Here is a 57,671-nt window from a genome sequence, read left to right as displayed (position 1 = left end):
CAGAATCCCACATCACCGTAGACCTGTTTCGTGGGGGCCGCTATCCCCTCACCGGAGTTATTTTCGAATGCCCGGATGCGTACTTAAGGACGGGATTTTTGCCCGTTCGTCACGGCACCCACCCAAGATTGGCGGTTCTCTCAGAGTGCTTGAAATCGTCGGCGGCACCGGTCAATGATTGTTCGATTCGGGCAGCGCCGCCGCGGCTGACCGGCTCACGCGGACGCTGAGCCCACCACAATTCCAAGGAGAGCCATGTCGAACACAGATCCAGCATTCGCCCCCGACTACCCCGTCGTGGACACCGGAGCAGACCTCGCCGCCGCGGGTCCCGACTCCCAGGACCGAACAGGGGATTACAGCACCGCCGACCCTGCACCGTCGCAGGCTGACGGCGCATCGGCCGGCCAACGAGCAGCCGACCTCGCCGGAACCTCCGCCGCCGCCGGCCAGCACGTCGCCGGTGTCGCCGCCGACGAGGCTCACCGGGTCGGCTCCGAGACCAAGCAGCAGGCCAAAGACCTGTACCGCCAGACCCAGTCCGAGCTGTCGGACCAGGCCGCGGCCCAGCAGAAGCGGGTCGCCTCCGGCCTCCGCTCGCTCGGCGACGAATTCGGCTCGATGGCCGAGTCCTCCCAGTCACAGGGCGTGGCCAGTGATCTCGCCCACCAGGCCGCGACCAGGGCGGCCGGCATCGCGGACTGGCTCGACCAGCGCGACCCCGGCGCCCTGCTCGACGAGCTGAAGGGCTACGCACGCCGTCGCCCCGGGACCTTCATCGCCATCGCCGCCGTGGCCGGCATCGTCGCTGGCCGGTTGACCCGCGGGGTGATCGCCGACACGAAGGACACCGCGGACACCACTCCTGACCTGACCGGGACCCCGCGATGACCGATCTGCCCACTCCGTCCGAACGCAAAGCCGCCGACACGTCCCTCGGCGATCTGCTCGGCGAGGTGACCCGCGACGTCTCGACGCTGATGCGCCAGGAGGTGGAGCTGGCCAAGGCAGAGGTTCGCCAGTCGGCTACCCGCGCCGGCAAGGGTGCGGGCCTCGTCGGCGGGGCCGGCTATGCCGGGCACCTCACCGTGCTCTTCCTGTCCCTGGCCGCCTGGTGGGGACTCGGGCACGTGGTCGACATCGCCTGGGCGGCCGTCATCGTCGCCGTCATCTGGGCCATCGTCGCTGCCGTTCTCGCCGTCCTCGGCCGTCAGGAACTGCGGAAGATCCAAGGCGCGCCGAACACCGTCGATTCGCTGAAAAGAATTCCCGACGCACTGAAACGAAATGAGGAAAACCTATGAGCACCGAAAGCACTACAGGCACCGACCCCGATGTCCTCCGCGCCCGGATCGAAGACACCCGCAGGGAGCTCGGCAGTGACGTCGATGCCCTGGCCGACAAGGTCACACCCGGCAAGATCATGCACCGCCAGACCGACAAGGTGAAGAGCGCGGTCGGTTCGGTCAAGGACAGGATGATGGGATCGGCCGAGGACGCGGGCCGATCGGTGAACGAAGCCACGGGGGAGGCCTCCGACCTGGCCCACCACGCTGTCGCCCGCGCCAAGGGAAACCCGCTGGCCGTGGGTCTGATCGCCTTCGGCGTCGGCTGGCTCGCCTCGTCGCTGATCCCGGCGAGCACGGCGGAGAAGCGCGTCGCGTCACAGGTGAAAGACGCTGCCCAGCCGCTGGCCCACGAGGCTGCGGAGGCCGCCAAGCAGGTCGGCGAGAACCTGAAGCAGCCCCTCGCCGACGCCGCCGACGCCGTCAAGGGCACCGCGACCGACGCCGCGGAGACCGTCAAGACCGAGGCCTCGTCCTCGGCCGGTGAGGTGCGCGACGAAGCCACGCACACCGGCGGCAGCGCCCAGGGCTGACCGACCCCGAATTCGACGAGGAGGAAACCGTGACCGGCAACGACACCCGCCAGAAGGCAAACCGAGCTCCCTCACCCGACGATCCGCGCAAACCGGACACGCCGACTGAGGTCGCCAAGCCCTCCTGGAAGTACGCGTTGCGCAAGACCATGCGCGAGTTCACCGCGGACCAATGCACCGATCTCGCCGCGGCGCTGACCTACTACGCCGTCTTGTCACTCTTTCCAGCGCTGATCGCCCTGATCTCGCTCCTGGGCGTCTTCGGCCAGGGAGAGCGGTCGACGGACACCATCCTCACCCTCGTCAACGACGTGGCCCCCGGCGGCACGGCAGACGTGCTGCGCGATCCGCTCGAGCAGTTCAGCTCGTCACCGGCCGCCGGGTTCGCCCTCGTCTTCGGCATCGTGCTGGCCATCTGGTCCGCATCCGGCTATGTCGGCGCGTTCAGCCGGGCGATGAACCGGATCTATGAGATCGAGGAGGGGCGGCCGTTCTGGAAGCTGCGCCCCGTGCAGCTGGGCGTGACCGTCGTGAGCATTCTGCTCATCCTGGTCATGGTGATCATCCTCATCGTCTCCGGTCCGGTCACAGCGGCAGTGGGCAGTGCGCTCGGCCTCGGGGAGACCGTGCAGATCGTCTGGTCCATCGTCAAATGGCCGATTCTCGCCCTGGCCGCGGTGTTGATCATCGCGATCCTCTACTACGCCACCCCGAACGCCAAGCAGCCCAAGTTCCGCTGGATCAGTATGGGGGCAGCCCTGGCCCTGATCACCCTGGTGGTCGCTTCGTTCCTCTTCGGGCTGTACGTGACCAATTTCTCCAATTACGACCGAACCTACGGTTCCCTCGCCGGGGTGGTGATCTTCCTGCTCTGGCTCTGGATCGCCAATCTCGCGCTGCTCTTCGGCGCCAAGTTCGATGCCGAGCTGGAGCGCGGCCGGCAACTCCAAGCCGGCATCAAGGCCGAGGAAGAGATCCAGCTGCCTCCCCGCGACACCCGCAAGAGCGACAAGGTGGCCGCTAAGGAGCGCGAGGACGTGCTCGAAGGACGGCGGCTGCGCGAGCAGGGCGCCGGCCGGGCCAAGAAATAGGGCCCGGTTACCGTTCCACCACCGGCCGGACCGGCCGGTGACCGTATCACCCAGCGTGTTCCCGAAAGGACCTCCATGTATTTCCACGTGCAGTCCCTCATTCATGACATCGCGCAGGACGAGCCGGACCCCGCAGCGGCCAACGCATTGCAGGAAGGCCTCGGCGGGCAGTTCGGCGAGATGCGCACGATGATGCAGTACCTCTTCCAGGCGATGAACTTCCGCGGACCTGCGGCCAAGCCCTATCGTGACCTCATCCAGGGGATCGGCACCGAGGAGATCAGCCACGTCGAGCTGATCGGTACCACGATCTCCCGGCTCTTGGACGGATCGCCGCGCTACCAGGGCAAGGTCACCGACCCCGTGGACAAGCCCGGTGCCGGGGGAGCGATACCGCTGGAGCTCGCCCTCAGCAAGGGCAATATCCACCATTACCTCGTCGGCGCCCAAGGCGCCCTGCCGGTGGACGCGGTCGGCAACCCCTGGAGCGGCAGTTACGTCTACAACTCCGGCAACCTCGTGCTCGACCTGCTCTACAACCTCATGCTTGAGTCCACCGGCCGGCTGCAGAAGTGCCGCATCTACGAGATGACCGAGAACAAGACCGCGAGGTCCACCATCTCGTACCTGATCGTGCGCGACCAGGCTCACGAGAACGGGTACGCCAAGGCCCTCGAAACCCTCGGCGTGAATTGGAAGACGCTGCTCCCGATCCCGAAGACCAACGCCGAGAAGTTCCCCGAGGTGAAGAAGCTCCTCGACCTCGGCCTGCACAGCAAGCAGTACACCTTCGACCTCGCCACGCAGTCAGAGGCCGGAAAGATCTACCAGGGCCTGTCGCCGTCCAACGACGGTTCGACGCTGCTGGCCGACGAGCAGGCACCGGTCGGTGTGCCGTCGGTCATCGCGCCCGAACGCCTGGAGGAATTCTCGCCCGGGCTCGACCCCGAGCTGATGGAACTGATCCAAGCCACCGCCGACCTGGAAATGGCCGAGGTGGATGCCTCCTACGGTCCGGTGACCGGCAAGTGAGGGCTCTCACCTGGCAGGGCAAGCGAAACGTCACCATCTCCGAGGTGCCGGACCCGGTGATCGAGAAGCCCACCGACATCGTGATCCGGGTCACGTCGACCGCCATCTGCGGTTCGGATCTGCACCTGTACGAGGTCTTCGGCCCCTTCTTGAAGCCCGGCGACATCCTCGGCCATGAATCCATGGGTGTGGTCGAGGAGGTGGGCGCCGCTGTACGCACGCTCAAGCCCGGCGACCGGGTGGTCATCCCGTTCGTGATCGCCTGCGGCGAGTGCTTCATGTGTCTGCGCGGCCTGACCACCCAGTGCGAGACCACCCAGAACCATGCCCACGACAGCGGCGCCTCCCTGTACGGGTACACCGAACTGTACGGCTCGGTGCCCGGCGAGCAGGCCGAACGGCTCCGGGTGCCGTTGGCGGACGCCAACGCTCTCAAGGTCGGCCACGACCTCGCCGATGAACGCTACCTCTTCCTCAGTGACATCCTGCCGACGGCCTGGCAGGGTGTGCAGTACGCCGACCTGCCGGAGGACGGGGTCCTGGGCGTGCTCGGGCTCGGCCCGGTCGGCCAGTTCGTCGGCCGGATCGCCCGCCATCTCGGGCACCGGGTGATCGCGGTCGATCCGGTCCCGGAGCGACGACTGCTGGCCGAACGGTACGGCATCGAAACCCTGGACCTCACCGACGACGTGCTCGAGCGCCTACGCGACAGCACTGCGGGCCGGGGACCGGACTCGATGGTGGACGCTGTCGGACTCGAGGCCCATGGTGCGCCCGGTGCCAGTCTGGCCCAAGCCGCAGTGGGTTTGCTGCCAGACGCCGTCGCGCAGAAACTGATGAACACCGGGGGAGTGGACCGCTTGAGTGCCATGCATCTCGCCTTCGACGCGGTGCGGCGCGGCGGAACCGTGTCGCTCAGCGGTGTGTACGCCGGCGAGGCCGACCCCACGCCGATGAAGAGCCTCTTCGACAAGCAGGTCAGCATCCGGATGGGACAGTGCAATGTGCACCGCTGGCTGGACGACCTCGTGCCGTTGGTCGAGGACCCGGCCGACCCGCTGGGGGTGGAAGACCTGGTCACCCACCGGGTCACGCTGGACCGCGCCCCGGACATGTATGAGATCTTCCAGAAGAAGGAGAAGGGCTGTATCAAGGTCGTCCTGACCCCGTGACCGCAGGTTTCGGTGCCGGGTGACTCCACAGGCGCGGATCGACAACGACCCGCGCCTGTGGCACGATCGTGCACGTGAGCAGCACACCCATTCCCTCCGACCGCCTCGCCGACCTCGCCAGGCTGCGGCGGGTGCGCGACCGGATCGACCGTGAATCGGCCAGGCCCCTGGACGTCGAGGCTCTCGCCCGCGGTGTTAGCATGTCGGCCGGGCATCTCAGCCGGCAGTTCAAGCTCGCGTATGGGGAATCGCCGTACTCGTACCTGATGACACGCCGCATCGAACGGGCGATGGCGCTGCTGCGCCGGGGCGACCTCAGCGTCACCGAGGTGTGCTTCGAGGTCGGATGTTCGTCGCTGGGCACCTTCAGCACCCGCTTCACCGAACTGGTCGGCGTTCCTCCGAGCACCTACCGGCGCCAGCCGTTCGACGCTCAGGGGATACCGTCGTGTACCGCCGGACAGGTCACCAGACCGATCAGGAATCGAGAAGCGCGCGCGTTGGCCGGCTCATTAGATTGACTGTCATGGACATCACGATTCACTCAAGTTTCCTTCCGCACGCCGACCCGGACGCATCCCTGGTCTTCTACCGGGACGCCCTCGGTTTCGAGGTGCGCAATGACGTCGGCTACGGAGGCATGCGGTGGATCACGGTCGGCCCGGTCGGTCAGCCGGGAACCGCCATCGTGCTGGAGCCTCCCGTGGCCGATCCCGGAGTCACCGACGAGGAACGCCGGACCATCGCCGAGATGATGGCCAAGGGCACCTACGCCGGCATCAACCTCGCCACCGCCGACCTGGACGCGACCTTCGCGCGGCTGGACGCCAGCGGAGCTGAAATCGTGCAGGAGCCGACCGAGCAGCCCTACGGGGTGCGCGACTGCGCCGTGCGCGACCCTGCCGGAAACCTGATCCGGATCCAGGAGCTGCGCTGACCGGAGGGTGTCACCCGAGGCCCCTCACCGACGCTGGCCGCTCAGCGGCTAGCGTCACCCCGGGCACCCCGGATACCCTGACGTATGCTCGAAGCCGGTCAGGCCTGGGCAGGCAATGTCGACGCTTCCGTAGTCGGCTCCGCCAGAGAGATGGAGACACCATGTGCGCCAGCACAGCGACCGAAACGCCCGCACCCGCGACACATCGTGCCGACAGCCACGACATGATCCGGGTGGAGGGTGCACGGGAGAACAATCTCAAGAACATCAGCGTCGAAATCCCCAAGCGCCGGCTGACCGTGTTCACCGGTGTCTCCGGCTCGGGCAAGAGCTCGCTGGTCTTCGGCACCATCGCCGCGGATTCACAGCGCATGATCAACGAGACCTACAGCGCCTTCCTGCAGGGTTTCATGCCGACGCTGGCACGACCCGACGTCGACGCGATGAGCGGGCTCACCACGGCGATCATCGTCGACCAGGAGCGGATGGGCGCGAACGCCCGTTCGACCGTGGGAACGGCCACCGACGCCAACGCGATGTTGCGCATCCTGTTCAGCCGGGTGGGCCTGCCGTACATCGGGTCGCCGCAGGCGTTCTCCTTCAATGTCGCCTCCATCTCCGGAGCGGGCGCTGTCACGCTGGAGCGCGGCGGCGTCACCACCAAGGAACGCCGCAGCTTCACCATCACCGGCGGAATGTGCCCGCGGTGCGAGGGAATGGGCACGATCAACGACATCGACCTCAGCCAGCTGTACGACGACTCCAAGGCCTTGGACGAGGGAGCGCTGACGATCCCGGGGTACACGGCCGACGGCTGGGGTGTGAAGATCTTCACCGGCTCCGGGTTCCTCGACCCGAAGAAGCCGATCCGGGACTACACCAAGAAGGAACTGCACGACTTCCTCTACAAGGAGCCGGTCAAGGTGAAGGTCGGCGACATCAACATGACCTATGAGGGACTCATCCCCAAGGTGCAGAAGTCGTTCCTCGCCAAGGACCGGGAGGCCATGCAGCCGCATATCCGCGCGTTCGTCGACCGGGCCGTCACCTTCGCGACCTGCCCCGAGTGCGGTGGCACCCGGCTGAGCGAAGCCGCCAGGTCATCGCGGATCGACGGCGTCAATATTGCCGAGGCCTGCGCGATGCAGATCAGCGACCTGGCCGGCTGGGTGAACGGGCTCAACGAGCCGTCGGCGGCACCCTTGCTGGCCACGCTGCGGCACACCCTGGATTCCTTCGTCGAGATCGGTTTGGGCTACCTCTCGCTCGACCGGCCGTCCGGCACGCTCTCCGGCGGCGAGGCCCAGCGCACCAAGATCATCCGTCACTTGGGGTCGTCGCTGACCGACGTCACCTACGTCTTCGACGAACCGAGCATCGGCCTGCATCCCCATGACATCCAGCGGATGAACGAGTTGCTGCTGCGGCTGCGAGACAAGGGCAACACCGTTCTTGTGGTCGAGCACAAGCCCGAGATGATCGCCATCGCCGACCACGTCGTCGACCTCGGGCCGGGCGCCGGCACCGCGGGCGGCACCGTCTGTTACGAAGGCTCCCTGGAGGGGCTGCGGGCCAGCGACACCCTCACCGGTCGGCACCTGGACGACCGGGCACAGCTCAAGAAGACGGTGCGCACGCCAACCGGCAGCCTCGAGATCCGCGGCGCCACAGCCCACAACCTGCGGGATGTCGACGTCGACATTCCGCTCGGCGTTCTCGTGGTCGTCACCGGCGTCGCCGGCTCGGGCAAGAGCTCGCTGGTGCACGGGTCGATTCCCGCCGGCGCGGGCGTGGTCTCGATCGACCAGGGCGCGATCAAGGGTTCCCGACGAAGCAACCCGGCGACCTACACCGGCATGCTCGAACCGATCCGCAAGGCGTTCGCGAAGGCCAACGGCGTCAAGCCCGCCCTGTTCAGTTCGAACTCCGAGGGCGCCTGCCCCAACTGCAACGGTGCCGGAGTGATCTACACCGACCTCGGTATCGTCGCCGGCGTTGCGACGACCTGTGAAGTCTGCGAGGGAAAGCGCTTCCAAGCATCCGTACTGGAATACCACCTGGGCGGACGGGACATCAGCGAGGTCCTGGCGATGTCGGTGACCGAGGCCCGGGAGTTCTTCGGCGCGGGGGAGGCCCGCACCCCGGTTGCGCACACGATCCTCAACGGCCTGGCCGATGTCGGGCTCGGTTACCTCAGCCTCGGCCAGCCGCTGACCACGCTGTCGGGCGGTGAGCGGCAGCGGATCAAGCTGGCGATGCACCTGGGGGAGAAGGGCGGTGTCTACGTGCTCGACGAGCCGACCACCGGCCTGCACCTCGCCGATGTCGAGCAACTGCTCGGCTTGCTCGACCGGCTCGTCGACGCGGGCAAGTCGGTGATCGTGGTCGAGCACCACCAGGCCGTGATGGCCCACGCCGACTGGATCATCGACATCGGACCCGGCGCCGGCCACGACGGCGGCCGGATCGTGTTCGAGGGCACCCCGGCGGACCTGGTGGCGGATGGCTCCACACTGACCGGTCAACATCTCGCGAGCTACATCGGCGCCTGATCTCTGATCCGGTCGAATTCACCGATTACTTGACATAAGGTGAATCCGGCCCGCTGACCGCCGACCAGGTCGTTGTCGGCGTCACGCTCCTGCACCGGCATTCATCCCGAGCTTCGGGATGCGTCAGGCCATCCGCGCCCGTGCGGGCGACGAGTGATTCGGACGTCGCAGTGAACTCGGTCGGCGCGGCCAGGCGTGCCACGAATCACGTCGCACCCACACAAACCCGCACTTACGGCCACTAGCGATATGTGACCGATAATGCACATTATGTCAACAAACAGGGAGCAACGCCGCTGGTGGGCCTCAGCCGACGCCTCCTTCCCTCGCCGCCTGCCAGAAACCGGTGAGCCGCTCGCCAAGGTTCCTGCCCTGTTCGTAGCCAGCTCGGGCCGCGGGCGGACGCAGCGACGGATCCATCGCGTTCACGCCGAACAGATGCTCGGCGGCGCCATCCGGAAAGATCGTCTCCACGCGACTTCCGCCCGCTCGAAGCTCTGCGACCTGCACGGCAAGGTGCATGCCCCACTCGAGCGGATACCGGGATCGACCGCCGAAGGGCGACAGCACCACCACCCGGTCGAATCCGGCGGCGAGGTCCGCATTTTCGTTGCGCCGGTAGCCGCCATCAAGATACCTGTCGTCGCCGACGCGGTACGGAACGCCGGAGGACGTGCTGGCGGCGACGGCGTCGACCAGCGCGACCCCACTGTGGCGGTCGAAGACGACCGCTGCCCCGGTCCGGGCATCAAGCGCCGTGATGAGCATCGTGCGTTCCGGCCAGCGCGGGTTCGGCAGTCGGGCGGCCACCATGACCCGCCACCGAGCCGACCACTCCCCGTCGGATGCCGCATCGAGATCGAGCGCCGCCGCACTCAATCTGCGACGCAGGTCGGGTGCATCCGCCGCGTCGGCGATGATCCGGCCCGTCCTCGCCATCTGGTCGACCACAGTCCCGGTGGCGGGCCGGCCCCCGGTCGGTCCGCTTGACGCCGGTCGGTGCTGCGAGGCATCGGACAGGATTGTGGCGAGCAATTCCGCCGGAGAAGTGCCGGTGATCTGTGCCGCAGCGGTGGATCCGGCCGACGTGCCGATGATCACATCGGAGCGGGTCACATCCACCCCGACATCGGCCAGACCGGCGATGACGCCGATCAACCAGGCATTGCCGGTTGAGCCACCGCCGCCAAGGACCAACGCCGTGCGGGTGCGAGGCGCCGAGGCGTCATCGGTGGGCGCCGTTGATGAGAACTGAGAAGAATCGGGCTGACGTGGAGAAGTCATGGAGGTCGCTTCCTGAGTAGGTGCGGCGCTCCCCCGCGGCTACGTCAGTCGCGCGATCGTGATCTCGATGGGAGCGCCCAGTGTGGGCAGAAGCCCAGTATGGACAGAGTGCGCATCAGGCTCACCTCCTCGGATCGGGTCACGTTCTGGAGCGATTCTACCCGGGTGGGCCCGGGGCCATCCTCACTCCGCAGGTTCCTCGCCACGTGGCCGCCGAATCACCATGCCGAATTCATTGACCGGCTCGAAGGCGTCCCGATCCCACGCGCCGGGGTGCGGCACCGGACAGTTCAGCACGGTGTCATGAGCGGAGTGTTCGATCGTGTGCTCGGTCATCGGCCGCCCGCAGACCGGGCAGAGCGTCAGCCCCGTGGTCTCCGCGGCGTCATAGTTGCCGACGGGAGGTGAGTCGAACGCGGGCCTGAGCCGGTCCTCCACCCAATCGAAGAGGTGGCCGACGCGATGCCCCTTGGCCGAGGATTTCTCATGCTGGACCATGCGGACAGCGTACGCCCGTCGGGCGGGGATGATCCAGTCTTTCCGGTCCGGCCGGAGTCATTCCTCGCCGAAACCGGTCTCGATCAGATCGGCCAGGGCGTCCACGGCCGCGCGGGAGCGTTCGTCCGGACCTGAGATCTCCACGCTCATCCCCCGGGTGAGCCCGAGCGACATGATCCCCAGCAGGCTGTGGGCGTCGCGGCCGTTGACGCTAACCGGGGCATCAAAAGTGCTGGCCAGCTTGACGAAATCCGCGGCTGGCCTGGCGTGCAGACCGTCACGGTTGCGCAGGATGACCGTACGGCTCACCTCACTGCGTTCCGGCTCCGCGGCGCCAGACGCGTCGTCGGCCGAGGGTGGCGTGCTCCGCGCGGATTCGGCCGCAGCGACCACAGCAGCGAGGTCTCCCCCGATCTCTGCGGCAACCGCGGCCGCCACCCCACCCTCCACCAGTGGGGCGTCGGCGATCTGCACCCGGGGGCGCACCGCGTCGTCGAGGAAGTCGAGTGCCGTCTCCGCGGTCAGGATCGCCGAGCCGAGATCGCACAGCACAACCGCGCCGGCGCCACGATCGGCTTCGGCGATGCCCGCGACGATGAGATCGAAACTCGTCCCGATCCCGCCGTCATCCCTGCCGCCGGCCGCGACCAGGGTCACCGTCGGCGCCATCTGCCGAGCGAGTTCCACCAGGCCAGCCGCGATCAGCGCGCTGTGGGAGACGAACACGAGGCCGACCTGGTCGGTCGGGTTGCCCTGGGCGCCGGCCATGATCAGGACGAGGCGGCAGCGTCGGCGCCACTGCGCAGGATGAGCGCCGTCGACTGCGCCCCTGGGTCCCGATGCCCGATGGCACGCTCGCCCAGGTAGCTGGCGCGACCCTTGCGGGCGACGAGCGGTTCGGTGCTCACGGCGCCGGCTTCCGCGGCATCCGCCGCTGCAGCCAGCACCAGCGCGGGGTCGGCCCCGGCAGCGTGGGCCTGCTCGGCCGCGTCGACGGCCGGGGTCCAGGCGTCGATCATGGTCTTGTCGCCGGACTCGGCCTTGCCGCGCAGCACGATGCCGTCGCGCGCGGCGGTCAGCAGGGCCACCACGGCGGCGCCGTCAAGCTCGGCGACCCCGGTCACCGCTGTGGCGGCCTTGAGGTAGGCAGTGCCGTAGAGCGGGCCGGCAGCGCCGCCGACGGTGGAGATCAGGGTGGAGGCGAGAGTCTTGAAGGCGTCGCCGGGCGTGGCACCGTCGGCGAGCCCGTCGAGCTTGGGCAGAACGGCCTGGAAACCGCGGTCCATGTTCTCGCCGTGATCTCCGTCGCCGATCTCCCGGTCGAGCGTGTTCAGCTCGGCCCGGTGTTCAGCGAGCACCTGCGCGCTGCTCCTGATCCAGGCCTGCGCCCATGCGACATCTAGACTCATTACGGTCTTCCCTACTTTCCCCACCGCAGTGCGGCCGTGTGCACCGGAGCATCCCACAGGGCGGTCAACTCTTCATCGAGTTTGAGTACCGTGATTGACATACCCTGCATCTCCAGTGATGTTGTGAAATTTCCGACGAGCGTACGCGTGACCTCGATACCGCGACCGGCGAGAACTTCAGCGGCCCGTCGGAATACAATGTACAGCTCAACCTGCGGCGTCCCGCCCATTCCGTTGATGAACAGCAAAACCTTGTCACCGGATGTGTATGGCAGGTCATCGAGGATCGGCCCCAGGAGCCGGTCGACGATAGCGTCGGCGGGTTCGAGCTTGATCCGTTCCCGCCCCGGTTCGCCGTGGATGCCGATACCGATCTCGATTTCGTCGTCGGCGAGGGTGAAGCTGGGTTCGCCGGCGTGCGGAACCACACACGGGGTCAGCGCAACGCCCATCGACCGTACCTGGCCGATGACCTTCTCGGCGACGGTCGCGACCGCCGTCAGGTCGTCGCCACGCTCGGCGGCGGCACCGGCGATCTTCTCCACCAACACTGTGCCCGCCACTCCCCTGCGCCCGGCGGTGTAGAGCGAGTCCTTCACGGCGACGTCGTCGTTGACGATCACGGTGCGCACTTCGATCTCATCGGCCGCAGCCAGGTCCGCGGCCGTTTCGAAGTTCAACACATCCCCGGTGTAGTTCTTCACGATATGCAGCACGCCCGCTCCGCCGTCGACGGCTTTGGTCGCCGCGAGTATCGGGTCGGGGGTCGGGGAGGTGAACACGGCTCCCGGCACCGCCGCATCCAGCATGCCGAATCCGACGAAGCCGCCGTGCAGCGGCTCGTGTCCGCTTCCGCCCCCGCTCACGATGCCGACCTTGCCGGCCTGGGGCGCGTCGGAACGAACGATATAGACCGGATCAAGGGACACACGCACGATATCGGGGTGGGCCGCACCGAAACCGGCGACGGCCTCGTCGACGACGTTCTTCGGATCGTTGACAAGCTTCTTCATGACCATTCCTTCGTTCATCGGAATCGGGCGGCGCGTCGGGGGCGTGCGCGCCGGTCGCACTCTGGTTCTCTCACAACCTACGCGCTGCCGACACTTCGGGTAAGAGGCAGGTGATCCGCGCAATCTGCTCGGTTTCGCTCTGGGGCTGGCCGCGCTATGGTGACTGCAAATTCGCTGAGAGCGACGGGATTGCTCCGGTCCAACCGGCATCTCACTCCTTACGAGAAAGGTCATCGTGGACAATATCGGACTTGTGTTTTTGTCGGAGGTCCTGGGCACAGGGATGCTGGTCCTCCTCGGTTGTGGCGTCGTGGCCAACGTGGCCCTGACGAAGAACAAGGGCTTCGGCGGTGGCTTCCTGATGGTGACCATCGGCTGGGGCTTCGCTGTCTTCGCCGGTGTGATCGTCGCCTACAACTCTGGTGCGCACCTCAACCCGGCTGTCACCCTCGGCCTCGTCGCCTCCGGTGCCACCGAATTCGGCTTGGGTGTGCCGGTGAACTTCCTCTCGGTACTGGTGTACCTGGCCGGCGAGTTCCTCGGCGCGTTCCTCGGCGCCGTGGTGGTCTGGCTGGCGTACAAGCAGCACTACGACGAGGAACCGGAACCGGCCAACAAGCTGGGCACCTTCTCCACCGGCCCGGCCATCCGTTCGTACGGCTGGAACCTGGTCACCGAGATCATCGGCACCTTCGTGCTGGTGTTCGTGGTGATCGCCTTCGGTGGCGGCCGCCAGGGCATCAACGGCGGTCTGGGTGCGCTCGGCGCCCTGCCCGTCGCCCTGCTCGTTCTGGTCATCGGCGTCTCGCTCGGTGGTCCGACCGGATACGCCATCAACCCGGCTCGTGACCTGAGCCCTCGGATCGCGCACTTCATCCTGCCGATCAAGGGCAAGGGCTCCTCCGACTGGGCCTACTCGTGGGTGCCCGTCGTCGGCCCCGTCATCGGCGGGCTGCTCGCCGGTTGGGCGTCGCTCATCTGGCTCCCCATCGTCGCGTGACCCGGCAGGCCGGTTCCGACCCGGGACCGGCCTGCTTTGCTGTGTCTACGACAACGGGAGGCCCGGCGGTCCGGCGACCGTGACCGGGAACCCCCGGTGAGCCGGACCGGATTCGCTCCGTCGGTTTTATAGTTCTCTTCAAGCCATCAATTCACGTACAAGGAGGTACACCATGGCTCAGTATGTACTCGCCATCGATCAGGGCACCACGAGTTCGCGTGCCATTATTTTCGACCACGCCGGCTCCATCGTCTCAACCGGACAACTCGAGCACGAACAGATCTTCCCGCGGGCCGGATGGGTCGAACACGATCCCGTCGAGATCTGGGACAACACCCGTGAGGTGATCGGCCAGGCGTTGTCCAAGGCCAACCTCACCCGGCACGACATCGCGGCCGTGGGCATCACCAACCAGCGCGAGACCGCGGTGGTCTGGGACCGCACCACCGGCAAGCCGGTCTACAACGCCATCGTCTGGCAGGACACCCGCACCCAGCCGATCGTCGACCGGCTCGCCGCCGACGGGGGCGTGGAACGGTTCAAGCAGAAGGTCGGCCTCCCCCTGGCCACGTACTTCTCCGGCACCAAGATCGTCTGGATCCTCGAGAACGTCGAGGGTGCCAGGGAGAAAGCCGAGCGCGGCGACCTGATGTTCGGCACCACCGACTCCTGGGTGCTCTGGAACCTCACCGGCGGCCTGGAGGGCGGGGTGCACGCCACCGACGTCACCAACGCCAGCCGCACCCTGTTCATGGATCTGGAAACCCTGCAGTGGGACGACGAGATCCTGGGCATCTTCAACGTGCCCAAGTCGATGCTGCCGGAGATCAAGTCCTCGTCGGAGGTGTACGGCACCGTGAACGAGCACAGCCTGCTGCGCGAGGTGCCGATCGCGGGCATCCTCGGCGACCAGCAGGCGGCCACCTTCGGCCAGGCCGCCTTCGACCAGGGCGAGGCGAAGAACACCTACGGCACCGGTAACTTCCTGATCTTCAACACCGGCACCGAGATCATCCACTCGAAGAACGGCCTGCTCACCACGCTGGGCTACAAGCTCGGCGACGCCGAACCGCACTACGCGCTGGAAGGCTCGATCGCGGTCACCGGCGCCCTCGTGCAGTGGCTGCGCGACAACCTCGGCATGATCACCTCGTCGGAGGAGATCGAAACCCTGGCCCGCTCGGTGGACGACAACGGTGGCGCCTACTTCGTGCCGGCGTTCAGCGGACTGTTCGCACCGTACTGGCGCTCGGATGCCCGCGGCGCGCTGGTGGGACTCACCCGCTTCGTCAACAAGGGCCACATCGCCCGGGCGGCGCTGGAGGCCACGGCGTTCCAGACCCGCGAGGTCCTGGACGCGGTCAACGCCGACTCCGGTGTTCCGCTGACCGAGCTCAAGGTCGACGGCGGCATGATCAAGAACAACCTGCTGATGCAGTTCCAGGCGGACATCATCGGCGTGCCCGTCGTGCGCCCGGTTGTTGCCGAGACCACGGCTCTCGGTGCGGCGTACGCCGCCGGCCTCGCGGTGGGGTTCTGGAGCACCCTGGACGAACTGCGCTCCAACTGGCAGGAAGACAGCCGCTGGACGCCGGAGCTGAGCGAGGAAGAGAGCGCGCGTCAGCTGCGGAACTGGAAGAAAGCCGTCACGAAGACCTTCGGCTGGGTCGACGAGGACGTGCTCTGACACCAGGGCGCCCACGCGCCGCCCTGCTCGAGCGCCCCGGAACGGTGCAGGTCAGCTTCGGCTGGCCTGCACCCACTGGGCAAGCTTGGCGGTGCCGGCACCGGAGTCGATGGCCTCGGCGGCGACAGCGATCTTGGCCCTGAACCGGTCGAGGATACTCACCTGGGACTGGGCCGGGTCGTGCGCGAGGTCGAACGCCACCAGGCCCGCCGCAGCGTTCAGCAGCACGATGTCACGCACCGGTCCGGTTTCGCCGCCGAGTACGGCGTGCACGACCGCAGCGTTGTGCGCCGGGGATCCGCCGACCAGCTGGCTCATTTTCGCCCGGGGAATACCGAGATCGCGCGGGTCGATGTCGTGCTCGGTCACCAGACCGCGGGACACCTCCCAGACGTGGCTGTGCCCGGTGGTGGTCAGCTCGTCGAGGCCGTCATCACCGCGGAATACCAGCGCGGACGCGCCCCTGGTCTGGAACACGCCGACGAAGAGCGGAACCCGATCGAGGTTGGCGACGCCGACGGCGCTCGCTTCCGGCCGCGCCGGGTTGACGAGCGGTCCGAGGAAGTTGAAGACGGTGGGGATGCCGAGTTCGGAGCGCACCGTGGCCGCGTGCCGGAAACCAGGGTGGAAGGCTGCGGCGTAAGCGAAGGTGATGCCGGTGGAGGCCAGGGTCGCCGCGACGACATCCGCCGACAGGGTCAGGTCGATACCGAGCTCGGCGAGGACGTCGGAGGAGCCAGATGCCGAACTCGCCGCCCGGTTGCCGTGCTTGATCACGGGCACGCCCGCCGCCGCGCAGACGATGGACGCCATGGTGGACACGTTGACGGTGCCGAACCTGTCGCCGCCCGTGCCGACGATGTCCAGGCCCATCGAGTCGACCGTCAACGGCACCGCGTGATCGAGGATCGCGTCCCGGAAACCGACGATCTCATCCACGGTTTCGCCCTTCGCCCGCAGCGCCACCAGGAATCCAGCCAGTTGAGCCGGAGTCGCCTCCCCCAGCATGATTCGTTCCATGCTCCAGGCCGCGTCGGCGACACTCAGGTCCTCCCCGCGGAGGAGAGCATCGAGAACGTTCGGCCAGGACTGGGATTCGAGCATGCCTCGATCTTAACAGCAGCGCTCCGACCCGGCATTTTGCCCCCCATCAGCAACAAGTAAGGCTTACCTAATTTCAAAATAGGGCCGAATGGCACTTCACCTTGAGAAAAACCTGTGCGGTAATCGGCCATAATGGAATAGTGACGACGACCTCAATTACTCCTCGGGCGACCCTCCCCGTAGTGAACAGGCCCAACAGCGTGGCAGTGGGCACCATTGTCTGGCTGGGCAGCGAAGTCATGTTCTTCGCCGGCCTGTTCGCCATTTACTTCACCCTGCGCTCGACCTCCCCCGGTCTGTGGGAGTTCGAAACCGAGAAGCACAACTTCACCTTCGCCCTGGTGAACACGCTGATCCTGGTGTCGTCCTCCGTGACCTGCCAGTTCGGTGTCTTCGCCGCCGAGCGCCTGCAGGCCAGGTCGACGGGGTGGAAGCCCAGCCAGTGGGGCATGGTCGAGTGGTTCTTCCTCACCTACGCCCTCGGTGCGATCTTCGTCTCCGGTCAGGTCCTGGAATACGCGACCCTGGTCTCCGAGGGTGTCACCCTCGCCTCCAACGCCTACGGTTCCGCGTTCTACCTCACCACCGGTTTCCACGGCATCCACGTGACCGGCGGACTCATCGCGTTCCTTCTGGTCATCGGCCGAGGATTCGCGGTCAAGAACTTCGGTCACAAGGAAGCCACCAGCGCCATCGTGGTCTCGTACTACTGGCACTTCGTCGACGTCGTCTGGATCGGGCTCTTCCTGGTCATCTACGTTCTTAAATAACAAGCAGGAGCGGACACACTCAGTATGCCCAGGACTCAGAAACCTACCAGCGGCCGTCAGCGCCGCTCCGGCCGGCGCAGCCCGCTCGCGAGCGTTGCCCTCATTGCGATCGGCCTGCTGTTCACCGGCGGCGCTTACGCCATGTTCAGCACGAGCACCGCGACCGCGGCCACGGACAGCGCATCGGCACAGACGGTCAGCGAGGGCGAGAAACTCTTCGCCGCGAACTGCGCGACGTGCCACGGCCTCAGCGCCGAGGGAACCGGCACCGGACCGAGCCTGATCGGCGTCGGAGCAGCTTCCGTCGACTTCCAGGTCGGCACGGGACGCATGCCCATGCAGGCCAGCGGCCCGCAGGCCATCGTCAAGCCCGTGCAGTTCACCGAGGAGCAGACTGCGGCCCTGGTCGCATACGTCGCCTCGCTGGCACCCGGCCCCGCCATTCCCGACGAAGAACTCCTGGACGCCCAGGGCGACGCCGCTGCCGGCGCAGAGCTCTTCCGGATCAACTGCGCTATGTGCCACAACGTCGCTGGAGCCGGTGGCGCCCTGACTGAGGGCAAGTACGCCCCGGCCCTGGAAGGTGTCTCCCCGCAGCACATCTACGAGGCCATGGTCACCGGCCCGCAGAACATGCCCGTCTTCAATGACATGAACATCTCGCCCGAAGACAAGCGCGACATCATCACCTACCTCAAGTACGTCGAGAACAACCCCTCACCGGGTGGACTGGCCCTGGGTTCCCTCGGACCGGTATCTGAAGGCCTCTTCCTCTGGATCTTCGGACTGGGCGCCATCGTCGCCCTGACCGTGTGGATCACGGCGAAATCGAACTGATCGGCATTCGGATATGACACAGCGAACACAGACAGCGCCCTCGAAGGAGAACCATGGCCAGCGATGAGACCAGCGGGAAGGATCTGACCCCTGCCGACTCCTCGAGCGTCGAGCACGTCACCGCGGCAGCGGGCACCGCCGTCGTCGCACGCGACGCCGTGGCCAACCCCGGCTTCCCGCCGCACCGTCCCCGGGTCACCGACCTCGATCCCCGCGCGGAGAAGCGCGCCGAGCGCACGGTCTACACCCTGTTCTACCTGTCCATCGTCGGTAGCGTCTTCGCCATCGCCGCATACATGATCTTCCCCATCGTTCCGGAAGACCCGGGATCGGTACGCCTGAACAACCTGTTCATCGGTATCGGCCTGGCGCTGGCACTGTTGGCGCTCGGAATCGGCGCCGTGCACTGGGGCAAGGCCCTGATGCACGACGAAGAAGGCATCGACGAGCGTCACCCGGTCCGCGGCAGCGACGAGACCCGCGCCCGCGCGGTCGAGATTTTCCAAGAGGCCAACACTGAATCCGGCTTCGGCCGTCGCACCCTGATTCGCAACAGCCTGATCGGCGCCCTGGTGGTATTCCCGCTGCCGGCCGTTGTGCTGTTCCGTGGCCTCGCACCGCAGGACCAGGACCCTGTCGCCCTCCTCAAGCAGACCATGTGGGAAAAGGGCACCAGACTCGCCCTCGACCCCTCCGGTTCGCCCATCAAGGCGTCGGATGTCACCCTCGGCTCCTCCTTCGCGGTGATTCCCGAAGGTTTGCAGGACCTGGAGCACGGCCGCCTCGAAGAGAAGGCCAAGTCCGCCGTGATCCTGGTGCGGATGAAGCCGGAAGATCTCATCCAGTCCCCGGAGCGCGAATCCTGGTCGTACGACGGCATCGTCGCGTACTCCAAGATCTGCACTCACGTCGGTTGCCCCGTCGGTTTGTACGAACAGCAGACACACCACTTGCTCTGCCCGTGCCACCAGTCGCAGTTCGACGTGGCCGACCACGCGAAGGTCATCTTCGGCCCGGCCAAGCGTCCTCTCCCCCAGCTCCCCATTGCTGTCGATGAAGAGGGATACTTGATTGCACAGAGCGATTTCCTTGAACCCGTCGGACCGAGCTTTTGGGAGCGACAGTGAGTACAACAACTGACATGAAACCCGCCGAAACGAAGAAGTCCGGCGGCTTCACCGGCGCCGCGGCGAACTACCTCGACGAGCGCACGAGCATTTCCACCGCGGTCAAGGAGCTGGGTCGCAAGATCTTTCCCGACCACTGGTCGTTTCTGCTCGGCGAGGTGGCGCTGTACAGCTTCGTCATCATCCTGCTGTCAGGCTCCTTCCTGACCTTCTTCTTCCAGGCCTCGATGGCGGAAGTGCACTACGACGGCTCGTACGTACCCCTCAAGGGCGTGGAGATGTCGGTCGCGATGGCCTCCTCGCTGGACATCTCCTTCGATGTGCGCGGCGGCCTGCTGATGCGTCAGGTGCACCACTGGGCGGCACTGCTGTTCGTGGCCTCCATCGGCCTGCACATGCTGCGCATCTACTTCACCGGCGCGTTCCGCAAGCCGCGCGAGCTCAACTGGGTGATTGGTTTCGTGCTGTTCATCCTGGCCATGGCCGAGGGCTTCACCGGCTACTCGCTCCCCGACGACCTGCTCTCCGGTAACGGCCTGCGGATCATCGACGGCATGGTCAAGGGCATCCCGGTCGTCGGCACCTGGATCTCGTTCCTCCTCTTCGGCGGCGAGTTCCCCGGCACCGACATCGTCGGCAGGCTCTATTCACTGCACATCCTGTTGCTCCCGGCAATCATCGTCGCGTTGATCGCGCTGCACCTGCTCTTCGTGGTCGTGCACAAGCACACCCAGTACCCCGGAGCCGGCCGCACGAACAACAACGTCGTCGGTTACCCGGTGCTGCCGGTCTACGCTGCGAAGGCCGGTGGATTCTTCTTCATCGTCTTCGGTGTCGTCATGCTGCTGGCGTCGTTCTTCACGATCAACCCGATCTGGAACTACGGCCCGTACGACCCCTCACCGGTCTCGGCCGGCACCCAGCCCGACTGGTACATCGGCTTCGCCGACGGTGCCCTGCGGTTGATTCCGCCGGGACTCGAGTGGGTCTGGCTCGGCCACACCTGGTCGTTCAACATCCTGATCCCCCTCGTCGGACTCGGACTCTTCATCGGCGTTGTGTTGCTGTACCCGTTCCTCGAAGCGTGGGTGACCGGCGACAAGCGCGAGCACCACATCTTGGACCGACCGCGCAACGCTCCGACCCGCACCGCGATCGGCGCTGCCGGTGTCACGTTCTACGCGGGCCTCTGGGCTGCGGCGTCGTCTGACATCATCGCCACGCACTTCAAGCTCACCATGGAGGGTGTCATCCACACCCTGCAGGCCGTGGTGATCCTGGGCCCGTTCATCGCCTTCTACATCACCAAGCGCGTCTGCCTGGCATTGCAGAAGAAGGACCGTGAGATCGTGCTCCACGGCTACGAGTCCGGACGCATCGTGCGCCTGCCCGGTGGCGAGTACATCGAGGTGCACCAGCCCGTTGATGAGTACGAGCGCTGGAAGCTGGTCAGCTACGCCGACTACAAGCCGCTCGAGCTCACCCCGAACGCGCAGGGCAAGGTGTCACCCATCCAACGGGTGCGCGCCGGCCTGTCCCGTTGGTTCTTCGAAGACCGGATCGCCCCGGTCGGCACCAAGGAACTTGAAGAGAGCCACGGCGATCACCACTAACACCCTTGGTGGGCCAGTTCGGGCACCGCAGCCACTCCAGACCCTGTCGGAGTGGCTCCGGTGCCCGAACTGTTTGACCGCCCTCTCCCCCGCCGACACGACAGTTCTCGCCTGTGCCAACGGTCACCGCTTCGACGTCAACCGGCGCGGCTTCGCCTCTCTGATCGTGGGTTCTCGGAAGCTCATCGGCGACTCCGCGGCCATGCTCGACGCCAGGGAGGCGTTTCTGGCGCGGGGCTGGTACGACGGGCTGCGTGCTGCGCTCGGCCGCCTCGTCGCCGCCGAGGCGGCAACCAGCGTCATCGACATCGGATGCGGCACCGGCTATTACCTCCGCGGTGTGCTCCGAACGCTCGCGGAGACGCAGGCGGCACCGACATCCCAACCCGACGAACCCGGCCTCAGGGCCTTGGCCGTCGACCTGTCCTCCGCAGCCGTTGCCCGAACCGTACGGGCCGGAGCGTCACTCTCAGCCGCGTCGACCGTGGGCCTGGTTGCGGATGTGTGGTCGCCCCTGCCAATTCGCGACGGTGCCGCCGGCATCGTCATCAATGTCTTCGCTCCGCGCAACCCGGCCGAGTTCCACCGCATCCTCAACCCCGACGGCTTCCTCGCCGTCGTGGTGCCGCACCCGACCCACCTGCAGGAACTGCGCGCGGCCGGTCTCGCGCTGGATGTCCACGGCAACAAGACGGCCGACCTGGTGTCGAGCCTCGATGGATTATTCGTGCTCGAGAGCTCCGAGGACCTGAGCTCTGTGCTGCCGCTGACCCCCGTAGATGTGGCTGCCTTGATCGGCATGGGTCCCTCGTCCCATCACCATGCCGCCGACGCAGCAGAGGATCACGACGAGCAGCGCACTGACGTCACGGTTGCCTTCAGACTGCTGGGCTTCCGTCGCATCACGGCCTAGTGCCGCTTGCGGGTCTCTGCGGAGCTCAGGGCCGGCCTGAAACGACGGAAGGCGCCATCCGACCTCGGGGTCGATGGCGCCTTCCGATGCTGCTGACGGGCCGTTAGCGGGCGAACAGGCCCCGGTAGTACTCGTACACCCAGCCGACGAGGCTGATCACGCCGATGCCCACGGCGATGAAGGAGATCCAGAAGCCCACGGCCAGGCCGAGGAACAGCAGGGCGGCGCTGGCGGCGAGCATGATCGGCCACCAGCTCCACGGGCTGAAGAAGCCGAGTTCGGGGTCACCGTCGTCGATGTTGGCATCCAGCAGGTCCTCGGGAAGTTCCCCGCCCTGAGCCTTGTAGACCCGGGACAGGTAGAAGCCGATGAACGCGACCAGCAGCGCGCAGAGCGCGATGGCGAAGGTGCCCACCCACTCGATGTGGCCCTGTAGCGGGTCAACCAGACCCCAGATCACGTACGCGACGGTGACCAGTGCGAGGAAGACCGTGAGGATCCAGTAGAGCTTGATATTGGCGTTCATCTACTTGACCTCTTCCGATGCCGCGTCGTACGTCGGGGCGTCCGGGGCATCCTTCGCCGGACCGACCCCCACCGGAATGCCCGCCTCGGGGTGGTTCAGGTCGAACGCGGGGCGCTCAGACCGGATCCTGGGGATCGAGGTGAAGTTGTGCCGCGGCGGCGGGCACGAGGTGGCCCACTCGAGCGAAGCGCCGTACCCCCAGGGGTCGTTCACGGTGACCTGGGGAGCCGTGCGCGCCGTGATGTACACGTTCAGGAAGAACGGGATCATCGACACGGCCAGGATCATCGACCCGACGGTGGACAGCTGGTTCATCCAGGTGAAACCGTCTTCGGGCAGGTAGGACGCGTACCGGCGGGGCATGCCGACGACGCCGAGCCAGTGCTGCACCAGGAAGGTGGTGTGGAACCCGATGAACAGCAGCCAGAAGTGCCACTTGCCGAGGCGCTCGTTGAGCATCTTGCCCGTCCACTTGGGCCACCAGAAGTAGAACCCGCTGAACATGGCGAACACGACCGTGCCGAACACCACGTAGTGGAAGTGGGCGACGACGAAGTAGGTGTCGGACACGTGGAAGTCCAGCGGCGGCGAGGCGAGGATGACGCCGGTCAGTCCACCGAAGGTGAAGGTGATCAGGAAGCCGATGGCCCAGAGCATGGGCGTCTCGAAGGTGATCGAGCCCCGCCACATCGTGCCGATCCAGTTGAAAATCTTCACGCCCGTTGGCACGGCAATGAGCATCGTCATGAGGGAGAAGAACGGCAGCAGGACCGAGCCGGTGACGTACATGTGGTGCGCCCATACGGTGACCGACAGGGCGGCAATCGAGATGGTGGCGTAGATGAGCGTCTTGTAGCCGAAGATCGGTTTGCGGCTGAAGACCGGGAAGACCTCTGACACGATGCCGAAGAACGGCAGCGCGATGATGTACACCTCGGGGTGGCCGAAGAACCAGAACAGGTGCTGCCAGAGGATGGCACCACCGTTGGCCGGGTCGTAGATGTGCGAGAGGAAGATCCGGTCGCTGGCAGCGGCGAGCATGGCGGCGGCGAGGACCGGGAAGGCCATCAGCACGAGGAGCGATGTGACCAGGATGTTCCAGGTGAAGATCGGCATCCGGAACATGGTCATGCCGGGAGCGCGCATGGTGATGATCGTGGTGATGAAGTTCACGCCACCGAGGATGGTGCCGAAGCCGGAGAGGCCCAGGCCGACCATCCAGAGATTACCGCCGATGCCGGGTGAGAACGTCGTGCTGGCCAGCGGTTGATAGGCGAACCAGCCGAACGAGGCGGCTCCCTGCGGGGTGAGGAATCCACCGACGGCGATCAGGCTGCCGAAGAAGAAGAGCCAGAAGGAGAAGGCGTTCAGCCGGGGGAAGGCCACGTCCGGCGCGCCGATCTGCAACGGCATGAGAGCGTTGGCGAAGCCGAAGAACAGCGGCGTCGCGAACATCAGCAGCATGATCGTGCCGTGCATGGTGAAGAGCTGGTTGTACTGCTCCTTCGTCTGCACGATTTCGAGGCCGGGCTCGAACAGCTGGGCGCGCATCACGAGCGCCATCACACCGCCGAGGCAGAAGTACACGAACGATGTGATCAGGTACATGTACCCGATGACCTTGTGGTCGGTGGAAGTGATCCAGCGGACGACGATGTTGCCCTTGCGGTCGACGCCGGTGGGACGCGAGACCGGGGACGCGGCCTGTGCGCCGGCCGGAGCGGTTGCTGTGCTCATGGTCTAGTTGCCTTCCTCAGCCGTCGGGGCTTCGGTGCCCGGGAGATTGGAGTTGCGGTCGTATTCGTTGGAGACCTGACCGTCGTTGCCGGCGGCCCGCAGCGACTCGACGTACGCCTCGTAGTCGGCCTCTGACACCACCTCGACGTTGAAGAGCATCAACGAGTGGTACTCGCCGCACAGCTCGGCGCACTTGCCGGCGTAGGTGCCGATGCGCTCGGGGATGACCGACATGTAGTTGGTCTTTCCGGGGATCATGTCCTTCTTGTAGAGGAAGTCGATGACCCAGAAGGAGTGGATGACGTCGCGGGATTCGAGCGCGATCTCGATCTTCTTGCCCACCGGCAGAACGAGGGTGGGGATCTCGGATTCGACCAGGGCGCCTGCTTCGCCGTCGGCGTCGGGCTGGCCCTGGATGCCCTGGGTGAACACGTCGTCGGTGACGTAGTTGAAGTCCCAGGCCCACTGCTTGCCGAGAACTTCGATCTTGACCTCAGGCTCGTCGAAGCGGGCTTCGATGGCGTTCTGGTCGCGCGCGGTGAAGGCGAAGAAGCCCAGCACGAGGATCAGCGGCACGATCGTGTAGAAGATCTCGATCGGCATGTTGTAGCGCAACTGCACCGGGAGGCCGGTCTGGCCCTTGCGGCGGCGGTACACCACGACTGCCCAGATCGTCAGTCCCCAGGTGATGAGGCCGACGATGAGCAGGACGATCCAGGAGGTGGTCCAGAGGCCGGCAACACGCTCGGTGTTGTTCGTGACCGGGGCCTCACCCTCCACAAAACCGGGCAGGTACCCGTGGAGTTGAGCCTGGGTGCATCCAGCCAGGACTATGGCGAGCGTTGCTGCGACCGGAATGACGGCCCATCGGAGACGGCGGTTTTTGAGCACCGGTGACCTTTCGGAAAGACGTGAGGGCACTACACAGGAAGTGCGTTTATCATCTTCAGCCTACTCCGCGCCGATCCCCCAGGAGTGCAGTTGGGCCCGTGCCGGGAAAGAAAACGCCCGATTTCGTCTCCGGCCAACAGGGTCGAAGGGCCTGACTCGGGCTGTTTTCCCGGCCCATCCGGCCCGAAAACTCCTCCAGCCGAATATGCGTGCGGGAGGCCATCCGCTGGATGGTCTCCCGGGTCACACACCTGATTTGGCTTAGTGGAAAGAATCTCCACACGCGCAGCTGCCGCCGGCGTTCGGGTTGTCGATGGTGAAGCCCTGCTTCTGGATGGTGTCCTCGAAGTCGATCGAGGCGCCTTCGAGGTACGGCACGCTCATCTTGTCGACGACGACCTCGACACCCTCGTAGTCCACGACGGCATCGCCGTCGAGGGTGCGCTCGTCGAAGTAGAGCTGGTAGATCAGGCCGGAGCATCCGCCGGGCTGCACGGCTACGCGCAGACGGAGGTCTTCGCGACCCTCCTGCGTGAGCAGGCTGCGCACCTTCTGGGCGGCAACATCGGTCAGGCCGACGCCGTGGGCGGATGAGCGGGTTTCGAGCGTGTCGGTCATGGTACTCCTCGGTATTATCCGGTTTCGCATTCGGTGATGGTCCCACGCCCGTGGGGTTCGACCGGCGAATCTGGTTGTATTCTACCCATCCGTCCCGGGAATCTGCTGGACCAGTGGGGTGGATTCTGTTCGGGCTTCATACGGTGAAGCGTCCACCGTGGCCCAGTATTCCCCGGCACGGCATTCCCGGCCCCGGCTTTGAACCGGCTCAGTGCCCGGTGCGGGAGTTCAATCGCCCGAGGAGGAACGCCTCGCTCAGGACGGCGCGGGTGAACACGCCCAGGTGCAGGGACTCGTTGGGGCTGTGCGCCCTCGAGTCCGGGTCCTCCACGCCGGTCACCAGGATCTGGGCAGCGGGGAACTCGCGCACGAGGTCGGCGATAAACGGGATCGACCCGCCGATGCCGACGTCGACGGGGTCGACGCCCCACGCCGACGCCATGGCCAGGCGGGTTTCGGCCACGGCCCAACCGTCGGTGTCCACTAGGAACGGGTCTCCGGTGTCGAGATCGTCGATGCTGATCTGAGCGCCGAACGGCGCGTTGGCGCGGAGGTGCTCTTCGATGACCGTGGCGGCCTCAGAGGCCGACTGACCGGGTGCGATCCGCACGCTGACCTGCACACTCACCGACGGGGTGAGGGTGTTGGATGCGTTCGCCACCGTCGGTGCGTCGATTCCGGTGACCGTCACGGCAGGCTGCGACCAGAGCCGGCTCAGGATGGTGCCGTGTCCGATGGGTTGCACGCCGTCCAGCAGCCCGGTTTCGGCCCGCAGGGCTGCTTCGTCGTAGGGCGGGGTGGGCGCGTCGTGGCTGGTGAGGCCGGCGATCGCGACGGAACCGTCGGCGTTGTAGAGGGTGCCGAGGAGTTTGATGGTGGCCATCATGGCGTCGGGCACCGCGCCGCCGAACATGCCGGAGTGCGATGCGTGCGCCAACGTGCTCACCGTGAGGCGGAACGTGACATTGCCGCGCAGGGCGATCGTGATCGCCGGCGTGTTGATGTCCCAGTTGTTGGAGTCCGCCACGACGATGGCGTCGGCGGCCAGGGCAGCCCGGTTCTCGGTCAGGAAGGTGGCGAAGGAGCGGCTGCCGAACTCTTCCTCCCCCTCGATGAAGAGGGCCAGGCCGAGGTCGATGTCCCCCGCCGTGACGGCGAGGAACGCGCGCAGGGCGGCGATGTGCGCCATCACCCCGGCCTTGTCGTCGGCGGCGCCACGGCCGTACAGCCGGTCTCCGCGCACGGTCGGCTCGAACGGCGGCGACTCCCACTGCTCGTCTTGTCCGGGGGGCTGCACATCGTGGTGGGCGTAGAGGAGAACGGTCGGACGGCCGTTCTTCGCCGCCCTGGTCGCCAGGATGGCGGGCTGGCCCAGCTCGTCGGTGCCGGGGATGCCCGCCTGAGTGACGCTCACCGACTCGAAGATCCCGATCTCCCGCACGAGTTCGGCCACGGCTTCGGCGCTCGCGCGCACGTGCTCCCGGTCGAATGCGGCCCAGGACACCGAGGGGATCCGCACCAGGGCAGAGAGGTCGGCGATGGTGCGCGGCAACTCCCGGGTGACCGCGGAGCGCAGGGCCGGATCGAGCGGCGCCTCCACGTCTTGCTGGGGGGTTCCTGCGGCTGTATCCACGGTATGCGTCATGCGAGTAATCTTAAGGCAACTCAAATGCAAGGAACTGATGTGGCTAAGCAACCTGTAAATCCCGGCGCCGAGTCGTCGATCGAGACCGTCGACGAGACGAAGGCCAGGCTTGCCGGCACCTCGACCGGCAAGGGCCAGCCGACGCCGAGCCGGCGCGTGCAGGAAGCCGCGAACAAGCGTCCCCTCGTTCCGGACGACCGCAAGCTCGCCGCGAAGCAGCAGCGCGCCAAGTCCGCTGAGGCCCGCGAGAAGGCCCGCCTCGGCATGGCTGCCGGCGAGGACAAGTACCTTCCGGTGCGCGAACGCGGACCGCAGAAGAAGTTCGCCCGTGACTACATCGACGCCCGCTTCAATGTGGGTGAGTTCATGATCCCGGTGATGTTCGCCGTCATCCTGCTCACCTTCTTCCCGGACCCGTCGGTGCAGACGTACGGCATCCTCGCCCTCTGGGCGTTCTTCCTGGTGGCGATCGTGGACTGTGTCGTCCTCGGCTTCATCCTGACCAAGAAGGTCGAGGCGAAGTTCCCCGGCAAGGCCGAGAAGGTGCGCTGGTACGCGGCCATGCGCGCCCTGCAGTTGCGGGTGATGCGCCTGCCGAAGCCCCAGGTGAAGCGCGGCCAGTACCCCGCCTGATCTGCTGCAGCCGTCAGATACGACGAACCCCCGTGAGCCTGCTCACGGGGGTTCGTCGTTTCTGTCGACCGGTGTTCACCGCCGGTAAGCGCCCAGGCGGACCACCGGCACCCGGAGTTCCTCGTCGGTGAGCGAGCCGTGCTGGCCGACCATGCTGCGTGCCGACTGGTTCGGCTCTCTGGAGTCGTAGTAGGCGATGAGCTTGCGCGCGGCGACGATCACATCACCGATCCGCGGAAGCGCCTCGGCCCGCACCTGCCCGAACAACCCGGCCTGCACGGCCTCCGCCCGGGTGAAGATCCAGGCCCGCTCCCCCTCGACGCTGCGCCAGGCATCCGCGAGCTGATCGGCGTCGACGCCGGGGTCGGTGTACAGCTGCAGGCAGCGGGGGTCTCCACCGATGTGGCGTACCCCGGCAACGAGGGCGGGCACGGTGTCGAAGAGCACCTGCTTGGCGGCGGGCACGTCGACCACCCCGTGGTCTGCGGTGAGGATCATGCCCTCGTCGGAGCGGAGGCCCGCGGCGAACTTCGCCGTTTCGGCGTCGAGGCTCTCCAACTGGGCGAGCCAGCGGTCGGACTCCCAGCCGTGCGCGTGCGCATTGATGTCGAGCTCGGGAACATAAAGGTAGATCAACGCGCGCGGTTCGCTGTCGAAGAGTGTGCGCGCCGCCTCGAATCTCGCGGCGATGGTCTCGGCAGGCACGTAGCCGGCGCCGCGGAGCACGGCCTGGCTGAAACCGGAGTCCGCGAATCTCTTAGGTCCGACGGCGAAGCTCGGGATGCCCAGAGCGGTGGCGTGTTCGAAGACCGTCGGCTGGTTCTGCCAACTGAGCGGTTGCATCTGCGCGTCCCAGCCGGTGAGCTGGTTGACCACCCTGTCGTTGTCGGCGTCGAGCACCTTGTACCCGACCAGACCGTGGCTGCCCGGGGCGACTCCGGTGGTGAGCGACGCGATGCCCGCCGCCGTCGTGGCCGGGAAGACCCCGTCGACGACGTCGGTCTTGGCCAGGTTCGCGGTGAGGAACCGGGCGTGCCCGGCCCTGGCCCGGAGACTGCTGACCCCGAGGCCGTCCGCGAGGACGACGACGGCCCGCGCCGCCTGCGGCAGTCCGAGCGGGTTAGGGCTGCCCTGCAGGGACGCCAGGGAACTTGTCAGAACGTCGGCAAGGCGAACGGCGCCAAAGGGCCGGACCGGTAGCATAGGGGGCATCTGGCCCAGTCTGTCATAGACGAAAGCCGCGAGTTTCCTGGCGCAGATCAGTGCGCATCAGCCCGTGCTCAGCCGGTCGTGCCGGCGGGGCCCCACTCAGCAGAATCTACGAATGAGCCGCTCAGAGAACACCGTGCCCGCCGCATCCACCGAACGTATCGAAGACGTCGATGTGTCGACGGAAATGCAGGGATCGTTCCTCGAGTACGCCTACTCGGTGATCTATTCGCGTGCCCTTCCCGATGCCAGGGACGGGCTCAAGCCCGTGCAGCGACGCATCCTGTACCAGATGAGCGAGATGGGCCTGCGCCCGGACCGTGGCCACGTCAAGTCGGCCCGCGTCGTCGGAGAGGTCATGGGCAAGCTGCACCCGCACGGTGACACGGCGATCTACGACGCCATGGTGCGCATGGCACAGGCGTTCACTCTCCGGGTGCCGTTGATCGACGGTCACGGCAACTTCGGCTCCCTCGACGACGGCCCGGCCGCACCGCGCTACACCGAGGCCCGCCTGGCCGCTCCGGCCCTGGCGATGACCGAACACCTCGACGAAGACGTCGTGGATTTCGTGCCCAACTACGACAACCAGCTCACCCAGCCCGACGTGCTGCCCGCCGCCTACCCGAACCTGCTCGTGAACGGCGCCAGCGGCATCGCGGTGGGTATGGCCACCAATATGGCCCCGCACAACCTGATCGAGGTCATCGGTGCGGCCCGGCACCTGCTCGCCCATCCGCGGGCGACCCTGGACGAGCTGATGGAGTTCGTGCCGGGACCCGACCTGCCCACCGGCGGCACGATCGTGGGCCTGGCCGGGATCAAGGACGCCTATCTCACCGGGCGGGGCAGCTTCAAGACCCGCGCCAAGGTCTCGGTCGAGGCGATCACCGCCCGCAAGTCCGGGCTCGTCGTCACCGAGTTGCCCTACCTGGTCGGACCGGAGCGGGTCATCGAGAAGATCAAGGACGGCGTCAACTCCAAGAAGCTCAGCGGCATCTCGGATGTCACCGACCTCACCGACCGCACCAAGGGGCTGCGGCTGGTGATCGGCATCAAGACCGGGTTCAGCCCCGAGGCCGTGCTCGAGCAGCTGTACCGGGTGACTCCGCTCGAAGACTCCTTCAACATCAATGCCGTCGCCCTGGTCAACGGCGGCCCGCAAACGCTCGGACTGGTCGAACTGCTGCAGGTCTACGTCGACCACCGCATCGAGGTCGTCACCCGACGCTCGGCCTACCGACTCGCCCGGCGCAAGGAACGCCTGCACCTGGTTGAGGGACTGTTGATCGCGATCCTCGACATCGACGAGGTGATCCAGGTCATCCGGGCCAGCGACGACACCGAGCAGGCCCGCGCCCGCCTCATCGACGTGTTCGACCTCAGCCAGATCCAGGCCGAATACATCCTCGAACTGCGACTGCGCCGGCTCACCAAGTTCTCCCGGATCGAGCTCGAAACCGAACGCGACCAGTTACTCGCCGAAATCCGCGCGCTGGAGATCCTGCTGAGCAACAAGCAGGCCATCCGCACCCTGGTGTCCGACGAACTCGCCCTCGTCTCCGACCGGTTCGGCACCCCGCGGCGCACCCTGCTGACGGAGGCCCGGCCGAGCATCGCCGGCGCCTCGGCCAAGCGCACGGCCGCCGTGCTCGAGGTCTCCGACTCCCCCACCCGGGTGTACCTGAGCACCACCGGCCGCATCGCCCGGGTCGACCTGCCCCAGAGCATCGACGACCAGGTTGAGCGCATCACTCCCGCGCAGCGGCGCAGCAAGCACGACGCCGTGCTCTCCGCCCTCGACACGACCACCCGCGCCGAGATCGGCGCCGTGACCAACCGGGGCCGGCTCATCCGCTTCTCCCCCGTCGACCTGCCCGCCCTGCCCCCCACCTCGATCCAGCTCGCCGCCGGCGTGCGGGTGCGGGACTACCTCTCGCTGTCCGGCACCGAGGTCGTGCTGGCGATCGTGTCGCTCACGAGCGACCGGGCGATCGCGCTGGGTACCAAGCAGGGTGTGGTCAAGCGGGTCACCCCGAACGACTGGGCGAACAAGCCCGACTTCGAGATCATCTCGCTCAAGCCCGGTGACGAGGTCATCGGCGCCGTGCAAGGCGCGGAAGACGACGAACTGGTCTTCGTCGCCTCGGACGCCCAGCTCCTGCGCTTCCCGGCCGGCACGGTGCGTCCGCAGGGCCGCACCGCCGGCGGCATGGCCGGTATCAAGCTGGGCGCCGACGTTCAGGTGGTGTACTTCACCAGCCTGTCGACCGCCGACGCCGACGAGGCCGTCGTGGCGACGATAGCCTCCGGCAGCCAGACCCTCGCCGGTACCGACCCGGGCAGCGCCAAGGTCTCGGCCTTCACCGAGTTCCCCGCCAAGGGCCGGGCAACGGGCGGTGTGCGCTCGCACAGGTTCCTCAAGGGCGAAGACGTGCTCAGCCTGGCTTGGGTGGGGTCTGTGCCCGCGCGTGCCGTCGGCATCGATGGTGCGCCCCGCGTCCTCCCGGACTCCGGCGCCAGGCGGGATGCCTCTGGCACCATGCTCGACGCCGTGGTCGGCTCCATCGGTTCCGGCATCGGCTGACCCGCCTCGATCGCGAGTGCGCAACTGTTGCCCGTGCGGACTTCTGCGTCCGGCGCACCGGGCGCAGTAGTCCGGAGCGGCATCAGTTGAGCCGCCGCTCCGCGGTTGCCGCTGCGGCAGTAAGGTGAGGCCATGGCTGAGCTGAACGGGTCCACCATCCTCGTCGTCGGGGCGACCGGCGGACTCGGTCGGGAGATCGCCCTGGCGCTCTCGGCCGCCGGGGCAACCCTCGTGCTCAGCGCCAGGGATCCGGCGGACCTCGCCGCTCTCGGTGTGCCGGGGGCGATCGTTCCCGCCGATCTGACCGATCCGGCCGGCATCAGCCGCCTCGTGGAGGAAGCAACGAGCGTCACCGGCGGACTCGACGGCGTGGTGGTGGCTGCTGGAGTGGTCGCCTTCGGGCCGGTCACGGCGCTCTCCCCCGCCACGATCGACCGTCTCTTCGCGGTCAACAGCGTCGCCCCGATGCTGTTGCTGCAGGCCGCCCACCCTGCTCTGGCGGCGTCGGCGGCCGCCGGTCGCTCGCCGTTCCTGCTCACCCTCAGCGGAGTCGTGAGCGAGTCCCCGACCGCGAACCTCGCCGCCTATTCGGCGTCGAAGGCCGCGATCGCCGCGTTCGGGGCAGCCGCCGGCCGGGAGTTGCGACGCGCCGGGATCAGGATCATCGATGCCAGGCCGGGTCACACCGAGACCGCGCTGTCCACGCATCCGATCGCGGGCGAGACGCCCCGCCTGCCCCGTGGCCTCGACCCCGCCGCCGTCGCGGCACGGATCGTGCGCGCCATCCTGACCGACGAACGCGACCTGCCGAGCACGGCCTTCTCTCCCGGCGCCTGACCGCGGGTATCCCCGCACCCGCGCCACCGCAGCCGCGCACCCGCGCCACGCCGACACAACTGTTGCCCGTGCGGACTTCTGCGCCCGGCGCACCGGCCGCAAATGTCCGCTTCGGGAACAGTTTCGTCGGGGGCAGGGGCGGGAAGCGGGCGGCTATACGTCGATGCGGTCGCGGCTGAGCTTGTCGGAGCTGTCGATGATGAACTCCTTGCGCGGGGCGACGTCGTTGCCCATCAGGAGCTCGAAGACCTTGCCCGCCATCTCGGCGTCGGCCACGCGCACCCGGCGCAGGGTGCGGTGGGAGCGTTCCATCGTGGTGGTCGCCAGCTGGTCGGCGTCCATCTCGCCCAGGCCCTTGTAGCGCTGGATCGGGTCCTGGTAGCGCTTGCCACTCTTCTTCAACGCCGCGAGCACACCCTGCAGCTCCGGTTCGGAGTAGGTGTAGATCGTCTCGTTGGGTTTGCTGCCCGGGTTCATCACGATTACCCGGTGCAGCGGCGGCACGGCGGCGAAGATGCGGCCGGCCTCGATCATCGGGCGCATATAGCGGAAGAACAGGGTGAGCAGCAGGGTGCGGATGTGAGCGCCGTCGACGTCGGCGTCGCTCATGATGATCACCTTGCCGTACCGGGCAGCGGAGAGGTCGAAGCTGCGGCCGGACCCGGCGCCGATCACCTGGATGATCGAGGCGCACTCGGTGTTGGAGAGCATGTCGGAGACCGAGGCCTTCTGCACGTTCAGGATCTTGCCGCGAATCGGCAGCAGTGCCTGGTGCTCGCTGTCGCGGGCCAGTTTGGCGGTGCCCAGCGCCGAGTCGCCCTCGACGATGAACAACTCGCTGAGTTCGACGTCGTTGCTGCGGCAGTCCACCAGCTTGGCCGGAAGCGAAGAGCTCTCCAGGGCGTTCTTGCGCCGCTGGGTCTCCTTGTGGGCGCGGGCGGAGATGCGCGACTTCATCTCGGCCACGATCTTGTCGAGCACAACCGCGGACTGGGTCTTGTCGTCGCGCTTGGCCGAGGTGAACCGCTCGGTCATGGTCTTGTTGATCACCGCGGCCACGATGGCGCGCACGGCGGGTGTGCCCAGCACCTCCTTGGTCTGGCCCTCGAACTGCGGTTCGGGCAGCCGGACCGTGAGCACGGCGGTCAAACCGGCGAGGATGTCATCCTTCTCCAGCTTGTCCGAACCGACCTTCAGCCGCCGGGCGTTCTGTTCCACCTGGGCACGCAGGAATTTGAGCATGCCGGCATCGAAACCGGCCTGGTGGGTGCCGCCCTTGGGCGTGGCGATGATGTTGACGAAACTCTTGATCACGGTGTCATACCCGGTGCCCCAGCGCAGGGCGATGTCCACCTGGCAATCGCGCACCAGTTCCGTCGGGATCATGGCTCCGCTGTCGGTGAGCACGGGCACGGTCTCGCTGAAGCTGCCGGCGCCGGTGAGCCGCCAGGTGTCGGTGATCGGGGTGTCGACCGCGAGGTGGTCCACGAATTCGGAGATACCGCCCGCGAAGGTGAACGACTCGGCCACCGGCTCGGCGCTCCGCCGGTCGTCGATGTTGATGGTGAGGCCCGGAATCAGGAACGCCGTCTGGCGGGCCCGGCCCATCAGGTCCTCGGTCTGGAAGGTCGCTCCCTTGGTGAAGATCTGCCGGTCGGCCCAGTAGCGGATGCGCGTTCCGGTGACGCCCTTGCGCACCTTGCCGACGATGCGCAGTTCGCTCTTGTTCTCGAACGGGGTGAACGGCGCATCCGGGCTCTTCTCGCCGGTGTCGGCGAAGATACCGGGCTCGCCCCGGTGGAAGGACATGGCGTAGGTCTTGCCGTCCCGGTCGACCTCGACGTCGAGGCGCTCCGACAGCGCATTGACCACCGAAGCGCCGACGCCGTGCAGTCCGCCCGACGCCGCGTACGAGCCGCTGCCGAACTTCCCGCCGGCGTGCAGCTTGGTGAAGACCACTTCGACACCGGTCAGGCCGGTCTTGGGTTCGATGTCGACCGGGATGCCGCGCGCGGTGTCACTGACTTCGACGCTCTCATCGGCGTGCAGCACGATGCCGATGGCCGTGCCGTGTCCACTGAGCGCCTCGTCGACCGAATTGTCGATGATCTCCCACAGGCAGTGCATCAACCCGCGCGAGTCGGTGGAACCGATATACATGCCGGGGCGTTTGCGCACCGCGTCCAGGCCTTCGAGGACCGAAAGATGGCGGGCGGAATAGTCAGAACTCACAACGGTTAAGAATAGTGACCCTGACGCCTCCGGCCCCGATCGACACCCGCGGACGCCTGATGTTGCGGGGTTCACCGGGAGATTGCTACGCGGTGAGCGAAATGTCGCCGAACTGTGGCCCAAATGGGGCCCGACCGTGTTTACATGGTCACTAACGATTCAATTGGTATCACCTGGTATCAGCTTGGAGGAGGAGAATATGTCCCAGATCGCCACCGAAAATGGTGCCGTCGACCAACAGGGCGCCCCCCACCAGCTCACCGCGGCCGACCGCTGCGACGCTTGTGGCGCTCAGGCCTACATTCGTGTAGTCGTCAATAACAGCGAGTTGCTCTTCTGCGCCCACCACGGACGCAAGCACCAAGAGAAGCTCGCCGCCATCGCCGAGAGCTGGCACGACGAGTCGAGCCGTCTGTTCGAAGACCAGAAGTCCTAGGCCCTTCGGGCACCGCACGCCGGTTTCGCCGGCGCTGCGGTGCCACGGGTTCCATCCTTGGCCACGGCCGGGTGGGTCCTACTCCGAGGTAAGGCTGAGCCGCACTGCAACCACGTTGCGTGCGGCTCTTGCTATGTCGTCAACGGATGCGGTCATGGCCGAAGGCACGAGCGTGAGGCCCCGGGCCGCACACGCCGTGGCGAGCATCCGGTCGGCCAGCTGCGGGTTGCGGGCGAGCACCGGACCGTGCAGATGGGTGCCGATGAAGCTGCCCTCGACAGTTCCCTCGGTGCCGTCGCCGTTTCCGGTGCCGGACCGCACCGTACCGAGCGCCACCGGCGAACCGGCGTATCCCCTGGCATGGTTCTCGAAGCCGAGCAGCCGACCGGCTTCGGCGTCGACGACGAGGTCGTCGGCAATTCTCGCCGCCAGTGGCCTGGCCCGACCGCTCACCAGGCCGAGGCCCTCGACCGAGCTGTCACCCGTGACGTCGATGCCCGCGCTGAGCAGCTCCCAGCCGGTGCCGACGGCGAGCACCGGCACGTCGTCGTCCAGCCAGCGCCGGAGTGCGCTTTGAAGGGGGCGCAGGGCGTCTCGGGCCGCGACGAGGTCGGTGTCGGTTCCGGAGCCGAGCACGACCAGGTCGGCGCTCTCCGGCAGATCGGCGACAGTATTCACGGCAACGACCGTGGCCTCGAGCCCAGCCCATCGGGCGCGTTGCGCGAGAACGCGGGCGTTGGCCGCGTCGCCGTTGGTGTCCAGCAGTCGCGGGAGCACGCTGACGATGGTGAGCTGGGCAGGTGTCATGACGGGTCCGATTCGTTGGTCGCCAGGCCGAGGTGGGCGCGGGTGCGCCTCATCGAATCGGCCGAGAAGATGATCGTCTTCACCCCGGTACTGGGCTCGGGCAACGCCAGGAAATCGTCGAGCGCACGGCCGAGGTCGGGTTCAATCCGCTCGACCACCACACCGTCATAGGCCAGTTGCAGGGCGATGTCCTGGGCCTTGGACCCCGAGGCGATGAGCACCCGGCCGAGGCTGGAGGTGTCTGCCGGCCAGAGGTAGGAGGGATCGCGCACGTCGGACCCGACGGCCACGAGGATCTGTTCCGTCGTGGGGTCCAGGCTGTCCACATTCAGCTGCATGCTGGCGGGGTTCTGCACCAGGACGAATTCCACCGTGGTGCCGCGCACCGAGACGACCTCGCCGCGGCCGAACACCGGCGGGATCGCCGAGATCGCGGTAACGGCGACGGCTGCGTCGAACCTGTCGAGGAGCGTGGAGCGGGCGGCGGCCAGAGCGGTCAGCGCATCCACCGCGTAGTGGGTACCGCGGGCGGGCAACCCTACCTCGTGCACCCTGCCGTCGACCAGAACGGTAGCGTCGCGTCCGCTGACCTGCGTGAGCACCATGCCGTCCGCGGCGTCGAGGCGGGCGGGCGACGTGAGCGTGTAGCCCAGTCCCCGGGGATTCTGGGCCAGGACGTCCTCGGTCACGCCGTACCGCGCAATGGTGACGCCGGGAGCGATGCCCTCAGCCAGCCGGGACAGGTACAGGTCGTCGGCGTTCAGCACGACGGAGCCTGTGGCCCGCGCCGCGATCTTCGCCAGCATGGCCGCGACCATGTCGGAGTCGTGGAAGCGGTCGATCTGGTCGACCATGACGTTGGTGAGCACCACCACCCGGGGGGTGAGGGTCGGCGAGATGAGAGCGCCGTGGCCCTCGTCCATCTCGAGCACCGCGATGTCACCGGCGATACGCCCGGTCAGGCTGACCTCCTCCAGCAGTGCGGAGGTGAGTCCTTGACTGATGTTGGCCGTTGACTGATTGGTGAACACCGACACGCCGTGGGCGCGGAGCGCCGCGACGAGCATCTTCGTGGTCGTCGACTTACCGGCCGAACCGGTCACGATGACCAGTCCGCCGGGGAAGCTGTTCAGGGTACGGGGCAGGAACCCCGGCGCGATGGTGTTGACCACCAGGCCGGGGACGGCAGACCCGCCACCGGGTTTGCGCCAGCGCGCGAGGGTGCGCGCGACCCTGCCGAGCAGGATCGCCGGCGCATACCGCACAGGCCGCTCCTACTCGAGGTAGTCGCGTAGGGACTGCGACCTGGACGGGTGCCGCAGCTTCGCCATCGTCTTCGACTCGATCTGACGGATGCGCTCGCGCGTCACGCCGAAAGTGTCGCCGATCTGGTCCAGGGTCTTGGGCATGCCGTCACCGAGGCCGAAGCGCATGCGGATGACGCCGGCCTCACGCTCGGAGAGCGAGTCGAGCAGGCTCTCCAGCTGCTTCTGCAGCATGGTGAAGCCCACCGCATCCGCCGGGACGACGGCTTCGGTGTCTTCGATCAGGTCGCCGAACTCGCTGTCGCCGTCCTCGCCGAGCGGGGTGTGCAGCGAGATGGGCTCGCGGCCGTACTTCTGCACCTCGACGACCTTCTCCGGCGTCATGTCGAGCTCGCGGCTCAGTTCCTCGGGCGTCGGTTCGCGACCGAGGTCCTGCAGCATCTGCCGCTGCACGCGGGCGAGCTTGTTGATGACCTCGACCATGTGCACCGGGATGCGGATGGTGCGGGCCTGGTCGGCCATGGCGCGCGTGATGGCCTGGCGGATCCACCAGGTGGCGTAGGTGGAGAACTTGAAGCCCTTGGTGTAGTCGAACTTCTCGACCGCACGGATGAGGCCGAGGTTGCCCTCCTGGATCAGGTCCAGGAACTGCATGCCGCGTCCGGTATAGCGCTTGGCCAGCGAGACGACGAGGCGCAGGTTGGCACCGAGGAGGTGACTCTTGGCCCTGGCGCCATCCTTGGCGACCCACTGCAGTTCGCGACCGAGGGCGCTCTTCTTCTCCGCGTCCGTCATCTGGGACAGCTTGTCCTCGGCGAACAGGCCGGCCTCGATGCGCATCGCCAGCTCGACCTCTTCGGCCGCGTTCAGCAGGGCGACCTTACCGATCTGCTTGAGGTAGTCCTTGACCGGGTCGGCCGTGGCGCCGGTGATGGCGCTGGAGTAGACGGGGACCTCGTCCTCGTCGTCGACCATCGACAGCACCAGGGCGCCGCTGGGCAGCGGTTCCACCGCGGCGAGGCGCTTGGCCGTCCCGTCGCTGTTCTCATCGTCGTCGGTGTCGTGCTCGTCTCCGGGTACCACGACCTCGTCGTCGCCGGCGTCGGAATCGCCGTCCTTCTTCTTACCGGCGGCGGGCGCCTTGGTCTTGGTGCTGGCGGCACGCTTGCGCGGTGCGGCCTTCTCGGGCGCCTCGGCGCCGTCTGCTGCTGCCGCGGCATTGGCCGCGCGGGTGGCGGCGGCCTTCTGGGCAGGGGTCTTCGCTGCGACAGCGACCAGGGTGGCCTCGTCGACAGCGGTGGTCTCGGTGGTTGTGCGTGCGGGCTCTGTCTTCGTTGGGGTTGCCATTCGAACACCTCTCATGCCGTAGTTCGTGCGCCTGCGGCGCTGCGCCGGGCATCTCGGCCGATCGGCGTGCGCCGTGACCTAAAAACCGGAGATTTTGGGCAGTACTAGGACCCATGTCAAGTCCCCGGGAAGGCATCGGCGCGAAGCCAATACACCCAGGAACCAGAACGGGTCCTATTGACAATTATTGCACGGATTGTGTATAGACGATGCCACGCTGCGCCTATTCTCCCCGTGCGCGCCGTCGCAGCCTTCGAGAAAGTTCAACCCATAAGGGGGCCACTTCTATTCCCTCGTCCCTGGACAGCATCCGCCGGGTGCGCCGGCGCGTCGCGACGAGCATGGCGACGCCGGAGCCGATGACCAGGAACTGCACGGCGAACGCGATCCGGAAGGAATCCAGCGCGTACAGGTCACTCGCACCGCCGGCTTCCCGGCGCCAGCCGTCCTGGAGGTCCAGGAGCACGCCGATCAGGAACATCATCACGAAGCTCGCCAGGAAGCCGCCCACGTTGACCACGCCGTTGGCCGAGCCGAGGCTGCGCTGCGGGTTGAAGGTGCGGGCGAAGTCGAAGCCGATCAACGACCCGGGGCCACCGGCACCGAGCACGACCAGGAGGAGCACGATGAGCCAGAAGGGTGGGGTGACCGGCCAGAGCAGCACCAGCGCCCAGGCGGCGCCCATGCTGATCACGATTCCCAGCACGATGTTGCTGCGGCGCAGGGGGTGCCGGGCGGTGAGCACTCCGAGTATCGGGCCGCAGACGAGGCCGGCGGCGACCGGGATGGTGAGCATCGCGGCAGCCATGCTGGATTCGTAGCCGAGGCCATAGACCATGAACGGAAATCCCCAGAGCAGGGTGAAGAGAGTTCCGGAGGACTGGGTGACGAAATGGGACCAGAACCCCAGCTGGGTACCCGGTCGGGCGAAACTGTGCTTGAGCTGGGTGAGCGCACTCCCCCACGTCGTCGGCCTGGCCTGATCGAGCGAGCCGGCCGGTCGGTCGCTGATGGCGACGATCACCACGATGAACGCAATGAATGCGACCAGAGTGGCGACGAGGAATGCGGGGGTCCATCCCCACTCGTGCAGGATCCAGGCCAACGGCACCGCGGAGAGCACCTGGCCGAGTTGGCCGATGTTGCCCAGCCACTGGGAGAGTTGCGGCACGATGCGGCCGCTGAACCAGGACGTGATCAGCCTGATCATCGAGATGAAGATGGTGGCGTCGCCCGCACCGACCAGCATCCGGCCGATCACGGCGATGGTGATGGATGGTGCGAAGGCCAGCGTCAATTGACCGGCGACCATCAAGGCCGTTCCTGCCAGCATGAGCACGCGCGGCCCGAACCTGTCGATCAGCACGCCGACCGGGATCTGGGCGGCCGCGTACACGATCAACTGCACCACCGCGAGGCTGGAGAGCACGGCCGCAGAGCCGCCGAACCGTTCGGTGGCCGAGACTCCGGCGATGCCGAGCGAGGTGCGCTGCATGACGGCGGAGAGGTACACGAACGAGCCGAGGGAGAAGATCAACCAGGACCGACGAGTATTCACTCAGCTAAATCTATCTGCGAGGCCGGCCACTCGCGCACCATCCGGCCGCGGGATTCTCGAACAGAGCCGCGGAATCCCGCCGGACGTCAGGGCTGTTGGCCGTCGTCCCGGCCCCGGCGTGTGGCCAGGAACTTCTCCAGTTCGGCCGCGATCTCGTCGGCGGACGGCAGTTCGCCGTCTTCGTCGGTCAACGGCGACCGCAGCGTGTTCCCCTCCATATAAGCGTCGTACCGCTCTTCCAGGGTGCCGACGAGCTTGGCCAACTCGCCGTTGTCCCCGACCTGCTCGTCGATTCGGCTGAGGAACTCACGGTTCTTCTCTCGCAGCTTGTCGGTGGGGAAGATCAGGCCCGTCGACGCGCTCGTGCTCTCCAACGCCGACAGGGCTGCAGAGGGAAACTCGGTGTCGGCCAGGTAGTGCGGGATCAACAGCACATAGCCGATGACCCAGGCGCCGATCTCCTGCAGCCGGTACTCGACCAGATGCAGGGCGTTGGCGGGAACCTGGGTGTGCGGCCGCCAGACCGACATGCTCTCGATCAAGTCGGTGCGGTTGCCGCTGACGGTCACGCCGATGGGTCGCGTGTGCGGGACGGGCATGGGAATGGCGTGCACCCAGGTGGTGGACGACACCGTGAACCGGCTCACGATGGCGAGGACGGCGGCGGTGAACTGTTCCCACCGGAAATCCGGTTCGAAGCCGGCCAGGAGCAGGAACGGCTGGCCGATCTCGTCGCGGGCCAGGTACAGCCTCAGCCGGGGCGGCTGATAGTCGGTCAGGTGGTCCTGGTCGAAATAGATGATGGGACGCCTGGCGCGGTAGTCCAGAAGCAGGTCGGCGTCGAACTCGGCGACCACCTCGTGCTCGAGGGTGGCGAGCAGGTACTCGGTGAATTGAGCGACGGCGCCACCGGCATCCGCGAAACCGGTCAGGCCCGCGACGAGATGCAGCCCTTCGGGGACGCCGGCGGCATCCGCAGTGAGCTCGTAGATTTCATCAGGATCGCGCATGAGATTAACTCTAAGCGGAGGTTTTGCCCCACGTCCCAAGAATCGGCAGGCGCGAGTGGTGCCCAGAGCGAACACCTGGACCCGTAGCATCGAAGCATGACCGTTCCCCGCGTTTCCGTGACCGCACAGCCCGCACTCGAATCCACCGCAGACGTCCTCGTGATTGGCGCCGTGCAGGGCAAGGACGGCCCGACGCTGTTCGCCGCGCCCGGGTTCGAGCAGATCGCCGCCCAGCTCGAGGCCGTCGGGGTGTCCGGTGCCAAGGACCAGGTTGTGCGCTTCGCACCTGTCGTCGGCACTGCCGCCGGCATCGCAGTCGTCGGGCTCGGCAGCGTCGTCACCACCGATTCCCTCCGCTACGCGGCCGGTTCGGCAGTGCGCCAGCTCACCGGCGCCAGCACTCTCGCGATCGCCTTCCCGCTCACCGATGCCGACCAGGCTGCGGCCGTGCTCGAAGGCGCCGCCCTGGGCGGGTACGCGTTCACGACCTATCGCAAGGCGTCGCTGGCGACCACCAAGCTGTCCGCCGGCGTGATCACCGTGCACACCGACCAGGCCGACGAGGACGACGTCGATCGCGCCGACATCGTCGCCGGAGCAGTGAGCCTGGTGAAGGACCTCGTCAACACGCCGCCGCTCGACCTGTACCCGGAGTCCCTCGCCGCGCTCGCCGCCGCCGCCGCCGAGGGCCTGCCCGTCACGCTGACGGTCTGGGACGAGGAGCAGTTGGCCGCAGACGGCTTCGGCGGCATCGCCGGGGTCGGCCAGGGTTCGACCCGGCCGCCGCGACTGGTCAAGGTCAGCTACGACCCGGTCGAGGCGATGAAGCACCTGGCCCTGGTCGGCAAGGGCATCACCTTCGACACCGGCGGACTTTCGCTCAAGCCGCCGGCATCCATGGTCGGCATGAAGTACGACATGACCGGCGCGGCGACGGTGCTGGCGGTCACGCTCGCGGCGGCGCGGCTCAGACTGCCGGTGCGACTCACCGCGTGGCTCTGCATCGCGGAGAACATGCCGTCCGGCTCGGCCATCCGGCCCAACGACGTGCTCAGCATCCGTGGCGGGCGCACCGTCGAGGTGCTCAACACGGATGCGGAAGGCCGCTTGGTGCTCGCCGACGGCCTCGTCGCCGCGGGTGAGGAGAACCCCGACGCCATCGTGGACGTGGCCACCCTGACCGGCGCCGCTGTGGTCGCCCTCGGCACCCGCTACTCCGCGGTGCTCGGCGATGACGACCTGGTCGCCCACGTGCTCGCGGCCAGCAAGGCCGAAGGCGAACTGGCCTGGCCCATGCCGATGCCGGAAGAACTGCGTGCCCTGCTGAACTCCGACGTCGCCGACATCGCCAACGCCAAGATCGGCAACACCGGCGGCGGTGCACTGCTGGCCGCCGTGTTCCTGCGCGAATTCATCGGCACCGTCGGTGAGGGCGCAGAAGAACGCGCCATCCCCTGGGCCCACCTGGACATCGCCGGTAGCGCCCAACTGGTCGGCGGCGGCCTCGGTTTCACCGCTCCCGGCCCCACCGGCGTAACGGTCAGAACGCTGCTGCGCCTGGCCGAGGACTTTTCGCGCCCGTAGTACAGTCGTATAGGCAGGGAAATCCTTGCCATTCAACGTCTGCCCGCGCAATTGCGCTGGGCAGGCCGTGAAAGTGTATGTGATGCACGAGGGAGTATCTGGGTGTCTGAACAGAATTTTGACCTTGTAGTTCTCGGCGGCGGAAGCGGCGGATACGCGGCAGCGCTGCGCGCTGTGCAGCTCGGCCTGACCGTTGGCCTGATTGAGAAAGACAAGCTCGGCGGTACCTGCCTCCACGTCGGTTGCATCCCGACCAAGGCCCTGCTGCACTCGGCCGAGGTCGCCGATGTCAGTCGCGAATCGGCCAAGTACGGCGTCACAACGTCGTTCCAGGGCATCGACATGGCCGCCGTCACCGCGTTCCGCGAGGGCATCGTTGCCAGCAAGTTCCGTGGACTGCAGGGCCTGATCAAGGCTCGCGGCATCACGGTCATCGCCGGAGAGGGCAAGCTCATCTCCCCCACGACCGTTCAGGTCGGCGAGGACACCATCGTCGGCAAGAACGTCGTGCTGGCGACCGGTTCCTACTCCCGTTCGCTGCCCGGCCTGGCCATCGGTGGCCGCGTCATCACGAGCGAGCAGGCCCTCGAGCTCAACTACGTACCCAAGAAGGTCGCCGTGCTCGGTGGCGGCGTCATCGGCGTCGAGTTCGCCAGCGTGTGGAAGTCCTTCGGCGCTGACGTCACGATCATCGAAGCGTTGCCGCACCTCGCACCGAACGAGGAAGAGTCCGTCTCGAAGCAGCTCGAGCGGGCCTTCCGCAAGCGCGGCATCGAGTTCTCCCTCGGCGTGCGGTTCCAGTCCGTCACCCAGGACGACTCCGGCGTCGTCGTCACCCTGGAGAACGGCGTCACGATCGAGGCCGAGCTTCTGCTCGTCGCCGTCGGTCGCGGCCCGTCCACCGCAGGGCTCGGCTTCGAAGAGGTCGGCATCACCATGGACCGCGGCTTCGTCATCACCGATGAGCGCCTCGCCACCAACATCCCCGGCGTCTACGCGGTCGGCGACATCGTTCCCGGCCTGCAGCTCGCGCACCGTGGCTTCCAGCAGGGCATTTTCGTCGCCGAAGAGATCGCGGGCCTGGCCCCGATCGTCGTCGACGACCTCAACATCCCGAAGGTCACCTACTGCGACCCCGAGATCGCTTCCGTCGGTTACACCGAGGCCAAGGCCGTCGCCAAGTTCGGCGCCGACAAGGTCACCAGCTACGAGTACAGCCTCGGCGGCAACGGCAAGAGCTCGATCCTCGGCACCACCGGGTCGATCAAGGTCGTGCGCGAGGCCGACGGCCCCATCATCGGCATCCACATGATCGGCGCCCGCGTTGGCGAACTGATCGGCGAAGGCCAGCTCATCGTGAACTGGGAAGCGTACCCGGAGGACCTCGCTCCGCTCGTGCACGCACACCCCACCCAGAACGAAGCTCTCGGCGAAGCCTTCCTGGCCTTGGCCGGCAAGCCGCTGCACGCGATGTAACCCAGTTTCGACACACAAGCTCTCACTAACATTGGTCAGATATTTAATGGTTTCAAAGGAGACAAACGCATGAGCGAATCCGTCAACCTCCCGGCTCTCGGTGAGAGTGTCACAGAAGGGACGGTTACCCGTTGGCTCAAGAACGTGGGCGACCGCGTTGAAGTCGACGAACCGCTGCTCGAAGTATCGACGGACAAGGTCGACACGGAGATTCCTTCTCCGATCGCCGGTGTCATCGAAGCCATCCTCGTGCAGGAAGACGAGACCGTCGAGGTCGGCACCCCCCTGGTGACCATCGGAGACGGTTCGGCTCCCGCCGCCGCACCCGAGGCCGCCCCTGAGGCTGCAGCACCGGTCGCCGAGGTTCCCTCGACTGAGGCCCCGGCCCCCGCCGAGGCACCCGCCGCCGTGGCACCGCCCGCACCGGCCGCCGTCGAGCCGCCGCCCGCCGCAGCACCTGCACCGGCTGCCGCGCCGGCACCCGTCGCTGCAGCACCCGCACCAGCTGCCCCCGCAGCGCCGGCACCCGTCGTCGCAGCACCCGCACCGGCGGCACCCGCAGCGCCGGCACCCGCAGCGCCAGCGCCCGCTGCACCGGCAGCGCCCGCAGCGGCAGAGCCGACCCGCGGTGCCCACGCCGGCACCAGCGGTTACGTCACCCCGATCGTGCGCAAGCTCGCCAACGAGGCCGGCGTCGATCTGTCCACCATCACCGGTACCGGTGTCGGCGGACGCATCCGCAAGCAGGACATCATCTCCGCCGCCTCACCGGCCGAGGCGTCGGCCTCCGCTGCCGCCCCGGTCGAGGTCTCGCCGCTGCGCGGAACCACCGTTCCGATGTCGCGTCTGCGCAAGGTCGTGGCCGAGCGCGCTGTTGCTTCCATGCAGCAGACCGCTCAGCTGACCACCGTCGTCGAGGTGGACGTGACCCGCGTCGCCATGCTTCGCGACAAGGTCAAGGTCTCGTTCCACGAGAAGACCGGCAACAAGCTGTCCTTCCTGCCGTTCTTCGCCCTGGCCGCGGCCGAGGCCCTGAAGTCGAACCCGATCATCAACGCGACCGTCGACGGCACGTCGATCGTGTACCCGCCGCAGGAGAACATGAGCATCGCGGTCGACACCGAGCGCGGACTGCTCACTCCCGTCATCCGTGACGCCGGAGAACTCGACCTGGCCGGATTCGCCGCCCAGATCGCCGACCTGGCTGCTCGCACCCGCGACAACAAGCTCAAGCCCGACGAACTCTCCGGTGGCACGTTCACGCTGACCAACACTGGTTCGCGCGGCGCGCTGTTCGACACCCCGGTCGTCTTCCTGCCGCAGAGCGCGATCCTGGGCACCGGCGTCGTGTACAAGAAGCCCATCGTCGTCACCGACAAGGGTCTGGACTCGATCGCCATCCGCTCCACCGTATTCCTCGCGCTCTCCTACGACCACCGCATCATCGACGGTGCGGACGCCTCGCGCTTCCTCACCACGATGAAGGCGCGTCTGGAAGCAGGAGCATTCGAGTCGAACCTCGGTATCTGATACCCGCAGCACAGCACCACAGCTCAAGGCCACGGAATCGGTCGTCCGATTCAGTAGTCGAAGAGTTCGCGTAACCGCCAGCCGGCCTCGCCCCTGATCACCAGGGCCGAGGCCGGCTGTGTGTTCCCTCCCTCATCTCCGATTCGGCTGAGAACCACCAGAGCCGCGTTTCCCGAACGTTCCTGCACCGTCGCGGTCAGCTGTTCCGCCCGGCCCACCTCCGTTGACGAGGCCGTGTCGCCGGCCGCCTGCCGTTGCCGCACGGCGTAACTGTCCGCCTCCAAGGCCACCGAGCCGGCCTGGTCCACACCGTCCAGGCACAGCACCGACGCCTCGGCCAGGCAGTGCTCTCGGCGTCGCAGCAGGTCGAGGACCGCCGCCGCCGGGTCGTCTGTTTCCGGAGGCTCCGCTTCCGCACCGTCTCCCCCGACGCTGGCGCTCCCCGTCGGCGTTCCGGTAGCCCCGTCGGAGTCATCCGTCCCTTCGGCGCCAGGCTGCCCACGTTCCGGCACCGCCGACTGGTGTGTGCCCTGCACCGAACCGGGGCCCGGCGCGGCCGGGGATCGAGCCGGTTCCAGCAGGGTCAGCGCCGCGACCACCACCACTCCGGCCACACCGAGACCGGCCAACGCCGGCTTCCGCGGCATCCGCCTGAGCGCTGCTGATACCCGGCCACGGCCGGGCACGATGGCCAGTGCGGCTCGCACCCGGTTGCGGATAATCTGCCGCAAGCCGGACACCAGGCGCTCTAGCCGGGGCCGCATGGTCACCCGCACCTCCGTCCCTCCCGGACGCGCCAACGCCGCTAACCGTGTTTCCGTGCCGACCTGCACCAGCGGGCGGGCGGTGACGCGCCCGACGGACATGCCGGCGCCGTCGACAGTGCCGATTGCGCCCGCCTCGATTGCCCCCGCGTCGATTGCCCCCGCAGAGATGCCGCGGACGGCCGTGGCCGGTGCCCAGGTGAACAAAGCGGCCTCCGGCCCGGTCAGGTCGACCGGGAACGGCCGCCGGGTTGCCGCGGCCTCGAATTCGGCCAGAACCGCGGCCGCGCCCTCGTCGCGCCCGGCCCGGTCGTCCACGTGGTCGATCACGGCCCGGGCGAATCCGGCGAGCCTGACCAGATCGTCGCGTTTCCTGGCCACCCCGGCCGGCCCCGGCGGAATCTCCTGCAACCCGCCCAGGCCCAGCAGAACCGGCCGCCCGGTGCCGTCGAACCGCACAGCGGCGGGCTGAACCTGCGGATGGCTGAAGCCCGCTCTGTGCAGCGCGTGCAGGGCGGTGCACACCGTGGCCAGAATCGTGACCACCTCGCCAGGACCTATCCGGCCACGTTCGTGCAGCAGGGTGGCCAGCGACGGCCCTGACAACCGGTCGAGAACGAGGCACGGCCGACCATCCGGCGCCGTGGCCACGTCGGCCAGGCGCACCAGGGTCATCGGCGGAACGGCCAGCATTGCACGCACCTGCCGGTCGATGGCGCGTCCGTCGGCATCGGGCCGAAAGATCTTGAGCACCGCGGTGACCGGCCGGGTGGGTGTCAACGACCCTCCTGACGGTGCCGGCGACCGGGCGAGATACACCTCTGACTGGGTCCCGTGCGCCAATCTGCGCACCAGTCGGTAGCCCGCCACCACGTCTCCGGCATCGTGCCTTCCGCGCTCGTCCATGGGCCCATTTTCGGCCGGCGCCGCGCCGACCGGCCGGTCACGGTGCGTACCTGGCAGAAACCCGATCGGGAACCGGCTGGGGAGGAGCGCCCAGCCCGGAGCGAACCCGGGCCGTTCGGCCCTGAATCGGTCACCCGCAGATCGGCCGACTGGGTAGTCTTAGAACCATGGCACGCAGCAAGGACAAGACTCCCCGCACCCCGAAAGAACCTGGCCGCCTGAAGCAAATGTGGCAGGTTTTCCAGATGACCAGGCGCTACGACTCGAACATCGTTCTGTTCATGATCCTGGGCTTCCTGATCCCCGTCGCACTCGGCCTGGTACTGGCCCTGCTGCTGACGCCGGACAGCGGATTCACCATCGCGCTCTGGATCATCGCCGGAGTTCTCGGTGGTGTGCTGGCCATGCTGATCATCCTCGGCCGCCGCGCCGAGAAGGCCGCGTACTCCCAGATCGAGGGACAGCCCGGCGCCGTCGGTGCCGTGCTGCGCAGCTCGCTCAAGCGCGGCTGGGTAGGCAGTGAGATGCCCGTCGCCGTGAACGGTAAGACCCAGGATGCCGTGTACCGGGCCGTCGGTCGCGGCGGAGTGGTCCTGATCAGCGAGGGCCCGCGTACCCGAACCGCGCGGATGGTGGACGAGGAACGTCGAACCGTCGCCAAGGTCGGCGGCAACGTCGCCGTCACCGTGATCGCCGTCGGTCCCGACGCCGATGCCGTGCCGCTGCACAAGCTGGCTCGGCGCCTGACCAAGATCAAGGCGTCGCTGACCAAGGCCGAAGTCCTCGCCGTGAACAACCGCCTCAACTCCATCACCAAGAAGCTGCCGATCCCCAAGGGCGTCGACCCGACCAAGGCACGGCCGCAGCGCGGCAACTGATCACACCGGCCTCGGCCGACAGCAGGACAGACGAGAGAAGGGCACGGGAGAGATCCCGTGCCCTTCTTTTTCGTCTGCGGCGTCGACTAGCGCCGGATGAGCACCGTGCCAGCGATCTTGTCGTGGAAGCCACGCTGGTCCGAATCCCAGACCAGGGCGGGCACGGCCAGGCCGAGGAGCAGCGACCGGACGACGGGACGCCACAGGCCGACCCTGCCGCCGGTGATGGTGATCAGGCGAAGACCCACCAGGCGGTGGCCGGCGCTCCAGCCGAACACCGCCAGCTGCAGCGCCTGCAGGAGAACGAAGATCGCCAACACGACGAAGCCGTCGTAGTTGAGCAGCGTGTAGCCGAACAATACGCAGGTCAGTGCGACCGCGATCGCCCAGTCGATGACCAGTGCGCCGATCCGGCGGCCCACCCGGCCCACGGAATGTGAGCCGGTGCGGGGCAGGCCGAGGCGCTCCCCCGGCCAGGAACTGGGCGGCAGCTGCCCGAAAGTGGTGGGTCCAGGAGGCGTCGAATTCACCCGATCAGTGTACCGGGAGCGGCTCGCTGTAACATTGCGGAAACATAAGCGTCATTCTTGAGTAACGCCCCCGTAATAGTCTCGGGGGAGCCGCAGTGTGCGACACATAGTCACCCACGCCTACGTCGTTTGGAGTAAAACCGCATGTTCCGCGATTCGTCCGAAGTGCTCGCCTTCATCAAGGACACCGATGTCAAGTTCCTTGATCTCCGATTTACCGACCTGCCGGGGGTGCAGCAGCACTTCAACATTCCCGCGTCGACGGTCGACGAGGACTTCTTCACGGTCGGCCAGATGTTCGACGGTTCGTCGATCCGTGGCTTCGCCTCCATCCACGAATCCGACATGCAGCTCATCCCGGATGTCACCAGCGCCTACATCGACGCCTTCCGCGCCGAGCGCACCCTGATCATGCTGTTCGACATCTACAACCCGCGCAACGGCGAGATCTACTCCAAGGACCCGCGCCAGGTCGCCAAGAAGGCCGAGAAGTACCTCGCGTCCACCGGCATCGGCGACACCGCGTTCTTCGGCTCCGAGGCAGAGTTCTACATCTTCGATGACGTGCGCTACGAGGTCAACCAGCACACCAGCTTCTATTCGGTGGACTCCAGCGAGGGTGCCTGGAACTCGGGCCGCAAGGAAGAGGGCGGCAACCTCGCCAACAAGACGCCGTTCAAAGGCGGCTACTTCCCGGTCAGCCCGGTCGACCAGCACGCCGACCTGCGCGACGACATCTGCCTCAAGCTGATCGACGCGGGCCTCGTGCTCGAGCGCAGCCACCACGAGGTGGGCACCGGCGGCCAGGGCGAGATCAACTACAAGTTCGACACCATGGTGCACGCTGCCGACGACCTGCTCAAGTTCAAGTACATCGTCAAGAACACCGCACACGAGTGGGGCAAGACCGCCACCTTCATGCCCAAGCCGCTCTTCGGTGACAACGGCTCCGGTATGCACACCCACCAGTCCCTCTGGGCAGACGGCAAGCCGCTCTTCTACGACGAGGCCGGCTACGGCGGACTCTCCGACATCGCCCGCTGGTACATCGGTGGCCTGCTCAAGCACGCCCCGGCTGTGCTCGCGTTCACCAACCCGAGCGTCAACTCCTACCACCGCCTGGTCCCCGGCTTCGAAGCACCGGTCAACCTGGTCTACTCGGCCGGTAACCGCTCCGCCTCGATCCGCATCCCGATCACCGGCACGAACCCGAAGGCCAAGCGCCTCGAGTTCCGCGCTCCCGACGCATCCGGAAACCCGTACCTGGCGTTCGCCGCGCAGCTGATGGCCGGCCTGGACGGCATCAAGAACCGCATCGAGCCGCACGAACCCGTCGACAAGGACCTCTACGAGCTGCCGCCCGAAGAGGCCAAGAACATCCCGCAGGTTCCCGCGTCGCTCGAGGAGGCGCTCAAGGCGCTGGAGGCCGACCACGACTTCCTGCTCGCCGGCAACGTCTTCACGCCCGAACTGATCGAGACCTGGATCGACTACAAGCGCGAGAAGGAAATCAAGCCCCTCGCCCAGCGCCCGCACCCGTTCGAGTTCGAACTGTACTACGGCGTCTAATCCACACCCGGGCAACCGGAACCCCGACGGGGCCGCAACCAACTGGTTGCGGCCCCGTCGCTGTTAAGCCGAACGCACGTGAATCGCGGTGGCGCGCGGCGGCGACGCCTAACCAGAGAAGGCGCCGGGGCGATCGACCGGGCCGTAGAACCGGCGCTCGAAGACCGCGCGGGCGCGACGAGTGACCGACAGGTAGTCCTCCTCGAGCCGGTTCGCGGAACCCGGCGGGTATTCCATCATGCGCGCCACCCCGTCGAGCTGCATCCGGTCGCTGGGCAACACGTCTGCGGTCTTGTTCGTCCACAGGGTGATCGCCGAGCGGCATCTGGAGGCGAACAGCCACGCCGCCCGCAACGTCGCCGCCTCGGTTTCGGCGACGAGCCCGTTCTTGGTGGCTTCGGCGAGGGCGTCGAGGGTCGAGGTCGTGCGGAGGGCCGGAATCGTGGCCGCGTACTGCAGTTGCAGCAGCTGCACGAACCACTCGACATCGGAAAGGGACCCGCGGCCCAGTTTCAGGTGCCGGTTGGGGTCTGCACCCTGGGGCAGGCGTTCGTTCTCCACCCTCGCCTTGATGCGCTTGATCTCCCGCACGTCCTGGTCGCTGATTGCCACCGGGTAGCGCACGGTGTCCATCACGGCGTGAAAGCTCTCCAGCAGCGCCGGCTCCCCCGCGACCCCGTGGGCCCGGAGCAGCGCCTGGGCTTCCCAGGTCAGCGACCACCGCCGGTAGTAGGCCTGGTAGGAGTCGAGGGAGCGCACGACGGCACCGTTCTTGCCCTCGGGCCGCAACCCGATGTCGAGGTCGAACGGCAGTCGGTTGTCCTCGGTGAGCCGGTTCAGCTCGCGCACCAGGAAGGTCGCCCTGTCGTGTGCGGCGCCGCCATCCAACGTGGCGGGCCTGAAGACGAACATGACGTCGGCGTCTGACCCGAAGCCCAGCTCCGCTCCCCCGTACCGGCCCATCGCGATCACCGCGAACTCGATGCCGTCCGGAGCGAGCGGTCCGTCGTCGCCGGTGAGACCGGTGCCACGGATGGCGCCGAGCACACCCTGGATGATCACGGTCGTGATGTCGGTGAGGCCGGACGCGAGCTCATCGATGGTGGTCCGGCCGAGGATCGCGGAGAGGGCCAGGCGCAGCATCTCCCGACGCCGGCTGGCACGCAGGATGGACGCGGCCGCATCGGGGCTGCCGTGTCTGGCCAGCACCGCACGGGCTTCGTCCTGCAGCACAGCGAGCGGCCGTGGCCGTAGTTCGTCGTCGTGCTCGAGCCAGGCCACCGCCTCCGGGATGGTCTCGAACAGTTCACCGACGAATCGGGACGCGGAAAGCACCCTGGTCAGCCGTTCGGCGGCTCCCGAGGAATCCCGCAACATGCGCAGGAACCAGTAGGTCGACCCGAGGCTGTCACTCAACCGCCGGAACGCGAGCAGGCCGTAGTCGGGGTCGGCGCCGTCGGAGAGCCACTGCAGCAGGACGGGCAGCAGGTGCTGTTGAATGGTCGCGCGCCTGGACACACCGCTGGTGAGGGCAGCGATGTGCGCCAGCGCGCCCTTGGTGTTGCGGAAGCCGATCGCCGCCAACCGCGCCTCGGCCTGCGCACTGGTCAGGTTCAGTCCTTCTGCGGGCAGGGCGGCCACCGCCGACAACAGCGGACGGTAAAACAGGCGCTCGTGCAGCCCACGCACCCGGTGCTTGGTCTCTTCCCACCGGGCGGACAGCGCCGCGGCGCTGGTAGCGAGCCCGGTGGCGCGCGCGAGCACCCGCAGCCCGGCCTCGTCGCGGGGAAGGAGATGGGTGCGGCGCAGCCGGTCCAGCTGCAGCCGGTGCTCCATCAGGCGCAGCATCCGGTAGTCCTCGGCGAACTCCGCCGCCTCGGCCCGGCCGACGTAGCCGGAGTCGGCCAGGGCGGCGAGAGCGGGGAGGGTACCGGGCTGCCGCACGTCGGGGTCGGCCTGGCCGTGCACCAACTGCAGCAGTTGCACGGTGAATTCGATGTCCCTGAGCCCCCCGGGGCCGAGCTTGAGCTGCACGGCCACTTCGTCGGCCGGGATGTTGCTGGTTACGCGTTCGCGCATCCGCTGCACAGACTCGACGAAGTTCTCCCGGCTGGCGCTCGTCCACACCTTCGGTGCGACGGCGGAAACATACCTGGCGCCGAGTTCGAGATCGCCGGCCAGCGGCCGAGCCTTCAGCAGCGCCTGGAATTCCCAGCTCTTGGCCCACCGGTCGTAATAGGCGATGTGGGATTCGAGGGAGCGCACCAGCGCCCCTGACTTGCCCTCAGGCCGGAGGTTGGGGTCGACCTCCCACAGTTCGGGCTCGAGACTGGGTTGGTTCAGCCCGCGCATGGTCAGGATCGCAAGCCGGGTGGCGATGTCGACCGCGCGGCCGGTTTCCAGCCCGGCGGCCTCGTCGCCCTCGGCGACGAAGATCACGTCGACGTCGCTGACATAGTTGAGTTCGCCGGCGCCGGCCTTGCCCATGCCGATGATCGCCAGCTTGGTCAGCCGAACCTGCTCGGTGGCGAAGATCCCGTGGGCCGCGACATCGCTGCTGATCATTCCCCTGGCGACGGCGAGGGATGCCTCGAGCGCGGCCGCCGCGAGATGGGCCAGCTGCCGGGCGATCCGGTCGAGCCCGCCGAGCGGGTCGGCCAGCTCAAGGTCATACGCGGCCAGTTCGGCGAGGCGGCGGCGGTACCGCACCCGCAGCGCCACCCAGCCGGCATCCTCGACGACCCGGGCGAATCCCCCGGTCGCCGACACTGACTCGAGCAGATCGGCGGTGAGGTCGGCGAGCCCGGGCAGGGCCGTGGTCTTCTCGTGCAACACCGCCAGCTCGGCCGGGTGGCGCAGGAAGAACTCGGTCAGCCCGGTGGACGCCCCCGTCACCAGCACCAGGCGCTGCAGCGCGCCCGGATGACGGCGCAGGCCGGCGAACTCCGCCGGCGCCTGCCGCACCAGCGACAGCACGGCGAAGAGCGCCGCATCGGGGTTCGCCGCGCGGCTCAGAAGCGGGAACAGATCGGCCTGGTCCGGCCCACCGAGCTCACTGACTTCGTCGAGCCGTGCCCTGGCCTCCCCGAGGTCGGCGAAGCCGACCCGGGCGAGGTCGGTCAGGGTCAGCTGTTCTCTCGCCATTTTCGCGCCCGTTCCGAAAGTCGGCCCCTAGAGCATCTCGAGGTTCTTGTTGAGCTCGAACGGGGTGACCTGCGAACGGTACTCACGCCATTCCTGGCGCTTGTTCAGGAGCACGTAGTTGAAGACGTGTTCACCCAGGGTCTCGGCGACCAGTTCGGACTCTTCCATGTACTGGATCGCGTGGTCGAGGCTGGCCGGCAACTGGTGGTAACCCAGCGCGCGCCGTTCGGTGTCGCTGAGCCCCCAGACGTTGTCTTCAGCTTCGGGCGGAAGCTCGTAGCCCTCCTCGATGCCCTTCAGCCCGGCGGCCAGCATGAGCGAGTACGCGAGATACGGGTTCGCTGCGGAGTCGATGGCCCGGTACTCGATCCGTGAGCTCTGGCCCTTGTTGGGTTTGTAGAGCGGAACCCGGATGAGCGCTGACCGGTTGTTGTGGCCCCAGCAGACGAAACTGGGCGCCTCGTCGCCGCCCCAGAGGCGCTTGTAGGAGTTCACGAACTGGTTGGTCACGGCGGTGATCTCCGGCGCGTGCCGGAGCAGCCCGGCGATGAACTGCCGGCCGGTGGTGGAGAGCTGGTACTGCGCACCGGCCTCGTAGAAGGCGTTGGTGTCGCCTTCGAACAGGGAGAGGTGGGTGTGCATGCCGGATCCGGGCTGGTCGGAGAGCGGCTTGGGCATGAAGGTCGCGTAGACGCCCTGCTCGATGGCCACCTCCTTGATCACCGTGCGGAAGGTCATGATGTTGTCCGCGGTGGTAAGCGCGTCTGCGTAACGCAGGTCGATCTCGTTCTGGCCGGGACCGGCCTCGTGGTGGCTGAACTCCACCGAGATGCCGAGGTCCTCGAGCATGCGCACCGACCGACGGCGGAAGTCGTGGGCGGTGCCGCCCGGAACGTTGTCGAAGTACCCGGCCGAGTCGACGGGAACGGGCCCGTTCTTGCCGAACTTCGACGACTTGAGCAGGTAGAACTCGATCTCAGGGTGGGTGTAGAAGGTGAACCCGCGCTCGGCGGCCTTCGCCAGCGTGCGCTTGAGCACGTTGCGCGGGTCGGCGACGGCGGGCTGGCCATCCGGCGTGGTGATGTCGCAGAACATGCGGGCGGTCGGGTCGATCTCGCCGCGCCAGGGCAGGATCTGGAACGTGGTGGGGTCCGGATGCGCCAATACGTCGGCCTCGAACGACCGGGTCAATCCCTCGATCGCCGAACCATCGAAGCCCAGGCCCTCCGCGAATGCACCCTCAACCTCTGCGGGCGCGATGGCGACCGACTTCAGGGTGCCAACCACGTCGGTGAACCATAGTCGAATGAACTTGATGCCCCGTTCCTCGATAGTCCGAAGAACGAAGTCGCGCTGCTTGTCCATCCACGCCCTTTCTTGTTACCCCTAGGCTACCGGCTGCCACGAGCTCGCGGGCGAAAACGGGCTGATCGCGGCGACGAATGACTGCGGAATCCGGCGCTGGGTACACTGAGCACATGCCTGAGTCAGCCACACCCGACGCCGCGAACGCCCACGAAGTGCAGAACCCGTACACCAGCGTGCCAGCCGGACCCAAACGGGTGCGCACCAGGCATTTCCAGAACGCGAAGCAGCAAGGCATCCCGATAACCGGCCTGACCAGCTACGACATGTTGACCGCGCAGATCTTCGACCAGGCCGGGATCGACTTCCTGCTCGTGGGTGATTCGGCCGGAAACAACGTCTTCGGTTACGAAACCACCCTGCCTGTCACCGTCGACGAACTGATTCCCCTGACCCGTGCCGTCGCCCGCGCCGTCACGCGGGCTCTCGTCGTGGCCGATATGCCGTTCGGCACCTACGAGACCGGCCCGTCAGAGGCACTGCACACCGCCGTGCGCTTCATGAAGGAAGCCCAGGCCCACGCGGTGAAGCTCGAGGGTGGTGTGCGCAGCCGCAAGCAGATCTCCCGCATCGTGTCGGCCGGGATTCCGGTGATGGCACACATCGGTTTCACGCCGCAGAGCGAGCACGGCCTCGGCGGGCACATCATCCAGGGCCGCGGCGCCGGCGCAGAGCAGCTGCTCAAGGACGCCCTGGCCGTGCAGGACGCCGGCGCATTCGCGGTCGTCCTGGAGATGGTGCCGGCGTCCGTGGCCGCCATGGTCACCGAGAAGCTCGAGATTCCCACCATCGGAGTCGGCGCCGGCCCGGATGTGGACGGCCAGCTGATGGTGTGGACTGACTTCGCCGGCCTGACCGGCGGGAGGGTGCCACGGTTCGTGCGCCAGTACGCCAACCTGCGTTCGGTTCTCACCGACGCCGTCCAAGCGTTCAAGGCAGACGTCGACTCCGGTTCCTACCCCGGAGCCGAGCACAGCTACGAGTAGCCGCTCTCGGTCACGCGGCGGCCTCAGCGGTCGTCGGCAGCGTCATCCTCAGCCCATTTGGCACTATTGGCTCGGAGTTTGTCGAGGGCATGGGTCGCCTCGTCGAACGTCGAGAACGGTCCGACCCGGTCGATCGAGGGCGACAGCAGACCCTTCTCCACCGCGCCCGTGCGCATGTTGTACCAGAACTGGTGTTCAGTATCTTCGGCCATAAGCTTGATCCTATGCCTAAGGATTCCGTCGGTCACCTCATTCCGGGAGCCGTGTCCAGTCACCGCTCCGTTCCCTCGTCCATCGTTCGACCGGAGTACGTGGGTCGCACCGCGCCGGCGCCGTTCACCGGTTCAGACGTGTACTCCCCCGACCAGATCCAGTTAATCCGGGAGTCCGGGCGGATCGCAGCGGCGGCCATCCAGGAGGTCGGCCGGGCGGTCACGCCTGGCGTCACGACCGAGGAACTCGACCGGATCGGACACGAGGCGGTGTTGCGCGAGGGCGCCTACCCGTCCACGCTCGGCTACCGTGGCTATCCCAAGTCGATCTGCTCGTCGGTGAACGAAGTGATCTGCCACGGTATCCCCGATGACACCGTGCTCGAGAACGGCGACATCGTCAACATCGACATCACCGCCTACAAGAACGGTGTGCACGGCGACTCGAACATGACCTTCATCGTGGGCGAGGCCTCCGAAGAGGTCACCCTGCTCGTTGAGCGCACCCGGGAGGCCCTGGCCCGCGGTATCAAGGCCGTCGCCCCCGGTCGACAGGTCAATGTGATCGGCCGCACCATCGAGTCCTACGCGAAGCGGTTCGGTTATGGCGTGGTTCGGGACTTCACCGGGCACGGTGTCGGCGCTGCCTTCCACTCCGGCCTCATCATTCCGCACTACGACTCCGCGCCCCAGTACGACACCGTGATGGAGGTGGGCATGGTCTTCACCATCGAACCGATGCTCACCCTCGGCACCAGCGAGTGGGACATGTGGGCCGACGACTGGACGGTGCTCACCAGGGATCGCAGCATTACCGCCCAGTTCGAACACACCCTGGTCGTGACCGAGCGTGGCGCCGAGATCCTGACGTTGCCGTAGCCGGTAGATTGGCAGCATGATTTCAACCACTGCCATCGGCATCGATATCGGCGGAACCGGCATCAAGGGAGCCGTGGTCGATGTGGCCACCGGCGCGCTGCTCTCCGACCGCGTCAAACTGCCCACCCCCAAGGGCGGTCGCCCGCAGGACATCATCGAGACCACGCGCAAGCTCCTCGCGACGGTGTCCGCCGGCACCACCGACCTTCCGATCGGCGTGTGCTTCCCGGCCGTCGTCAAGAACGGCCACACCATGTCGGCGGCCAATGTGTCCGACAAGTGGATCGGGCTCGCGGCGGAGAAACTGTTCGAGAAGGGCCTGGGCATGCCCATCCACTTCGTCAACGACGCCGACGCAGCCGGATACGCCGAATCGCAGTTCGGTGCCGCTCAGGGCGTCTCCGGCGTGGTGCTGCTCACCACCCTGGGCACCGGAATCGGCACGGCATTGATCAACGACGGCGAGCTGGTGCCGAACACCGAACTCGGCCATCTGGAGATCGACGGCGTCGACTACGAGACCCGTGCGGCGTTCTCGGCCAAGGAGCGCGACAACCTCAGCTGGGAGAAGTGGGCGGCCCGCCTGCAGAAT

At 67.0% G+C, this 57,671-nt stretch carries 51 protein-coding genes (1 of these 51 only partly in view); 28 read left to right on the top strand and 23 right to left on the bottom strand.

The genetic code is table 11. The features are described 5' to 3' along the window. Positions 1-255: 255 nt before the first annotated feature. The 9 genes from CTB96_RS12850 (at position 256) to CTB96_RS12810 (ending at position 8,663) form a co-directional block, all read left to right on the top strand. Positions 256-891, top strand: a complete 636-nt coding sequence (locus CTB96_RS12850) for a hypothetical protein (RefSeq protein ID WP_110127277.1) — start codon at positions 256-258, stop codon at positions 889-891. Further along, complete coding sequence (locus CTB96_RS12845) at positions 888-1,304, top strand: phage holin family protein (protein WP_110127276.1); 417 nt, start codon at positions 888-890, stop codon at positions 1,302-1,304. The genes CTB96_RS12850 and CTB96_RS12845 overlap by 4 nt, the downstream gene beginning before the upstream one ends. Continuing rightward, entirely contained in the window at positions 1,301-1,879 is a 579-nt protein-coding gene (locus tag CTB96_RS12840; RefSeq protein ID WP_110127275.1) for a DUF3618 domain-containing protein, read from the top strand. Before CTB96_RS12845 ends, CTB96_RS12840 begins: the two co-directional genes overlap by 4 nt. 29 nt (positions 1,880-1,908) lie before the next feature. Further along, positions 1,909-2,970: a YihY/virulence factor BrkB family protein gene (locus tag CTB96_RS12835; RefSeq protein WP_248283366.1), complete on the top strand. Its 1,062-nt coding sequence runs from the start codon at positions 1,909-1,911 to the stop codon at positions 2,968-2,970. 75 nt (positions 2,971-3,045) lie between these two features. Further along, complete coding sequence (locus CTB96_RS12830; RefSeq protein ID WP_110127274.1) at positions 3,046-4,002, top strand: manganese catalase family protein; 957 nt, start codon at positions 3,046-3,048, stop codon at positions 4,000-4,002. Beyond that, positions 3,999-5,174, top strand: a complete 1,176-nt coding sequence (locus CTB96_RS12825; protein ID WP_110127273.1) for an alcohol dehydrogenase catalytic domain-containing protein — start codon at positions 3,999-4,001, stop codon at positions 5,172-5,174. The genes CTB96_RS12830 and CTB96_RS12825 overlap by 4 nt, the downstream gene beginning before the upstream one ends. Positions 5,175-5,242: 68 nt before the next feature. Beyond that, entirely contained in the window at positions 5,243-5,695 is a 453-nt protein-coding gene (locus CTB96_RS12820; protein ID WP_427846489.1) for a helix-turn-helix transcriptional regulator, read from the top strand. 5 nt (positions 5,696-5,700) lie between these two features. Then, positions 5,701-6,111: a VOC family protein gene (locus CTB96_RS12815; RefSeq protein ID WP_110127271.1), complete on the top strand. Its 411-nt coding sequence runs from the start codon at positions 5,701-5,703 to the stop codon at positions 6,109-6,111. A gap of 161 nt (positions 6,112-6,272) precedes the next feature. Next, positions 6,273-8,663 carry an ATP-binding cassette domain-containing protein gene (locus CTB96_RS12810; RefSeq protein WP_110127270.1) on the top strand — a complete coding sequence of 797 codons (2,391 nt, stop codon included), beginning with the start codon at positions 6,273-6,275 and terminating at the stop codon, positions 8,661-8,663. Between the two features lie 306 nt (positions 8,664-8,969). Here the strand turns inward: CTB96_RS12810 and CTB96_RS12805 are convergent, their stop codons facing one another. From CTB96_RS12805 to dhaK, 5 genes are all read right to left on the bottom strand, one after another. Next, positions 8,970-9,947, bottom strand: coding sequence for a patatin-like phospholipase family protein (locus tag CTB96_RS12805; protein WP_110127269.1), 978 nt, complete (start codon positions 9,945-9,947; stop codon positions 8,970-8,972). A gap of 183 nt (positions 9,948-10,130) precedes the next feature. After that, on the bottom strand, positions 10,131-10,445 hold the full coding sequence (locus tag CTB96_RS12800; RefSeq protein ID WP_110127268.1) for a hypothetical protein: 315 nt from the start codon (positions 10,443-10,445) through the stop codon (positions 10,131-10,133). Between the two features lie 57 nt (positions 10,446-10,502). Next, positions 10,503-11,213: a dihydroxyacetone kinase phosphoryl donor subunit DhaM gene (gene dhaM / locus CTB96_RS12795; RefSeq protein WP_110127267.1), complete on the bottom strand. Its 711-nt coding sequence runs from the start codon at positions 11,211-11,213 to the stop codon at positions 10,503-10,505. A 2-nt stretch (positions 11,214-11,215) separates the two neighbouring features. Then, positions 11,216-11,854: a dihydroxyacetone kinase subunit DhaL gene (dhaL, locus tag CTB96_RS12790; protein ID WP_110127266.1), complete on the bottom strand. Its 639-nt coding sequence runs from the start codon at positions 11,852-11,854 to the stop codon at positions 11,216-11,218. A gap of 11 nt (positions 11,855-11,865) precedes the next feature. Next, positions 11,866-12,867: a dihydroxyacetone kinase subunit DhaK gene (gene dhaK / locus CTB96_RS12785; protein ID WP_110127265.1), complete on the bottom strand. Its 1,002-nt coding sequence runs from the start codon at positions 12,865-12,867 to the stop codon at positions 11,866-11,868. Between the two features lie 283 nt (positions 12,868-13,150). Here dhaK and CTB96_RS12780 point away from each other — a divergent pair, with 283 nt between their 5' ends. After that, the gene (locus tag CTB96_RS12780; RefSeq protein WP_248283482.1) at positions 13,151-13,867 is read left to right on the top strand and encodes an MIP/aquaporin family protein; all 717 of its coding nucleotides are present in this window, start codon (positions 13,151-13,153) and stop codon (positions 13,865-13,867) included. A 172-nt stretch (positions 13,868-14,039) separates the two neighbouring features. Continuing rightward, a complete protein-coding gene (gene glpK / locus CTB96_RS12775) occupies positions 14,040-15,554 on the top strand; it encodes a glycerol kinase GlpK (protein WP_110127263.1) in 1,515 nt (504 codons plus the stop codon). 51 nt (positions 15,555-15,605) lie between these two features. On the opposite strand, the gene trpD is transcribed toward glpK, so the two are convergent. Next, the gene (gene trpD / locus CTB96_RS12770; protein ID WP_110127262.1) at positions 15,606-16,658 is read right to left on the bottom strand and encodes an anthranilate phosphoribosyltransferase; all 1,053 of its coding nucleotides are present in this window, start codon (positions 16,656-16,658) and stop codon (positions 15,606-15,608) included. Between the two features lie 140 nt (positions 16,659-16,798). Between trpD and ctaE the strand changes: the two genes are divergently transcribed. The 5 genes from ctaE to CTB96_RS12745 all read left to right on the top strand — a co-directional run bounded on the left by ctaE (position 16,799) and on the right by CTB96_RS12745 (position 21,918). Further along, on the top strand, positions 16,799-17,428 hold the full coding sequence (ctaE, locus tag CTB96_RS12765; RefSeq protein ID WP_427846488.1) for an aa3-type cytochrome oxidase subunit III: 630 nt from the start codon (positions 16,799-16,801) through the stop codon (positions 17,426-17,428). Between the two features lie 24 nt (positions 17,429-17,452). Continuing rightward, positions 17,453-18,265 carry a cytochrome bc1 complex diheme cytochrome c subunit gene (gene qcrC, locus CTB96_RS12760; RefSeq protein WP_110127261.1) on the top strand — a complete coding sequence of 271 codons (813 nt, stop codon included), beginning with the start codon at positions 17,453-17,455 and terminating at the stop codon, positions 18,263-18,265. Between the two features lie 53 nt (positions 18,266-18,318). Continuing rightward, positions 18,319-19,392 (top strand): cytochrome bc1 complex Rieske iron-sulfur subunit, encoded by a 1,074-nt coding sequence (gene qcrA, locus CTB96_RS12755; RefSeq protein WP_110127260.1) that lies wholly within the window; start codon positions 18,319-18,321, stop codon positions 19,390-19,392. A 14-nt stretch (positions 19,393-19,406) separates the two neighbouring features. Beyond that, positions 19,407-21,005, top strand: a complete 1,599-nt coding sequence (gene qcrB / locus CTB96_RS12750) for a cytochrome bc1 complex cytochrome b subunit (protein WP_110127259.1) — start codon at positions 19,407-19,409, stop codon at positions 21,003-21,005. Positions 21,006-21,078: 73 nt separating this feature from the next. Continuing rightward, on the top strand, positions 21,079-21,918 hold the full coding sequence (locus CTB96_RS12745; protein WP_110127258.1) for a class I SAM-dependent methyltransferase: 840 nt from the start codon (positions 21,079-21,081) through the stop codon (positions 21,916-21,918). A gap of 103 nt (positions 21,919-22,021) precedes the next feature. On the opposite strand, the gene ctaF is transcribed toward CTB96_RS12745, so the two are convergent. The 5 genes from ctaF to CTB96_RS12720 all read right to left on the bottom strand — a co-directional run bounded on the left by ctaF (position 22,022) and on the right by CTB96_RS12720 (position 27,335). Next, positions 22,022-22,444 (bottom strand): aa3-type cytochrome oxidase subunit IV, encoded by a 423-nt coding sequence (ctaF, locus tag CTB96_RS12740; protein WP_110127257.1) that lies wholly within the window; start codon positions 22,442-22,444, stop codon positions 22,022-22,024. After that, a complete protein-coding gene (gene ctaD / locus CTB96_RS12735) occupies positions 22,445-24,181 on the bottom strand; it encodes an aa3-type cytochrome oxidase subunit I (protein ID WP_110127256.1) in 1,737 nt (578 codons plus the stop codon). A 3-nt stretch (positions 24,182-24,184) separates the two neighbouring features. Next, positions 24,185-25,072 carry an aa3-type cytochrome oxidase subunit II gene (gene ctaC / locus CTB96_RS12730; protein ID WP_110127255.1) on the bottom strand — a complete coding sequence of 296 codons (888 nt, stop codon included), beginning with the start codon at positions 25,070-25,072 and terminating at the stop codon, positions 24,185-24,187. 261 nt (positions 25,073-25,333) lie between these two features. Next, positions 25,334-25,690: an iron-sulfur cluster insertion protein ErpA gene (gene erpA, locus CTB96_RS12725; RefSeq protein ID WP_110127254.1), complete on the bottom strand. Its 357-nt coding sequence runs from the start codon at positions 25,688-25,690 to the stop codon at positions 25,334-25,336. A gap of 208 nt (positions 25,691-25,898) precedes the next feature. Further along, complete coding sequence (locus CTB96_RS12720) at positions 25,899-27,335, bottom strand: dipeptidase (protein ID WP_110127253.1); 1,437 nt, start codon at positions 27,333-27,335, stop codon at positions 25,899-25,901. A gap of 39 nt (positions 27,336-27,374) precedes the next feature. On the opposite strand from CTB96_RS12720, the gene CTB96_RS12715 reads away from it, so the two are divergent. Further along, the gene (locus tag CTB96_RS12715; RefSeq protein WP_248283365.1) at positions 27,375-27,968 is read left to right on the top strand and encodes a DUF3043 domain-containing protein; all 594 of its coding nucleotides are present in this window, start codon (positions 27,375-27,377) and stop codon (positions 27,966-27,968) included. A 75-nt stretch (positions 27,969-28,043) separates the two neighbouring features. Here the strand turns inward: CTB96_RS12715 and CTB96_RS12710 are convergent, their stop codons facing one another. Beyond that, on the bottom strand, positions 28,044-29,180 hold the full coding sequence (locus tag CTB96_RS12710) for an alkaline phosphatase family protein (RefSeq protein ID WP_110127251.1): 1,137 nt from the start codon (positions 29,178-29,180) through the stop codon (positions 28,044-28,046). A gap of 112 nt (positions 29,181-29,292) precedes the next feature. Between CTB96_RS12710 and CTB96_RS12705 the strand changes: the two genes are divergently transcribed. Then, positions 29,293-31,764, top strand: a complete 2,472-nt coding sequence (locus tag CTB96_RS12705; RefSeq protein WP_110127250.1) for a DNA gyrase/topoisomerase IV subunit A — start codon at positions 29,293-29,295, stop codon at positions 31,762-31,764. A gap of 132 nt (positions 31,765-31,896) precedes the next feature. Continuing rightward, on the top strand, positions 31,897-32,601 hold the full coding sequence (locus CTB96_RS12700) for an SDR family NAD(P)-dependent oxidoreductase (RefSeq protein WP_110127249.1): 705 nt from the start codon (positions 31,897-31,899) through the stop codon (positions 32,599-32,601). Between the two features lie 153 nt (positions 32,602-32,754). Here CTB96_RS12700 and CTB96_RS12695 read toward each other — a convergent pair whose 3' ends face one another. Then, complete coding sequence (locus CTB96_RS12695; RefSeq protein ID WP_110127248.1) at positions 32,755-34,833, bottom strand: DNA gyrase/topoisomerase IV subunit B; 2,079 nt, start codon at positions 34,831-34,833, stop codon at positions 32,755-32,757. A 199-nt stretch (positions 34,834-35,032) separates the two neighbouring features. Between CTB96_RS12695 and CTB96_RS12690 the strand changes: the two genes are divergently transcribed. Further along, positions 35,033-35,269, top strand: coding sequence for a DUF7455 domain-containing protein (locus tag CTB96_RS12690; protein WP_066595309.1), 237 nt, complete (start codon positions 35,033-35,035; stop codon positions 35,267-35,269). Positions 35,270-35,347: 78 nt separating this feature from the next. On the opposite strand, the gene CTB96_RS12685 is transcribed toward CTB96_RS12690, so the two are convergent. From CTB96_RS12685 to CTB96_RS12665, 5 genes are all read right to left on the bottom strand, one after another. Continuing rightward, the gene (locus tag CTB96_RS12685) at positions 35,348-36,076 is read right to left on the bottom strand and encodes a type 1 glutamine amidotransferase (RefSeq protein ID WP_110127247.1); all 729 of its coding nucleotides are present in this window, start codon (positions 36,074-36,076) and stop codon (positions 35,348-35,350) included. After that, a complete protein-coding gene (locus CTB96_RS12680; RefSeq protein ID WP_110127246.1) occupies positions 36,073-37,341 on the bottom strand; it encodes a MurT ligase domain-containing protein in 1,269 nt (422 codons plus the stop codon). The genes CTB96_RS12685 and CTB96_RS12680 overlap by 4 nt, the downstream gene beginning before the upstream one ends. A gap of 9 nt (positions 37,342-37,350) precedes the next feature. After that, positions 37,351-38,688, bottom strand: a complete 1,338-nt coding sequence (locus CTB96_RS12675) for an RNA polymerase sigma factor (protein WP_110127245.1) — start codon at positions 38,686-38,688, stop codon at positions 37,351-37,353. Positions 38,689-38,911: 223 nt separating this feature from the next. After that, positions 38,912-40,246 carry an MFS transporter gene (locus CTB96_RS12670; protein WP_110127244.1) on the bottom strand — a complete coding sequence of 445 codons (1,335 nt, stop codon included), beginning with the start codon at positions 40,244-40,246 and terminating at the stop codon, positions 38,912-38,914. 86 nt (positions 40,247-40,332) lie between these two features. Next, positions 40,333-41,256: a proteasome assembly chaperone family protein gene (locus tag CTB96_RS12665; RefSeq protein ID WP_110127243.1), complete on the bottom strand. Its 924-nt coding sequence runs from the start codon at positions 41,254-41,256 to the stop codon at positions 40,333-40,335. A 96-nt stretch (positions 41,257-41,352) separates the two neighbouring features. On the opposite strand from CTB96_RS12665, the gene CTB96_RS12660 reads away from it, so the two are divergent. The 3 genes from CTB96_RS12660 to CTB96_RS12650 all read left to right on the top strand — a co-directional run bounded on the left by CTB96_RS12660 (position 41,353) and on the right by CTB96_RS12650 (position 45,846). After that, positions 41,353-42,840: a leucyl aminopeptidase gene (locus tag CTB96_RS12660; protein WP_110127242.1), complete on the top strand. Its 1,488-nt coding sequence runs from the start codon at positions 41,353-41,355 to the stop codon at positions 42,838-42,840. Positions 42,841-42,942: 102 nt separating this feature from the next. Further along, complete coding sequence (lpdA, locus tag CTB96_RS12655) at positions 42,943-44,316, top strand: dihydrolipoyl dehydrogenase (protein WP_110127241.1); 1,374 nt, start codon at positions 42,943-42,945, stop codon at positions 44,314-44,316. 69 nt (positions 44,317-44,385) lie between these two features. After that, the gene (locus CTB96_RS12650) at positions 44,386-45,846 is read left to right on the top strand and encodes a 2-oxo acid dehydrogenase subunit E2 (protein ID WP_110127240.1); all 1,461 of its coding nucleotides are present in this window, start codon (positions 44,386-44,388) and stop codon (positions 45,844-45,846) included. A 50-nt stretch (positions 45,847-45,896) separates the two neighbouring features. Here CTB96_RS12650 and CTB96_RS12645 read toward each other — a convergent pair whose 3' ends face one another. Beyond that, positions 45,897-47,516, bottom strand: coding sequence for a hypothetical protein (locus tag CTB96_RS12645; protein WP_146215818.1), 1,620 nt, complete (start codon positions 47,514-47,516; stop codon positions 45,897-45,899). A 167-nt stretch (positions 47,517-47,683) separates the two neighbouring features. Here CTB96_RS12645 and CTB96_RS12640 point away from each other — a divergent pair, with 167 nt between their 5' ends. Beyond that, entirely contained in the window at positions 47,684-48,394 is a 711-nt protein-coding gene (locus tag CTB96_RS12640) for a DUF4191 domain-containing protein (protein WP_110127238.1), read from the top strand. Positions 48,395-48,480: 86 nt separating this feature from the next. Here CTB96_RS12640 and CTB96_RS12635 read toward each other — a convergent pair whose 3' ends face one another. Further along, the gene (locus tag CTB96_RS12635; protein WP_110127237.1) at positions 48,481-48,924 is read right to left on the bottom strand and encodes an RDD family protein; all 444 of its coding nucleotides are present in this window, start codon (positions 48,922-48,924) and stop codon (positions 48,481-48,483) included. Positions 48,925-49,068: 144 nt separating this feature from the next. Between CTB96_RS12635 and glnA the strand changes: the two genes are divergently transcribed. Next, the gene (glnA, locus tag CTB96_RS12630) at positions 49,069-50,493 is read left to right on the top strand and encodes a type I glutamate--ammonia ligase (protein WP_110127236.1); all 1,425 of its coding nucleotides are present in this window, start codon (positions 49,069-49,071) and stop codon (positions 50,491-50,493) included. A 108-nt stretch (positions 50,494-50,601) separates the two neighbouring features. Here the strand turns inward: glnA and CTB96_RS12625 are convergent, their stop codons facing one another. Next, positions 50,602-53,637, bottom strand: a complete 3,036-nt coding sequence (locus CTB96_RS12625) for a bifunctional [glutamine synthetase] adenylyltransferase/[glutamine synthetase]-adenylyl-L-tyrosine phosphorylase (RefSeq protein ID WP_110127235.1) — start codon at positions 53,635-53,637, stop codon at positions 50,602-50,604. A 27-nt stretch (positions 53,638-53,664) separates the two neighbouring features. Beyond that, on the bottom strand, positions 53,665-55,002 hold the full coding sequence (locus CTB96_RS12620) for a glutamine synthetase family protein (protein ID WP_110127234.1): 1,338 nt from the start codon (positions 55,000-55,002) through the stop codon (positions 53,665-53,667). A 113-nt stretch (positions 55,003-55,115) separates the two neighbouring features. Here CTB96_RS12620 and panB point away from each other — a divergent pair, with 113 nt between their 5' ends. Continuing rightward, positions 55,116-55,988, top strand: coding sequence for a 3-methyl-2-oxobutanoate hydroxymethyltransferase (gene panB, locus CTB96_RS12615; protein ID WP_110127233.1), 873 nt, complete (start codon positions 55,116-55,118; stop codon positions 55,986-55,988). 23 nt (positions 55,989-56,011) lie between these two features. On the opposite strand, the gene CTB96_RS12610 is transcribed toward panB, so the two are convergent. Next, on the bottom strand, positions 56,012-56,200 hold the full coding sequence (locus tag CTB96_RS12610; RefSeq protein WP_110127232.1) for an SPOR domain-containing protein: 189 nt from the start codon (positions 56,198-56,200) through the stop codon (positions 56,012-56,014). Between the two features lie 12 nt (positions 56,201-56,212). Here CTB96_RS12610 and map point away from each other — a divergent pair, with 12 nt between their 5' ends. Then, entirely contained in the window at positions 56,213-57,079 is an 867-nt protein-coding gene (map, locus tag CTB96_RS12605) for a type I methionyl aminopeptidase (protein ID WP_110127231.1), read from the top strand. A gap of 16 nt (positions 57,080-57,095) precedes the next feature. Continuing rightward, a protein-coding gene (gene ppgK, locus CTB96_RS12600) for a polyphosphate--glucose phosphotransferase (RefSeq protein WP_110127230.1) crosses the window boundary here: on the top strand, positions 57,096-57,671 show its 5' portion. 192 nt of this gene lie beyond the right edge of the window; 576 of the gene's 768 nt are visible here — the first part of the coding sequence; its start codon is at positions 57,096-57,098; its stop codon lies beyond the right edge, outside the window.

Origin of the sequence: Cryobacterium arcticum, assembly GCF_003185895.1 — a bacterium.
Lineage (GTDB): Bacteria > Actinomycetota > Actinomycetes > Actinomycetales > Microbacteriaceae > Cryobacterium > Cryobacterium arcticum.
This window is presented reverse-complemented; position numbering and strand designations above follow the sequence as displayed.

Bases quoted from the DNA above. Each gene is read 5' to 3' on its own strand.
- CTB96_RS12610 (WP_110127232.1), bottom strand. From the start codon at position 56,200: ATGGCCGAAGATACTGAACACCAGTTCTGGTACAACATGCGCACGGGC.
- CTB96_RS12650 (WP_110127240.1), top strand. From the start codon at position 44,386: ATGAGCGAATCCGTCAACCTCCCGGCTCTCGGTGAGAGTGTCACAGAA.
- CTB96_RS12625 (WP_110127235.1), bottom strand. From the start codon at position 53,637: ATGGCGAGAGAACAGCTGACCCTGACCGACCTCGCCCGGGTCGGCTTC.
- erpA (WP_110127254.1), bottom strand. From the start codon at position 25,690: ATGACCGACACGCTCGAAACCCGCTCATCCGCCCACGGCGTCGGCCTG.
- trpD (WP_110127262.1), bottom strand. From the start codon at position 16,658: ATGCTCGAATCCCAGTCCTGGCCGAACGTTCTCGATGCTCTCCTCCGC.
- qcrB (WP_110127259.1), top strand. From the start codon at position 19,407: ATGAAACCCGCCGAAACGAAGAAGTCCGGCGGCTTCACCGGCGCCGCG.
- CTB96_RS12700 (WP_110127249.1), top strand. From the start codon at position 31,897: ATGGCTGAGCTGAACGGGTCCACCATCCTCGTCGTCGGGGCGACCGGC.
- CTB96_RS12705 (WP_110127250.1), top strand. From the start codon at position 29,293: ATGAGCCGCTCAGAGAACACCGTGCCCGCCGCATCCACCGAACGTATC.
- qcrA (WP_110127260.1), top strand. From the start codon at position 18,319: ATGGCCAGCGATGAGACCAGCGGGAAGGATCTGACCCCTGCCGACTCC.
- CTB96_RS12810 (WP_110127270.1), top strand. From the start codon at position 6,273: ATGTGCGCCAGCACAGCGACCGAAACGCCCGCACCCGCGACACATCGT.
- CTB96_RS12645 (WP_146215818.1), bottom strand. From the start codon at position 47,516: ATGGACGAGCGCGGAAGGCACGATGCCGGAGACGTGGTGGCGGGCTAC.
- ctaF (WP_110127257.1), bottom strand. From the start codon at position 22,444: ATGAACGCCAATATCAAGCTCTACTGGATCCTCACGGTCTTCCTCGCA.
- CTB96_RS12780 (WP_248283482.1), top strand. From the start codon at position 13,151: ATGCTGGTCCTCCTCGGTTGTGGCGTCGTGGCCAACGTGGCCCTGACG.
- CTB96_RS12665 (WP_110127243.1), bottom strand. From the start codon at position 41,256: ATGCGCGATCCTGATGAAATCTACGAGCTCACTGCGGATGCCGCCGGC.
- CTB96_RS12690 (WP_066595309.1), top strand. From the start codon at position 35,033: ATGTCCCAGATCGCCACCGAAAATGGTGCCGTCGACCAACAGGGCGCC.
- CTB96_RS12850 (WP_110127277.1), top strand. From the start codon at position 256: ATGTCGAACACAGATCCAGCATTCGCCCCCGACTACCCCGTCGTGGAC.
- dhaM (WP_110127267.1), bottom strand. From the start codon at position 11,213: ATGGCCGGCGCCCAGGGCAACCCGACCGACCAGGTCGGCCTCGTGTTC.
- dhaK (WP_110127265.1), bottom strand. From the start codon at position 12,867: ATGAAGAAGCTTGTCAACGATCCGAAGAACGTCGTCGACGAGGCCGTC.
- CTB96_RS12815 (WP_110127271.1), top strand. From the start codon at position 5,701: ATGGACATCACGATTCACTCAAGTTTCCTTCCGCACGCCGACCCGGAC.
- glnA (WP_110127236.1), top strand. From the start codon at position 49,069: ATGTTCCGCGATTCGTCCGAAGTGCTCGCCTTCATCAAGGACACCGAT.
- CTB96_RS12840 (WP_110127275.1), top strand. From the start codon at position 1,301: ATGAGCACCGAAAGCACTACAGGCACCGACCCCGATGTCCTCCGCGCC.
- glpK (WP_110127263.1), top strand. From the start codon at position 14,040: ATGGCTCAGTATGTACTCGCCATCGATCAGGGCACCACGAGTTCGCGT.
- panB (WP_110127233.1), top strand. From the start codon at position 55,116: ATGCCTGAGTCAGCCACACCCGACGCCGCGAACGCCCACGAAGTGCAG.
- qcrC (WP_110127261.1), top strand. From the start codon at position 17,453: ATGCCCAGGACTCAGAAACCTACCAGCGGCCGTCAGCGCCGCTCCGGC.
- CTB96_RS12640 (WP_110127238.1), top strand. From the start codon at position 47,684: ATGGCACGCAGCAAGGACAAGACTCCCCGCACCCCGAAAGAACCTGGC.
- CTB96_RS12720 (WP_110127253.1), bottom strand. From the start codon at position 27,335: ATGACGCATACCGTGGATACAGCCGCAGGAACCCCCCAGCAAGACGTG.
- CTB96_RS12685 (WP_110127247.1), bottom strand. From the start codon at position 36,076: ATGACACCTGCCCAGCTCACCATCGTCAGCGTGCTCCCGCGACTGCTG.
- CTB96_RS12660 (WP_110127242.1), top strand. From the start codon at position 41,353: ATGACCGTTCCCCGCGTTTCCGTGACCGCACAGCCCGCACTCGAATCC.
- CTB96_RS12710 (WP_110127251.1), bottom strand. From the start codon at position 29,180: ATGCCCCCTATGCTACCGGTCCGGCCCTTTGGCGCCGTTCGCCTTGCC.
- CTB96_RS12620 (WP_110127234.1), bottom strand. From the start codon at position 55,002: ATGGACAAGCAGCGCGACTTCGTTCTTCGGACTATCGAGGAACGGGGC.
- CTB96_RS12800 (WP_110127268.1), bottom strand. From the start codon at position 10,445: ATGGTCCAGCATGAGAAATCCTCGGCCAAGGGGCATCGCGTCGGCCAC.
- ctaD (WP_110127256.1), bottom strand. From the start codon at position 24,181: ATGAGCACAGCAACCGCTCCGGCCGGCGCACAGGCCGCGTCCCCGGTC.
- CTB96_RS12830 (WP_110127274.1), top strand. From the start codon at position 3,046: ATGTATTTCCACGTGCAGTCCCTCATTCATGACATCGCGCAGGACGAG.
- map (WP_110127231.1), top strand. From the start codon at position 56,213: ATGCCTAAGGATTCCGTCGGTCACCTCATTCCGGGAGCCGTGTCCAGT.
- CTB96_RS12845 (WP_110127276.1), top strand. From the start codon at position 888: ATGACCGATCTGCCCACTCCGTCCGAACGCAAAGCCGCCGACACGTCC.
- CTB96_RS12805 (WP_110127269.1), bottom strand. From the start codon at position 9,947: ATGACTTCTCCACGTCAGCCCGATTCTTCTCAGTTCTCATCAACGGCG.
- dhaL (WP_110127266.1), bottom strand. From the start codon at position 11,854: ATGAGTCTAGATGTCGCATGGGCGCAGGCCTGGATCAGGAGCAGCGCG.
- CTB96_RS12675 (WP_110127245.1), bottom strand. From the start codon at position 38,688: ATGGCAACCCCAACGAAGACAGAGCCCGCACGCACAACCACCGAGACC.